Source organism: Ancylobacter sp. FA202, from assembly GCF_000380205.1.
In the GTDB taxonomy this organism is placed as follows: domain Bacteria; phylum Pseudomonadota; class Alphaproteobacteria; order Rhizobiales; family Xanthobacteraceae; genus Ancylobacter.
Genome location: NZ_KB904818.1, coordinates 4,480,571 through 4,534,698, shown reverse-complemented (window position 1 = coordinate 4,534,698; position 54,128 = coordinate 4,480,571). Strand labels below are relative to the sequence as shown.

Sequence of the window (54,128 nt, the reverse complement as noted above, 5' to 3'; positions counted from 1 at the left end):
GCCGGCTTCTGGTCCTTGTCCACCAGCACCGCTCGCACGCCTTCAAAGAAGTCGGGCCGTTCGAGCAGGCGCGTCACCAGGCGGAATTCCAGCGTCAGGCAGCCCGCCAGATCGAGAGCCGGGCCACGCTGCATCTGCTGGAAGGCGATGTGCACGCTTGTGGGCGAGGCGCGGCGGATCGTCTCCAGCTGCAGCCGGGCGAAGGTGGCGACCTCGCCCTCGCCTTCCGCCACCTTCTCCAGCGCGATGACAATCGCCGCCACCGAGCCACCCGCGAAGATGCGGTCGATGTGCGGGTAGAGGCTTGCAAGCTCGGGCGCCGGTGGACGGATAGCCGTGCGTGCGAGGAGCGTCTCCACCGCCTCGCCCGACGCCAGCGCGTCCTGGAGCTCCGGCCAGCGGGTGGTCGGGATGTGGTGGGTGTAGAGGCCGAGTGCGAGCGCATCCGCCATGCCGATGCGCGCCCCGGTCATCGCCAGCCAGGTGCCGCTCCAGCCGGGAAGGCGCGGCAGCACAAAGGTGCCCCCAACATCGGGGAACAGGCCGATCGCGACCTCCGGCATGGCGAAGCCGAGATTTTCCCCGGCCACGCGGTAGCGGCCATGGCCGGTGAGGCCGAATCCGCCGCCGAAGCACAGGCCGTCGACCAGTGAGACAAACGGCTTGGGGTAGCGCGCGATGAGATAGTCCAGCGCGTATTCGTCGCGCCAGTACTGCCGGGCCTCCTGCGTGCGGCCAGTGCGGCCGAGTTCGGCCATGGCGCGCACATCGCCGCCGACGCAAAAGGCGCGCGGATGGGCCGAGCGCAGCACCACATGCGCGATGCGGGGATCGGCGATCCAGGTCCGCAATCGGGCGTCCATGGCCAGGACCATCGGGTGGTCCAGGGCATTAAGGGCGCGCGGCCGGTCGAGTGTCACGATGCCAACGGCGCCGCGCTCTTCGAAGCTGATGCCGTTGTCTGCCATCACGTCGATCCTGCCTGTCGCTGTCCTATCCAGCCACTTAAGCCGTTCTTCCCCTCGCGAAAAGCCGGAGCGCCCGACAGCGAGGTAGGAACGGACGGGCTCGCACCAGGCGCCCGCGTCAACATGCCCTGCCGCACGGGGTCGGGCTCATACGCAATCAACCGGGTGAAGAGGTCGCGCGCGGCGTCGTATGGAGCTATAACCATTCGAAAGTGCCGCGCCGGAGGCGACGCGGCGGGATCCCGCCCTCCTGGCGAGTGTCTTTGCGAGCGTGTCCATGACCATTCCCTTCGCCCGACCGCGCCCTGTCCATCCCGAGCCTTCCGGCCGGCCTGATGCGTCGTCGAAGCTCGATCTGGTGCAGCGCCCCCGACGGAACCGCAAGTCCGAATGGGCGCGCCAGCTGCTGCGCGAGAACACGCTCACCGTCGCTGACCTGATCTGGCCGATCTTCGTCAAGGATGGCCATGGCGAACGCACCGCGATCGGCTCCATGCCGGGGGTCGACCGGCTCTCCGTCGACGAAGCGGTGCGCGAGGCGGAGCGGGCGGCGCGACTCGGCATTCCGGCCCTGGCACTTTTCCCCTACACCGATCCGGCCCTGCGCTCGGCAGATGGGCGCGAGGCGCTGAATGCCGGCAATCTCGTCTGCCGCACGCTGCGGGCGATCAAGGATGCGGTGCCGGAGATCGGCCTCATCACCGACGTCGCACTCGATCCCTATACCAGCCACGGCCATGACGGGCTGCTCGACGGCGTGGGCCGTATCCTAAACGACGAGACGGTGGCCGTGCTGGTCGAGCAGGCACTCGTCCAAGCGGATGCGGGCGCCGACGTCATTGCTCCCTCTGACATGATGGATGGGCGCGTGGGCGCCATCCGGCGAGCGCTTGATGGCGAGGGCTTCCACGACGCCCAGATTCTCGCCTACAGCGCCAAATATGCCTCGGCCTTCTACGGGCCGTTCCGCGATGCGGTGGGCTCCACCGGCTGCCTCAAGGGCGACAAGCGCACCTATCAGATGGACCCGGCCAACGGCATGGAGGCGCTGCGCGAGGCGGCGCTGGACATCGAGGAAGGCGCGGACATGCTGATGGTCAAGCCCGGCCTGCCCTATCTCGATATTGTGTATCGCCTCAAGGAAACCTTCGGCCTGCCGACCTTCGCCTATCAAGTGTCGGGCGAGTACGCGATGATCGAGGCCGCGGCCCGCAATGGCTGGCTCGACGGCGACAAGGCGATGATGGAAAGCCTGATGGCGTTCAAGCGCGCGGGTGCTGACGGCATCCTCACCTATTTCGCGCCGCGCGTGGCGGAAAAGTTGGCGCGCGAGGCCTGACGCCGCTGCAGGCGCCAGCTGCCATGCCCTGCTGCGCGCGCTGCTGTCATCGCCTGCTGCAAATTGTCCTGATCGGGCTGGCGCTGCTGCTTGCCGGCTGCGGCTCGGTGATCGACGCCGACCAGGCCCGCCTCTGCCGGGCTGTGGCTCCTGCTCTCCATGACGAGACGGCGGAAATCGTCGAGAGCCAGCTGGCACCCGTGCCGAATAACGCCACGGCATTGCGCTATCGCTACCGCGTGCGCTCATCCCGCGGCAGCGGGCCACATGAATTGATCTGCCGGTTCGCGGCCCAGACGGGTGCCGGCCGTTTCAATCTTGTCGCGCTGATCCAGGATGGCGCGCCGATGGGCGAAGTGAAGCTCTACATCCTCAAGCGCTGGTGGCTGGAGGATGCGCGCGGCGAAGCGCGCGGCGCGCCGATCCTTCGCCTGAGCCCGCGCAGCGCCTATTGGCTGCAACAGGCACTCGGCGGCCTTGTCCTGATGGGTGTCTACGGTCTCATCGCCACCGGCTTTGCCTTGGTGCATGGCCTTTATGGCCGGGTCAACCTCGCCTTCGGGGAGGTCGCCGTGGCCGGGGGCATCTACATGCTCGTGGCGGTCAGCCTCGCCAGCGCGGCGGGGCGGCTTGGGCCGGCCGGGCTGGCGATGGCCCTTCTGGCGGGCATGGGCGGGGCGGCGCTGCTGAGCTGGGTGATCGGGCGTGCGGTTATCGTGCCCATTGTTGCGCGTGCCCGCTCGCCGCAGCCGGTTCTTATCGCCACGCTGGCCGTCGCCATCGTGCTGGCAGAGATATTCCGACTCACGTCGCCTTTTCGGGAAAACTGGCTGCCCGCCCTCGTCAACCGGCCGGTTTACATCGCCGGGCAGGACGGCTTCATTGCCACCGCGACGCCGGCCCAATTCCTCGCCGCCGGCCTCACCTTGACCGGCATTTCGCTGCTGCTCGGTCTCGTCCGCTTTACCGGATATGGCCGCTCCTGGCGCGCCTATGCCGACGATCCGCTGATGGCGGCGCTCTCAGGTGTGCGGGTTCCCCGCCTCGTTGGCGCCACTTTCGCGCTTGCGGGCGGCTGCGCGGGGCTTGCGGGAGTGGCCATGGTGGTAGCCTATGGGTCGATAACGCCCGGTGACGGCATGTCGATGACGCTCAAAGCCTTGATTTCGGCTATTATTGGCGGCATTGGCTCAGTACCAGGCGCCTTGCTAGGTGCTGCGCTCGTTGCATGCGTCGAAATCGTGTGGTCGTCGGCCTTCGATATCGGCTATCGCGACGTGGTGATCTATTCGCTCCTGGCGGCCGTTCTAGTCCTGAGGCCGGGAGGCCTTTTTCAGCGTGCGGCACTTTCGCCGCGAGAATTCTGAGTGGTTCGATGACCTTGCCCGTAACCCCCGCCGATGTCGCCGCCGCACGCAAGGTGCTGGATGGCGCGGTGCTGCGCACGCCCACCCTGCCGGCGCCGCGCCTCTCGGCGATTACGGGCGCTCATGTCTATGTGAAATACGAGAACCTCCAGGTCACCGCCAGCTTCAAGGAGCGCGGCGCGCTGAACAAGCTCGCCAGCCTCTCCGCCCAGGAACGCGCCGCCGGTGTTGTCGCCATGTCGGCCGGCAATCACGCGCAGGCGGTCGCCTATCACGCGGCTCGGCTCGGTATTCGCGCCACCATCGTGATGCCGAAATTCACGCCGATCGTGAAGGTCGCCGCCACCGAGGCGCATGGCGCTCGGGTTGTGCTGCATGGCGATTCGGTCGGCGACGCTTCGGAAGAGGCCGACCGCATCGCCCATTCCGAACATCTCGTCTGGGTTCATCCCTATGACGACCGCCATGTCATCGCCGGCCAGGGTTCCATCGCCTCCGAGATGCTCGAGGACGCGCCGGATCTCGACGCCCTTCTGGTGCCTGTCGGCGGTGGCGGCATGATATCCGGCATGGCGGTGGCGGCGCGTGACCTGCGGCCGAACATCGAGATCGTCGGCGTCGAGACCCGGCTTTACCCTTCGATGTGGAACGCCCTGCACCAGCAGTCCCTGCCCTGCGAGGGCGCGACGCTGGCGGAAGGCATCGCGGTGAAGCAGGCAGGCACGCTGACGCGCGAACTGGTCTCGGCACTGGTGTCCGACGTGGTGCTGGTGGGCGAGCCGACCATCGAGCGGGCAGTGAACCTGTTCCTCACCCAGCAGAAGACGCTGGCGGAAGGCGCCGGCGCCGCTGGCCTCGCCGCGCTGCTCGCCGACCCGGACCGCTACCGCGGCCGCAAGGTAGGGCTGGTGGTGTCGGGCGGGAATATCGACCCGCGCATCGTCGCCTCGATCATGATGCGCGAACTCGAGCGCGAGGAGCGGATCGTCTCGTTCCGCTTCTCCATGCTCGACCGTCCGGGCGAACTCGGCATCATCGCCAGCCTGCTCGGCGGTCTCGGCGCGAACATCCTTGAAGTGGAGCACAAGCGCCATTTCCTTGACGTGCACGCCAAGGGCGCCCGGCTCGACGTGACCGTGGAGACCCGCGACCGCGCTCATGCCGACACGGTCTACCATGCGCTAATCGAGAACGGCATGGACGTGGTGCGGGTCGACTGGCAGTCGGCTGGCTAGCATCATTGAACGAGGGCGTTCGTTTCGGCGGTTGGCCGGGGCGGGCGGGCCCTTGCCCGCGCCGGAGGGTGCCCCCACCTGACGGGGCAGGAGGAGACCGGCATGTTCGATACACGCAATGGCGAGGAAGAGAGGCCCTACGCCTTTGATCCGCTCGTCGAACCGGAGTATTTTCGCGGCGTGCTCTCCCGCCGGTTCATGGCGTTTCTCATCGACACGGTGATCATTTGCGTGCCCGTCGGTATGGCGGCGCTGCTGATTTTCATCTTCGGCTTCCTCACCTTCGGGCTCGGCTGGTTCCTGTTCAGCCTGCTGGGGCCGGGCTATGTTGTGTGGGCGCTGGTCTATGTCGGGCTCACCCTCGGCGGACCGCGCTCGGCGACGCTCGGCATGCGCGCTATGGGAATCGAGATGCGGGTGTGGCACGGAGCGCCGATGACGCCCATGCTGGCGGTTGTCAGCCTCGTGCTGTTCTGGGTGTCGGTGAGCGTCTTCACCCCGTTCATCACCATCATCGGCCTGCTCAACCGACGCAAACGCCTGGCGCATGACTTCATCATCGGCACGGTTGTGACCAACAATGACGAGCGGGCGGGCGAACTGCGCGGCTACCGCTGATCCCGCTGCGTTTGCGGATCGTAATGATCCGCGTCAACGAAGGCTTTGACGTCGGGCCCGGGGCGCGCGATCCTCAGCCATTCGCAACGTGAACATGCCGTGACCGAACATTCGCGCGACACACCGCAATTCTACCTGACCGCCCCCTCGCCCTGCCCCTATCTGGCGGGGCGTTCGGAGCGGAAGGTGTTCACGCATCTGGTGGGCGAGCGCGCCACCCAGCTCAATGATGTGCTGACTCATGGCGGGTTCCGGCGCAGCCAGTCCATCGCCTATCGGCCCGCCTGCGAACAGTGCCGCGCCTGCGTCTCGGTGCGGGTGTGCGTCGATGATTTTCGCGAGACCCGCGGCTTCCGCCGTGTCCGCCAGGCCAACGCCGATCTCATCGGCGACATCCGCGCCGCGATCCCCACCGCCGAGCAGTATTCCCTATTCCGCCTCTATCTCGACAGCCGGCATTCCGATGGTGGCATGGCCGACATGACCGTGCTCGACTACGCCATGATGGTGGAGGACAGCCACGTCCGCACCCGGCTGATCGAATATCGCCGTCACGGGCCGGCATCGGCGGTCAGCGGGAGGGGCCAGGGGCCGCTGTACGGCGTGGCGCTGACCGACGTTCTCGCCGACGGCCTGTCCATGGTCTATTCCTTCTACGATCCTGATCAGGCCGGCCGCTCGCTCGGCACCTACATGATCCTGGACCATATCGTTAAGGCGAAAGCCATGGGCCTGCCCTATGTCTATCTCGGCTATTGGGTCGAAGGCTCCGACAAGATGAACTACAAGAGCCGCTTCCTGCCGCAGGAACGCCTTGCGCCCGCGGGCTGGATGCGGGTGGAGGAATAGGTCGTCGCGCCGTCACATGACATTTTGTCGACTGCCGGCTGACCGTGCGTCATAGGGCTGTGACGTCGCAGGGGTAGCACACTGGAACGCTTCCAACTCTCGGAGCGCGACAGATTGCCGGAGCCCCCCATGACCGTCGACCTTCATCGCCCGCCGCAGGAATCTGCCCACCAGGAATCTGCCCACCAGGAATCCGCCGATCAGGTATCGCCCTTCCGCACCAGCCTGCTGGAAGAGGCTGACGGCGCCGGGAGCAATCCGACGCTCAACCCGACCATGGGTGAACTGATCTCGGTCCGCTTCTCCCGCCGTGGCCTCCTCAAGGGCGCCCTCGCCGTTTCCGCCATCGCCGCCACCGTCGGACCGGCCGCACTGATGTCGGCGGAAAAGGCGCACGCCGCCAGCGACGGCACCGCTGCCGCCAATGGTTCGGCCTTCAACTTCATCGAAGTCGAGGCGGGGGTCGACGAGACCCACCATGTCGCCGAAGGTTACGACGCCGAAGTGCTGCTGCGCTGGGGCGACCCGCTCTTTCCCGACTCGCCCACCTTCGACCCGAAGAACCAGAGCGCGGAAGCCCAGCGCCGGCAGTTCGGCTACAATAACGACTATGTCGGCTTCATCCCGCTCGATGGCTCGCCCGAGCACGGCCTGCTGGTGGTGAACCACGAATACACCAACGAGCACCTGATGTTCCCCGGCATCGTCAGCGTCGCCGAAGGCAAGCTGAAGGTGGCGCCGGCGGACAAGGCCCGGGTGGATATCGAGATGGCGGCCCATGGCGGCACCATCGTCGAAATCCGCAAGGTCGACGGCAAATGGCAGGTGGTGCGCGACGGCAAGCTGAACCGCCGCATCACCTCGACCACACCGATGCAGATCACCGGCCCGGCCGCCGGCAGCGACCGGCTGAAGACGGCGGCGGACGCCACCGGCACCCAGGTGATCGGCACGCTCAACAATTGCGCCGGCGGTGTCACGCCCTGGGGCACCTATGTGATGGCCGAGGAGAACTTCCACGGCTATTTCCTCGGCAAGCTGCCCGAGGGCTACCGGGAGGCCGCCAACTACAAGCGCTATGGCGTGCCGGAAGCTTCCTATGAGTGGGGCAACATCTACGACCGCTTCGACCTCGCCAAGGTGCCGAACGAGCCGAACCGCTTCGGTTGGATCGTCGAGGTGGATGTGAACGACCCCACTTCGGTGCCGAAGAAGCGCACCGCCATGGGCCGGTTCAAGCATGAGGGCGCCGAATCGATCGTCGCCAAGGACGGGCGCGTCGTGTTCTATCTCGGCGATGACGAGCGCTTCGACTATGTCTACAAATTCGTCACCTCGGGCACGTTCAACCCGAATGACCGCGCCGCCAACATGGACCTGCTGGATTCCGGCACGCTCTATGTCGCCAAGTTCGACTCCAGTGGCGCGCTGGAATGGCTGCCGCTGGTGTTTGGCCAGGGTCAGCTGACCGCCGCCAACGGCTTCGACAGCCAGGCCGATGTGTTGATCGAGACCCGCCGCGCCGCCGACCTGCTCGGCGCCACCAAGATGGACCGCCCCGAGGACATTCAGCCGAACGGCGTCAACGGCAAGGTCTATGTGATGCTGACCAACAATACCCGGCGCAAGGACGAACAGGTCGACGCCGCCAATCCCCGCGCCAAGAACGCCTTCGGCCATATCATCGAGATCGCCGAGGCGGATGGCGACTTCGCGGCGACCAAGGGCACCTGGGAAGTGCTGCTGAAATGCGGCGATCCCTCCGTCGCGGCGGTGGGCGCCTCCTTCTCCACCGACACCACCCGCAATGGCTGGTTCGGCATGCCCGACAATTGCGCTGTCGATACCGCCGGCCGGCTCTGGGTATCGACCGACGGCAACAACCCGAAGGATACGGGGCGCACGGACGGGCTTTGGGCCGTGGATACCGAAGGCAGCGCGCGGGCGACCTCGAAGCTGTTCTTCCGTGTGCCGGTGGGCGCCGAGATGTGCGGTCCGCTGTTCACGCAGGATGACCGCACCGCGTTTGTCGCCGTGCAGCACCCCGGTGATGGCGGCACCGACTGGGCGCCCTTCGGCCGTCCGTCCTATTATGAGGACCTGTCCACCCGCTGGCCGGACTTCAAGGACGACATGCCGGTGCGACCGGCCGTGGTCGTCATCACCAAGAAGGATGGCGGCGTGATCGGAAGCTGAGGCATCCGGCCCGGCCGTGCGAAGCCCCTCACCCTACCCCTCTCCCCGACGGGGAGAGGGGGCTTGGCCTGATCCTCGCGACGCCCGTCGCTTTCTTTCCCTCATCCCCGGGCGTGACCCAGGGATCCTGCCCTTCCGCATTCATCCGGTTAAAGACGTGGGTGGCCGGGTCAAGCCCGGCCATGAGGGAGATGCAGCGCTGCCCGGAACGCGGCGCGCAGCGTCGCGCCTATCCGGCGTCCGGGGTCTGGGAAACGGGAGAGGGGCAGGGATAAATCTGCCCTCATCCCCTGGGCACTGCTCAGCCGAACTTGTTGTTGCGTGGAAAGCCCTTCGGCGGCAGGCGGCCGGCACCGGCGCGCTCGCCGCGCCATTCGGTTAGGTCGGTCACGGTCCAGGTGCGGCCGGACGTGTCGGTCCAGGTCAGGCCGTCGGCGGCGCTGAACACCTTCACGTCACTCATCGCGCCGTCCTTGTATCGTTGCAGCCGCACACCGCGCCCGCGCGCCATCTCGGGGATCTGCGTCAGCGGGAAGACCAGCAGCTTGCGGTTCTCGCCGATCACCGCGACGCTGTCGCCGGTCGCCGGCGTCACCTTCACCGCGTCCTGCGCGTCGACGCCCAGTATCTGCTTGCCCTTGCGGGTATTGGCGAGGCAATCGTCCTCGGCGACCAAGAAGCCCCGTCCCTCCTTCGCCGCCACCAGCAGCCGGCGCCCGCCGAGATAGGGCAGCACGTCGAGAATGTCGGCTTCCTGCTCCAGCTCGATCGACAGCCGCAGCGGCTCGCCATGGCCGCGCCCGCCCGGCAGCTTCGAGGCGTCGAGCGTGTAGAAACGGCCATTGGTGGCGAACACCAGCAATTTGGCGGTCGTCTCGGTGAAGAAGGTGATCTTGAGCCGGTCGTCGCCCTTGAAGGCAAGCGCCGTGAGATCGGCGACATGGCCCTTCAGCGCCCGGATCCAGCCCTTCTCGGACACGACAATGGTAATCGGCTCGCGCTCAACCAGCGCTTCGATGACCGCATCCGCCTTGTGCACCGAGGCTTCGCCGAAGGTGGTGCGGCGACGGCCGAGCGCGGTCTCGGGCGCGAACATCTTGCGGGTTTCGGCCAGCTGTCCGGCCACCCTTTTCCACTGCAGCGCCACGGAGCCGAGCAGCTTTTCGATGCCCGCCTTCTCCTTGGAAAGCGCGTCGTGCTCCTTGCGGATCTCGAATTCCTCAAGCTTGCGCAGGCTGCGCAGGCGCATGTTGAGGATGGCCTCGGCCTGCACATCCGTCAGCTCGAACCGCGCGATCAAGGCGGGCTTCGGCTCATCCTCCTCGCGGATGATGCGGATCACCTCGTCGAGATTGAGATAGGCGATGAGGTAGCCGTCCAGTACCTCCAGCCGGTGCTCGATTTCCCCGAGCCGGTGGCGGGAGCGGCGCAGCAGCACCTCGCGGCGATGGTCGACCCATTCGCGCAGCGCTTCCAGCAGGCTGACGACCTTGGGCACCTGTCCGCCGACCAGCACGTTCATGTTGAGCGGAAAGCGCGTCTCCAGCTCGGTGAGCCGGAACAGGCTCTCCATCAGCAATTCGGCATCAACGTTTCGCGCGCGCGGTTCGAGCACCAGCCGCACATCCTCGGCGCTCTCGTCGCGAACATCGGCAAGAAGCGGCAGCTTCTTCTCGTTGAGCAGATCGGCGATCTTCTCGACCAGACGGGACTTTGGCACCCCATAGGGAATTTCGGTGACGACGATCACATAGGTGCCGCGCCCGGTCTCTTCCTTTTCCCAGCGCGCGCGCAGCCGGAAGCCGCCCCGCCCGGTGGCATAGGCATCGGCGATCGAGGACGGGGATTCGATGATGACGCCGCCGGTCGGGAAGTCCGGCCCCTTCACAAAGGCCAGCAGGTCGTCGGTGGTGGCTTGCGGGTTGTCGATCAGGTGCAGGCTGGCGTCGATCAACTCGGCGGCGTTGTGCGGCGGGATCGAGGTCGCCATGCCCACGGCGATGCCCGTCGAGCCATTCGCCAGCAGATTAGGGAAGGCGCCGGGCATGACGACGGGTTCTTCCGTCGTGCCGTCATAGTTGGGGCGGAAATCGACCGCGTCCTCGTCGATGCCGTCGAGGATCAGCCGTGCAACTTCGGTGAGCCGGGCCTCCGTGTAGCGTTCGGCCGCAGCGTTATCGCCGTCGATATTGCCGAAATTGCCCTGCCCGTCTACCAGCGGGTAGCGCTGGGAAAAGTCCTGGGCGAGCCGGACCATGGCGTCGTAGATCGCCGCGTTGCCATGCGGATGGAACGAGCCCATCACGTCGCCGACGATCTTCGCGCTTTTGCGGAAACCGCCGCCGGGGTCGAGCCGCAGAAGCCGCATGCCATAGAGAATGCGGCGATGCACGGGCTTCAGCCCGTCGCGCGCATCCGGCAGTGCCCGGTGCATGATGGTGGACAGCGCATAGGCGAGGTAGCGCTCTTCAAGCGCCGCCTTCAGGCCGATCGGTTCGATCGTGCCATCATCGGTCGGAATCGGTGGCTCACCCATGCCCTGTGCTACCGCGAAGCGCGAGCGGGAACAAGACGCGAACGCGCCCGCGCAAAGCTATCCACCGGGCCGTTTCAGCGCGGCCAGCAGCGAAGCGCGGGCATCGGGGAGCGGCAGGCCGCGCGGGTCGAAAACACGCCGCGCCAGAAAATGGCCGGTGAGCGCGAAGGCGGCCTCGACATCCTCAGGCATCGGCGGCTCGGCAACCTCGCTGATGAGGAAATAGGGCAGCGTGAAAAGCTGCGCCTGCCAGGGCGCGCCGGCGTCGCGGCTCACCGCGCGGCCGGATTTGGGCGAGACATAGAGCAGATCGTTGCGCCCGCCGGTGGCCGCGCAACTCTCCAGATCCAGGCCAAATCCCAGTTCGGTCAGGAGTGCCAGCTCAAAGCGAGCCATCATCATGCCGGTCAGGCGCTCATGGTGGAGATGCTCGATCATGGTGGCCAGATGGCCGTGCAGCACGGGATGGGGATCGCGCTCGGGCAGCAGCCGGATGAGGCTGCCGAGATGGCTCAGCGCGAAGGCGGAATGGGCCTGTGCCATCAGCCGGCCGGCATGCGCGGCCGTCACTTCCAGCGCGTAGGCGCCGAGCTGCTCGTCGAGACGCGCGCGCCAGGTCACGCGCACGCCATTGCCCGCCTGCAGCGCCGCCGCCTGCCGGCGCGAGCCGCCGCCCCGCACCAGGCCGAGATGGCGACCATGGCCGGCTGTCATCACTTCGACGATGGCATTGGCCTCACCGTGGCGGCGCACGCCGAGAATGATGCCCTCGTCCGACCACTCCATCGGGCGGCCTCACTCCTGCGGGAAATCCAGCCCCATTTCGCGGTAGCGCGCCGGGTCGTCGGCCCAGTTCTCGCGCACCTTGACGAACAGGAACAGGTGGACCGGCGCCTCGACGATCTCGGTCAGTTCCTTGCGGGCGGCCATAGAGATCGCCTTGATCGTGTCGCCGCCCTTGCCGAGCACAATCTTCCGCTGGCTTTCGCGCTCGACAAAGATGGTCTGCTCGATGCGGACCGAGCCGTCCTTGCGCTCCTGCCAGGAATCGGTTTCAACCGTCGAGCGGTAGGGCAGTTCCTCGTGCAGGCGGTGGAACAGCTTTTCGCGGGTGATCTCGGCGGCCAGCGAGCGCATCGGCGCGTCGGAGATCTGGTCCTCGGGATAGAGCCACGGCCCGAAGGGGAGGATCTGTGCGAGCCACGCGCGCAGCTCCTTCAGCCCATGTCCGGCGAGAGCCGACACCATGAACAGCCGGTCGAAGCTGGTGAGTTCGGCCACCTTGGCGGCGAGCTCCAGCAGGCTCTCGCGCTTCACCAGGTCGATCTTGTTGAGCAGGATCGCGCGCGGGCGGCGCACATCGGCGAGGCCGCGGATGATGGATTCGACTTCCTCATTGAGCCCAGCGCGGGCGTCAATGAGCAGCACGACGGCGTCGGCATCGCCCGCGCCGTTCCAGGCGGAGCGCACCATGGCTTTCTCCAGCCGGCGCTTGGGCGCGAAGATGCCGGGGGTGTCGACAAGCACGATCTGCGTCGCGCCCTCGATGGCGATGCCGCGCACCAGCGAGCGGGTGGTCTGCACCTTGTGCGAGACGATCGAGACCTTGGTGCCGACCAGCGTGTTGGTCAGCGTCGACTTGCCCGCATTGGGCGTGCCGATGAGGGCGACGAAGCCGCAGCGGGTGTTTTCGCGTGCCGCCTCGGGGGCCGCGTCAGGACCCTCTTCGGGTGTCTCGTCGATAATGTCGTTCATTGCGTAACCCGTTGGAGAAACGCCGCAGCGGCGATCTTCTGAGCGTTCTGCTTGGAGGAGCCGGTCGCCTCGACCGGCTCGAAACCCGGCACGTCGACGGCGATCCGGAACTCCGGATTATGATCGGGACCGGAGCGCTCGACCAGCCGGTAATGTGGCGGCGGCAATCCGCGCCCCTGCGCCCATTCCTGCAGCGCCGTCTTGGGGTCGCGGGCGGAACTGCCGGGGACGGCGAGCCGGGCGCGCCAGAAGCGATCGACCATGGCCTCGGCGGCGGGATAGCCGGCATCGAGATAGACCGCCGCCAGCACGGCCTCAACCACGTCGGCGAGAATGGCCGGGCGCTCGCGCCCGCCGGAACGCTCCTCGCCGGCGCCGAGCCGCAGATGCGGGCCCAGGCCCATGGCGAGCGCCACCTCGGCGCAGGCATCCTCGCAGACGAGATCGGCGAGGCGGCGCGAGAGTTCCCCCTCCTCGGCGTGGGGGAAGGCGCGGTAGAGCATGTCGGAGACCACGAGACCCAGCACATGGTCGCCGAGGAATTCCAGCCGCTGATAGGAGCGCACGCGCGCCCGCGAGCCCTGCACGCCCGTCACCGACGAGATATGCGTAAGCGCAAGGCGCAGATGGGCCCTGTCGGCAAAGACATGGCCGAGCGCGCTTTCCAGTGCGTCGAGGCCGGCGTCGTCGGGGACGCGGTTCTTGCCGCGCGTCATCGCACGAAGGAGAAGAGGCGGTTCCAGCGCACCGTCCACGGCCACTTCCAGAACTGCCAGGCCGCGTCGCCTTCCTTCACCGAGAAGAAGATGATCTGGGCGCGGCCGATCAGGTTCTCATAGGGGACATAGCCGACCTGGCTGAGCACGCGGCTGTCGGTGGAATTGTCGCGGTTGTCGCCCATCATGAAATAATGGCCGGGCGGCACCTTGTAGACGTCGGTATTGTCGTAGAAGCCGTTCTCGACGAGGTCGAGCGTGTAGTAGCTCACCCCATTGGGAAGGGTTTCGGTCCAGCGCTTCACGCGCTCCACCCGGCCATTGCCCTCGTCGTCCATCCAGTAGCCGGCATCCTCGCGCTTCACCGGCACGCCATTGATGTGCAGCAGGCCGCCGATCATCTGGATCTCGTCGCCGGGAAGGCCGATAACGCGCTTGATATAGTCCGTGCTTTCGTCGCGCGGCAGCTTGAACACCACGACGTCGCCGCGATCGGGCGTCGAGCCCAGGATGCGGCCGTCGAACAGCGGCGGCGACAGCGGCAGCGAGAAGCGGCTGTAGCCATAGCTGAACTTCGACACGAAGAGGTAGTCGCCAACAAGCAGCGTCTCCTTCATCGAGCCGGAAGGGATGTTGAACGGCTGGAACAGGAAGGTGCGGATCAGCAGCGCGATCAGGAACGCCTGGAGAATGACCTTGACGGTTTCGCCGAGGCCACCTTCCTGCTTCTTCGGTTCGGTGGTGGACGTCATGTTGCCTTCCGGTGCGCTCAGCGGCACGGCATGCGCCGCGCAAGGCGGCCGTGCGGCTCCTATAGCCGCTCAGTGCGGCGGCGGCAACGCGCGCCGCTCACGATCGCACGAGGTGCCGCATCGGCAGCCCCTAGCCGCCAGCCCCGGCGGGAACGGCGCTGATAATGACGAAGGCCTGAGCCAGCGGGCCGTCATCGGTGATGGTGAGGTCGATCTGTGCCTCGAAGCCGGCGGGGGTGATGGCGTCGAGCCGCGCCTTCGCACCGCCGGTGAGCTTCAGCGTCGGCCGTCCCGAGGCCAGGTTGACCACGCCCATGTCGCGCCAGAACACGCCCTGCGCCAGCCCGGTGCCAAGGGCCTTGGCGCAGGCCTCCTTGGCGGCGAAGCGCTTGGCATAGCTTTCCGCCCGGCGGGCGCGGCGATCGGACTTGGCGCGCTCCACCGGGGTGAACACGCGGTCGAGAAAGCGCTCGCCATGGCGCTCCAGAACCTCGGCAACGCGCCGCACGTCGGTGATGTCGGAGCCGATGCCGAGGATCATGCCCTGCCCTCCCTCACGCCGCCTGCGGCGCGCCGAGGCGGGCACGGCCGCGCGCCATCGCGGTACGCATGTGGCGGATGGCGCCTTCCAGCCCGACGAAGATGGACTCGCCGATGAGGAAATGGCCGATATTGAGCTCGCGCACCGCCGCCACGCCGGCCATGACTTCCGCCGTGGCGAAGTCGAGTCCGTGCCCGGCATGGATCTCCAGCCCGAGTTCGCTGCCCTGCCCGGCCGCCGCCAGCAGCCGCGCCAGCTCGGCCTCGGCCTTGTCGCTCTCGCCGGCGGCAATAAGCTCGCACCAGGCGCCGGTGTGAAGCTCGATCACCGCCGCGCCGATATCGGCGGCACGGGCGATCTGGTCGGCATCCGGCGCGACGAACAGCGACACGCGGATGCCGGCCGCGCCGAGCTTTTCCACCTTGTGGGCGAGATCGATGCCGCCGCCGATGACGTCGAGCCCGCCTTCGGTGGTGCGTTCCTCCCGGCGCTCGGGTACCAGGCAGGCGGCATGCGGGCGATGTTCGAGCGCGATGGCGACCATCTCGTCGGTCGCCGCCATCTCGAAATTCAGCGGCACCGTCAGTTGCTCGCGCAGGCGCCGCATGTCGCTGTCGCGGATATGGCGGCGGTCCTCGCGCAGATGCGCGGTGATGCCGTCGGCGCCGGCGGCGCAGGCGAGCTGGGCGGCGCGCACCGGATCGGGCAGATCGCCGCCGCGCGCATTGCGGATGGTGGCGACGTGGTCGACATTCACGCCGAGCCGGATGGGGGGAATGAGCGTGGTCACGCCTTCACCCCCTGGATGCTGCGCGAGCCGGGCTTCACCGGCGGCAGGGCGGCGAGTTCCGGCGGCAGCGCGTCGGCGGGATAGGTGGGAATATCGAGCTTTGCCAACGCCACCAGGGGCACGCCGAGATCGGCCTTGCCATTCGAGCGATCGATCAGGCAGGCGGCGCCGACGACGTTCGAGGTGTGCTCGGCAATCGAGGCGAGGCACTCGCGCGACGAAAGCCCGGTGGTGACGATGTCCTCCACCATCAGCACCTTCGCCTCGGGGGGGATGGTGAAGCCGCGCCGCAGCTGGAAGGTGCCGCCCTCGCGCTCGACGAAGACCGCCATGGCGCCGAGCTGGCGGGCCGTTTCATAGCCGGGAACGATGCCGCCGACGGCGGGCGAGACGACATAGTCGATCTTGCCGAACGCCGCCTCGGCCTTCTCCGCCAGCGCCTTGCACAGGCGCGCGGTGCGGACCGGGTCCTGGAAGATGAACATCTTCTGCAGGAAAATCGGGCTGCGCAGGCCGGAGGAAAGGATGAAATGCCCCTCCAGCAGCGCGCCCGCCGCACGGAACTCGGCCACGACCTCGTCTTGTGTCATCTCGAACGCCCGGAGCAGGTTGCTGAATGGGGGGCGTGATAGCCCATCCGTCGGGCCACGTCACCCATTCGCCGCGCTCGTTCAGGCGCCAGCGACAGAGCCTTCGCGCACGGCGCGGCTGCGAGCACGGGCGCAGGCCAGCGCCGCTTCCCCGGAAAGCTGCTCGACGCGGCCACTGGCGACACGGTGACCATCGCCGATGAACCGGCCCCACAGGACCTTGGCGACACCCGAAACGATGCGGACATTGGCCTGGAACTGCTCGGTCATCGGTGTCTCCTGCGGTCGCCTACTGGGACTGCCGAGGAAACGCCGGATAGGGTTAACGGTTCCTTATCAGCCGTTCACCCGTTCCACGCTCGACACCACCGGCCGGGCGCGCAGATCGGTGAGAATGCCGTTGAGGTGGCGCAGGTCATAGACGCCGATATCGATCACCATCCGGGTGAAATCGGCCGAGCGCGACGACATGCGCAGATTCTCGATATTGCCGTCGCGCTCGCCGATCACCTGGGCAATTTGCGCCAGCGAGCCCGGCTCGTTGGTGGCGACGACGACGATCTGCACCGGGAAACGCTGCGGGTCGTCTTCCTCGACATCCCAGCGCACGTCGAGCCAGCGCTCCGGCTCCTCTTCGAAATCCTGCAGTGCCGGCGACTGGATCGGGTAGATGGTGATCCCCTCGCCCGGCGACAGGATGCCGACGATGCGGTCGCCCGGCACGGCGCCGCCATTGGGGGCGAAGCGCACCGGCAGCTCGCGGTTGATGCCGCGAATCGGGATGGCGGTGAGCGGATCGGGGTCGCTCTCGATGCCGGGGATCTTGAACTTCAGGCTCTGGCCCTGCTCCAGCTCGAACCAGCCTTCGCCCTTGAGCGCGGCGCGCTCTTCCGGGCGCGGGCCGGTCCATTCGGGATGCACTGCCTTCACCACATCGTCCGAGCGCATCTCGCCGCGCCCGACCGCCGCATAGACATCCTCCAGCGAGGTGCGCGCCAGGCGGCCGACGGAGGTTGCCAACTTCTCCTCGGAGAAGACCTTTCCGGCGCGGACGATGGCCCGCTCGACGATCTTCTTGCCGAGCCCGGCATATTGCGCCCGCACGGCGGCGCGGGTGGCGCGGCGGATGGCAGCGCGGGCCTTGCCGGTGACGACGATGGATTCCCACGCCGCCGGCGGCGTCTGGCCGGAGGCGGTGATGATCTCCACCTCGTCGCCATTCTGCAGTTCCGACACCAGCGGCGAAATCTTGCCGTTGATCTTCGCCCCAACCGCCCGGTCGCCGACCCCGGTATGGACGGCATAGGCGAAGTCGATCGGGGTGGCGCGGCGCGGCAGGGTGATCAGCCGGCCCTTGGGGGTGAAGCAGAATACCTGATCATGGAACAGTTCGAGCTTGGTATGCTCCAGGAACTCCTCGGGACTGGAGCCTTCGGCCAGCAATTCGATGGTGCGGCGCAGCCAGGCATAGGCGTTGGAATCGCGGGTCAGTGGATCGGAGCCGCCGGTGTCCTTGTAGAGCGCATGGGCGGCGATGCCGTATTCGGCGATCTCATGCATCTGCCGGGTGCGAATCTGCAGCTCAACGCGCTGTCGGCCGGGCCCCACCACGGTGGTATGGATCGAGCGGTAATCGTTCTGCTTGGGGGTGGACACGTAGTCCTTGAACCGCCCCGGCACCAGCGGCCATTTGGTGTGCACCACGCCGAGCACGGCGTAGCAGGCCTCGACGGTGTCGACGAGAATGCGGAAGCCGTAAATATCGGAGAGCTGCTCGAACGCCACCGATTTGCGCTCCATCTTCCGCCAGATGGAGTGCGGGCGCTTCTGTCGTCCGGTGACGACGGCCTCGATTCCCTTTTGCGCGATGGCGTCGGACAGTTCGCGCTCAATCGCCGCGACGAGCTCGCCATTATTCTCCTTCAGCGCCTGCAGCCGGCCGAGGATCGAATCATAGGCTTCCGGCGACAGCTGGCGGAAGGACAGGTCCTCCAGCTCCTCGCGCATGTCGTGCATGCCCATGCGGCCGGCGAGCGGCGCATAGATGTCCAGCGTCTCCTGGGCGACGCGGGAGCGTTTTTCCTCCGGCACCCATTTGAGCGTCCGCATGTTGTGCAGGCGGTCGGCGAGCTTGACCAGCAGCACGCGGACATCGTCGGCGATGGCGAGCAGCAGCTTGCGCAGGTTTTCGGCCTGCTTCGCCTGCTTGGAAACCAGATCGAGCTTCTTGATCTTGGTCAGGCCCTCGACCAGCGCGCCGATCTGCGGGCTGAAGATGCGGTCGATCTCCTCGCGGGTGGCGTCGGTGTCCTCGATCGTGTCGTGCAGCAGCGCCGCCACGATGGTGGCGTCGTCGAGCTTGAGGTCGGTCAGGATGGCGGCGACTTCGAGCGGGTGCGAAAAATAGGGATCGCCCGAGGCGCGTTTCTGCGTGCCGTGGGCACGCATTGCATAGACGTAAGCGCGATCGAGCAGCGCTTCGTCGGTATTGGGATTGTACCGGCGCACGCGCTCGACGAGCTCGTACTGCCGCATCATGACAGAAACTCGCGAGAAGGATCGACCGAGGCGGCCGCTGGGCTAGATATCGTCCGCAAGCCCGGCCAGCGCAAGCCGCATGTCGCGGAAAAGGCAGGCTAAACGGAAACGGCCCGGCGCGGGGCCGGGCCGTTTGCTCGAATTGGAGTGGGAGGATCGGCCCGAAAACCGGTTCACCCAAAGGGCGTCAACCTTCGTCGTCGTCGCTCGGCTCGGGGGGCACCAGCCCCTGCAGGCCGGCCAGCAGCTCTTCCTCGGTCATGCGGTCGAGCATGACATCGGAATCGTCGCCGCCCGACGAATGGGACGAGGCGATCATGGGTACAGTCTCGGGCTCCGGCTCGTCCACTTCGGTGAACTTCTGGAGCGAGTGGATCAGTTCCTCACGCAGATCTTCCGGCGAGACAGTCTCGTCGGCGATCTCGCGCAGGGCCACAACCGGGTTCTTGTCGTTGTCACGGTCAACCGTGATCGGCGCGCCGGACGCGATGGCGCGCGCACGGTGGCCGGCAAGAAGGACCAGCTCGAAGCGATTGTCGACCTTGTCGATGCAGTCCTCGACGGTGACGCGAGCCATGCTTCGGCACTCCTGACGGGATAAGGGAAGCGGGGTCCTTAAACCAATCCGGCCTCAGGGGCAAGCTTTCCCATCTGAGGGTGGGGCCGGGCTGCTCACGATCAAGCGATTAAAAGCGGCTGATAACATGGCCCTTCGTCTCGCCGTCGCCATAAATCGGTTATGTCTATAGGCGGCGGATGGGGGCCGGCGTCGTCGGGGCGTCCGCGACCGATCCAGATTTATCAGTCCGGGTATTTCATCACTATGGTCAACGGCATGGAAAAGATCGCCCTCTTTATTGATGGGGCAAATCTGTACTCCGCCACCAAGTCCCTCGGCTTCGATATCGACTACAAGCGCCTGTTGAAGGACTTCCAGGGACGCGGCTACGTTTTGCGGGCCTTCTATTACACGACGCTGGTCGAAGACACCGAATATTCGTCGATCCGCCCCCTGCTCGACTGGCTAGACTACAATGGCTATTCGGTGGTGACCAAGCCGGCGCGGGAGTTCACCGATAGCCAGGGCCGCCGCCGGGTGCGCGGCAACATGGATATCGAGTTGGCGGTCAACGCCATGGAACTGGCCGACCATGTCGATCACATCGTCATCTTTTCCGGCGACGGCGATTTCCGCTCGCTGGTGGAGGCGGTGCAGCGCAAGGGCGTGCGGGTGACGGTGGTCTCCAGCATCCATACCCAGCCGCCGATGATCGCCGACGAGCTGCGCCGGCAGGCGGACGTATTCCTCGACCTGGTGGACCTGCAGGCGCGTGTCGGCCGCGACCCGGCGGACCGTTCCGGCCGCATGCAGGAGACGCCCCGCTTCCTCGAACGTCGCACGCCGGCGCCCTCCTCCGACGACGACCCGGCGGACGCCTGACCCCGATGGCGGCGCTCGACGCCTCGCTGGCGGTGGCGGAGCCCGAGCCGCCGCGCGACTGCCCGCTATGCCCGCGCCTCGTCGCCTTCCGCGACCACTGGCGGGCGCAGGAGCCCGGCTGGCACAACGCGCCGGTGCCCTCCTTCGGGCCAGTCGACGGGCGGCTGCTGATCGTCGGCCTCGCGCCGGGTGTGCGTGGGGCCAACCGTACCGGGCGCCCGTTCACCGGCGACTATGCCGGCGAGCTGCTCTATTCGACGCTGATCAAATTCGGCTTCGCCACCGGTACGTTCGAGGCGAGGCCCGACGATTCGCTGCGGCTGCGCGACGCGCGGCTCACCAATGCCGTGCGCTGCGTCCCGCCGGAGAACAAGCCGACCACCGACGAGATACGGACCTGCCGGCCGTTCTTCTCCGCCACCATCGGCTTGCTGCCGAGCCTCAGCGCCATTGTCGCGCTGGGCAAAATCGCCCATGACCAGGTGCTGGCCGCGCATGGCAAACGGCTCTCGCACCACAAATTCGCCCATGGCGCCGTGCACCGGCTGGGCGATTTGGTGCTTTTCGACAGCTATCACTGCTCGCGCTACAACACGAATACCGGCGTGCTCACGACGGAGATGTTCCACGCCGTCTTCGCCAAGGTGCGGGCTCATATCGACGCGCTGGGCTGATCCCGGTCAGGGCGCCACCGGCGCCCACAGCACATCCTCGATCCGCGGCGCGCCGGCTGCCAGCATCACCAGCCGGTCGAAGCCCAGCGCGATTCCGGAGGCGTCCGGCATGTGCGCCAGAGCGGCGAGAAAATCCTCGTCGATGGGGTAGCGCTCGCCATAGAGGCGCTCCTTCTCGTCCATCCACTCATCGAAGCGCCGGCGCTGCTCGGCCGCGTCGGTGAGTTCGCCAAAGCCGTTGGCGAGTTCGACGGCGCAGACATAGAGCTCGAACCGTTCGGCAAGGCGCGGGTCGGAAGGCTTGGGGCGCGCCAGGGCCGCCTCGGACAGCGGGTAGTCGCACAGGATCGTCGGCCGGCCGATGCCGAGATACGGCTCGATCTTCTCCACCATCACCCGGGTGAAGACATCCGCCCATGTGTCATCCGGTGCCACGCGGATGCCCGCGTGCTGCGCCGCCTGCCAGAGCTGGTCGCGAGCGTTGCCGCCCGCGCCGACGCTTTCCATCAGGTCGATGTTGGCGAAGCGGGAGAAGGCCTGCGCGATGGTGAGCCGTTCGGGCGCCTGCGTCACGTCGCAGGACAGGTCGCCGAACTGGAAAAGCGAGGCGCCCACCGTTTGCGCGGTCACGGCCAGCAGCGCCGCGCAATCGTCCATCAGCGCCTCATAGCCCTCATGGGCCCGGTACCATTCGAGCATGGTGAATTCGGGGTGATGCAGCGCCGTGCGCTCGCCATTGCGAAAGACGCGGGCGAAGGTGAAGAGCCGCGTCTCGCCGGCCGCCAGCAGTTTCTTGGCGGTGAATTCCGGCGAGGTGTGGAGATAACGCGGCGTGCGCGAGCTGTCCGGCCGCTCAAGCTCAGTGGCGAAGGCCTTGAGGTGGATCTCATTGCCGGGCGACACCTGCAGGATCGGCGTCTCCACCTCGATGAAATCCTGTGCGGCCAAGGCGGCACGCAGGGCGGCCTGGATTTTCTGCCGCGCCAGCAGGAACGGCCGGCGATCGGCATGGCGCGCGGGCGACCACCAGGGCGAGGCGGATACGGACATGGCGAGGCTCCGGCGCGCGCAGTGCGGGATGCGGGCGGGGTTGGCGGAAAGCGGGCGCGCTTGTATAGGAGGCCGCAACGGAATCCCAGCGGTGCCCCGCGCGATGCGGCGCACCCAACAGCCAGAGGACCGCAATGGTCAAGGTCATCGCCAGCACGCTGCGCAAGGGCAACGTGGTCGACATGGACGGCAAGCTCTATGTCGTGCTCACCGCCGAGAACATCCACCCCGGCAAGGGCACGCCGGTGACGCAGCTCGACATGCGCCGCATCTCCGACGGCACCAAGGTCTCCGAGCGCTACCGCACCACCGAGCAGGTGGAGCGCGCCCTCGTCGAGGACCGTCCCTACACCTTCCTCTATTCGGACGGTGAAGGCTTCCACTTCATGAACCCGGAAAACTACGACCAGATCGCGGTGTCGCCGGATGTGATCGGCGAGCAGGCCGCCTATCTCAGCGACGGCATGCACGTGCATCTGTCGGTGCACGAGGGCGTCGCCATCGCCATCGAGCTGCCGCAGCGCATGGTGCTCGAAGTGGTGGAGACCGAGCCGGCGATGAAGGGGCAGACCGCCTCCTCCTCGTACAAGCCCGCCATTCTCTCCAACGGCGTGCGCTCGGCGGTGCCCCCGCACATCGCGGTCGGCACCCGCATCGTCGTGATGACCGCCGACGGCTCCTATGTCGAGCGTGCCAAGGACTGAGTCTTTCTGACAAATCGAATCAAAAAGCCCGGCCAAGTGCCGGGCTTTTCTTTGATATTGGCCGGGAAATGGCGGGATGCGCCGAGCGCGTCCTACCGACGGCTATCCACCATGAACGCCGTCATCCCCGGGCTTGACCCGGGATCTACGCCTTGGCCCGGGATCTACGCCGTGGCCCGGGGCGCACGGTAAAGACGTGGATGGCCCGGCCCGGCCATGACGGCCTGAAGGGGCTGGGGCTGCCCCGGCTTTGCCGCATAGCGCTTGCCTGGGATGACGACCTAGGCGGGGGGCGCCCTCACCCCCGGTCGCGCATCAGCCGCTGCTTGTCGCGCGCCCAATCCTTGGCTTTCAGCGCTTCGCGCTTGTCATGCGCCTTGCGGCCACGGGCGATGGCGATCTCCACCTTGGCGCGGCCCTGCTCGTTGAAATAGATGCGCAGCGGCACCACCGTCATGCCCTCGCGCTCCACCGCCTGCCAGATCTTGGCGATCTGCCGCTTGTGCAGCAGCAGCTTGCGCGGGCGGCGCGGCTCGTGGTTGAAGCGGTTGGCCTGGAGATATTCCGGGATGAAGGTGTTGTAGATGATGGCTTCGCCGGTCTTGGCCGAGACATAGCTCTCGGCCACGGTGGCGCGCCCGCTGCGCAGGCTCTTCACCTCGGTGCCGGACAGCGCGATGCCGGCCTCGAAGACCTCGCCGATCTCGAAATCGAACCGCGCCCGCCGGTTGTCGGCAACGACCTTGCGTTCTTGTGTCTTTTTCTCGGCCATCACTTTGCTCCGAACCGGAGCGGATGCCCCGGCCTGCGTCAGTTGAGGATCCCGGCGTGGCGCATCGCCGCGCGGACGGTTTCCTTGGTCTTTTCGGTGACGGGCACCATGGGAAGGCGGGCCTCATCGACAATCTTGCCGAGCAGGCTCAGTGCATATTTGGTGGGGCTCGGGTTGGTTTCAACGAACAGCGCCTGGAACAGCGGGAACAGACGGTCCTGCAGCTCCAACGCCTTGACGTAATTGCCGGCGATGCAGGCCTCGATCAGCTGCGCGCAGAGCTTGGGCGCGACGTTCGAGGCGACCGAGATGCAGCCGTCGCCGCCATGGGCCATAAAGGCCAGGGCGGTGGCGTCCTCGCCGGAGAGCTGGTTGAAGCCGGCCCCCATCGCCTGGCGCTGCTGGCTGACGCGCACGAGATTGGCGGTCGCGTCCTTCACGCCGGCAATGTTGGGCAGCTCATAGAGCCGCGCCATCGTCTCCACCGACATGTCGATCACAGACCGGCCGGGGATGTTGTAGATGTAGATCGGAATGCCGATCGCGTCGTTGATGGCCTTGTAGTGCTGGTACAGCCCCTCGGGGCCGGGCTTGTTGTAGTAGGGCGTGACCACAAGCACCGCGTCCGCCCCCGCCTTCTCGGCGTGGCGGGCGAGGTCGATCGCCTCGATCGTGTTGTTGGAGCCGGCACCGGCGATCACAGGCACGCGCCCGGCGGCCTGCGCCACCGTCCATTCGACCACGGCCTTGTGTTCGTCATGGGAAACGGTCGGGCTCTCGCCCGTGGTGCCGACCGGCACGAGGCCGTGGATGCCTTCCGCGATCTGCCAGTCGACAAGGTCCCGGAACGCTTTCTCGTCCAACGCGCCATCGCGGAACGGCGTCACGAGTGCCGTAAAGGATCCACGTAAGGGCAGCGGGTGGGACATGGCGCGCTCCTGAAGCTTTGTGTCCTTGTCGCGCAACATGGCCAGGCATGGTGCGGCGAGGGGGCATCAGATATCGCGTCGGCGCGGCCGAAGGAAGGGCATTGTTGGCGCTTCTCGCGGCAAAGACTGGCAAAGCGCAGCCGGGTGCGGCACGCTGCCGCCGTTTCGCCGGGTTATGCGGCTACATCGTGCCGAAGGCGCCGCTGAACCGAAGCGATGCGGCTGTGCTGGGGTTTTGGTTAGCATTTCGTCAATAAGATCGAGCGACAACTGAAGCTGCCCGAGCCGGCTGCGAGGCTGACCTTCTCGGGCGCGATGTGTTTGTCAGGAGAGCGAACCGCCATGAGCGAGCGCGTGAACGATCATCCGCTGCGGCGGCGTTCCGAAAACGGCTCACGTCGCCGCGCCGGTGCGGTGCTGCCGGTCGCGGCCGCGCTGCTGCTCGGCTCGGCCGGGTTCATTCCTGTGCTGCCTCTCTCACTCGCGCAGGCCGCGACGCCGACTCCCGCACCCAAGCCGGCGGCAAAGCCGGCCGCCAAAGCCGCGAGCTCCAAGGAAAAGCCGAAGACGGCGGCGAAGAAGTCGGCCCCCACCCCTGCCGCCAAGCCGACGCTCGCGCCCTCGTCCAAGGTGACGGCCGCCTCTGCGGTCGCCGGCATGGCGCTGGCGGCGTCGCCGGCGCTTGCTGGGGCCAGCGGCGACCTCAAGACCGCGACCGACCTGATCGACAAGGGCCAGAGCGCCCAGGCACTGGCCATCGCCGACCAGATGCGCGACCCTGGCGCGCAGGCGCTGGTGCGCTGGCTGGCGCTGCGCGTGACCGCGCGCGATGTCGGCTATGACCGCGCCGTCGCCATTCTGGAAGCTCACCCCACCCTGCCCACGCCGATCGTGCTGCGGCGCCGTCTCGAATATCTGCTCTATGTCGAGAACAAGGATCCGCAGACGATCCTCAATTTCTTCGCCGAGCAGGCACCCTATTCCGGCGAAGGCAAGATCGCGCTGGCGCGGGCGCTGTTCGCCGCTGGCGACCAGAAGGCGGGCGCGGCCTGGCTGCGCAATGCCTGGCAGGAAGACGCGCTCGGCTCGGATACCGAATCGACCGTCATGGTCGAGTTTGGCGGCCTGCTGACGCGCACCGACCACAAATACCGCGCCGACAAGCTGCTTTATGCCGAGGACAGCGAGCGCGGCCTGCGGGCTGCCGAGCGCGCTGGCAATGACGTCGTGGCGCTGGCGCGGGCCCGCATCGCGCTGTCCACCGGCAAGGGCGATGTCAGCAAGCTGCTGGCGGCGGTGCCGGGCTCGCTGCGTTCGGACCCGGCCTATATTTATACGCTGGCCAAGATGCAGCGCCGGCAGGGCGACCACGCCGCCGCCGCGCGCACCCTTTCCAGCGCACCGAAGGACGGGGCCCTGCTGGTCGATCCGGATGAGTGGTGGGTGGAGCGCCGGCTGGTGGCGCGCGGCCTGCTCGACAAGGGCGATGCCCGCACCGCCTACAAGGTGGCGCGCGAGGCGGCCGAGCCGGAAGACGAGCACATGCGGGCCGACCACCATTTCATGGCCGGCTGGCTGGCGCTGCGCTACCTCAACGAGCCCAAGGCGGCGCTGGCTCATTTCGCCAAGGTGCCGGAGCGGCAGACCCATCCCGCCACCGTGTCGCGCGGTTATTACTGGCAGGGCCGCGCCTATGAGGCACTTGGCTCCACCGCCAATGCCCGTTCCCAATATGCGACGGCCGCCCAGTACGGCACCGCCTATTACGGCCAGCTCTCGGCCGCCAAGCTGGGCAATTCGCGGGTGAAGATCCAGACCGCGCCGGCCGCCAATGCCGCCCAGCGCAACGCCTTCAACCGCGACGAAGGGGTGATGATCTTCAAGCTGCTGGAAAAGCTCGACAAGTCGAACCTTTCCATCGCGCTCGGCTATGACCTCGCCGAGCGGCTGCCGGATGCGGCGCAACTCGGACTGCTGGCCGAACTCGCCAAGCAGCAGGGCGACGCGCGGGCGATGACGATGATCGGCAAGGTGGCGCTCAATCGCGGCATTCCGCTGGAGGCCGAGGCCTATCCCACCATCGGCATTCCCGCCTATCGGCCGATCACCGAGGATGTCGACCGCTCGCTGGTCTATGCCATTGCGCGGCAGGAGAGCATGTTCAACCCCTCGGCGCGCTCGTCCGCCGGAGCGACCGGCCTGATGCAGGTGATGCCCGCCACCGGCGCCACCATCGCCCGGCGCACTGGCACCACACTGGACCCGAAGCGTCTCGCCGTTCCGGCTGTCAACGTGCAGTTCGGCGCGGCGGAGTTGCGCAGCCTGCTCGACAACTACCAGAACAATTATGTGCTGACCTTCGCCGCCTACAATGCCGGGCGCGGCAATGTGGCGAAGTGGATCGCCGCCTATGGCGACCCGCGCGACCCCTCGGTTGATCCCATCGACTGGGTGGAGCGCATTCCCTTCTCCGAGACCCGCAACTATGTGCAGCGGGTGATGGAGAACGCGCAGGTCTATAAATCGCGCTTCGGCTCGCGCGATTCGCTGCAGATCGAGGCGGATCTGCGCGGCTCGCGGATCTGATCGCGGCGGGGCGGCCTCGCGCCGCCCCCTTGCCCACCTCAGCCAGGCGGGCGGCCGTGTATCATGCGGCGGAGCCAGCAGCCGCCGACGCAGCCAATGAGATAGGTCCCGACCAAAAGCAGCGTCACGTCGATGGCGAAGGGGGTCATCACGCGCCCTTCCCCGTGCCAGGGGCGAGCGTCCGGGCCCGCTTCGGCGCGCAGCCGCTCCACCAGCCGGTGGCGAGGCCGATGGCGAGGGCGGTGGCCAGATAGGGCCAGAGTTCAAGCGCCAGGAACAACATGCCTCACCTCACGATCAGCTGGACGCCGGCGGCTGGCGCGGTGGCTGCGGCGGGGGTCTGCGCCGCGAGAGAAGGTTGCTCGCCGGTGATCAGCCGGTCGGGAGCGATGCCGGCGGCGGCGAGATACTGCACCAGCGCCTGCGCACGTGCTGCCGCCAAGGCCGAATCCGTATCCGGCTGGCGGATGGAAATCTCGATCAGCGCATCCGGGCAGCTCGCCGCCGCCGCCGCAATTCGGTCGAGCAGGCCGAAGCTGGAGGTCTCGATGGTCGCGTCCGTGGCGGCGAAGGCGATGGTGCCTTTTTCCAGCAGGTGATTGATGACGCTCTGGCAGGCTGTGGCATCGACAGGCGCCGGGGCCGGAGCGACATCGAGCGCCACGTCGAGCGTGAAGCCGGAGGGCAGGCCGGCTGCCAGATTGGCCCGCACCGAGGTGACGGCTTCGGGATAGAGCACCGTCCCCGTCACCTTCAGCTGGTCGTCGTCGAAGCGTACCTCGCCGCTTTCCAGCCGCGACAGCTGGCGCATCGCCGTCATGACGGCGGCGGTGAAGCCCTGCGGCGCGCCTTGCGCGATGGCCGAGACGTCGTTCAGCCGGGCGCCAAAGAACTGGGTCCTGGCGGCCTCGACCAGGCGTTCATGCTCGGAAGGCGAGGGAAAGAAGCCTGACAACGTCAGGCCATCGCCATCCTTGCGCAGGCTGAAGACATAGGGCGAGACGACCGGCGGCCGCACATCGCTGCGCAGGGTGAAGCCACGCGGCGGCGATTGTTCCAGCGCAGCGCGAACGGTCATGAAGGCCGCTGCATCAAGCGCCTCGCCGGAGATGGAGAGCGTCGTACCCGTGCCGCGCACCGCGCCCTGCCGCAGCCGGGACAGCTGGTCGACGCCAAAGCTCGTGGCCGAAACCCACGCCTCCCCGGCCGGCCCGCCCATCGCGATCCGCATCTCGTCGCTCACCGGCACGCCGGGAAAATCGCCGCGCACCGCGTCGAGAACCAGTCGCTTGGCCTCCTCCGACGGGGCATAGCCGGTCAGTCGCAGCCCGTTCGCGGTGCGCTGCACGCCCCACACAAAGGGATCGACGCGCGGCGGCTCGACGGCGAACCGGGTCAGCGTATAGCCCTCCGGCACGTTCCGCCGCGCCCCGGCCAAGGCGTCATAGGCGGCGAAGTCGGGCGCCGTGCCGTCGATGGCGATGGTGGTGCCCGAGAGCGTCACCGTGCCGTTCGGCAGCCGGCCCAGCTGGCCGAGAGCGAAGGCAACCGCCTTGAGCCAGCCCTCGGTCGGCGGGGCGCCATCGGCCAGCCGCAGCCGGTCGGAGATCGCCGCTCCGGGAACGGCGCCGCGCACCATGTCGAGCAAGGCGCGGCGGGCGTCGCCGAGCGGGATATAGCCGGAGAGCGTGACGTCGCCATCCTTCTCGCGTGCCGCAGACCAGATGAAGGGCGACACGATCGGCGGCAGCACCGCAAAGCGCGCCAGGTCGAAATCGCCGGGCAATTCGCTGCGGACGGTCACTTCCAGCGCGTCATAGCTGGCGAAATCAGGCGCCCGCCCCTCGATCGAGAAGGCATCGTCGGAAATGGTGATGCGGCCTGCCGGCATCTTGGCCAGCTGCTGGATGCCGAAGGTGACGACGCCGATGAAATCGCCGGCCGGCACGCCGCGCGCCCGCACCAGTTCTTTCTCACCCGTCACCACTATGCCGGGCGCCATGGCCGCCGCCGCCTCGGCGATGCGCCGCCGCGCATAGGAGGACGGCACATAGCCTTCCAGGTGCAGCTTGCTGCCGTCGCGGATGGCGGCGAAGGTGAAGGGGCGCCGTTCCGGCAGCAGGGTGGTGCGGTCCTCGACCACCCGCACGCCCGACAGGCGCGCCAGTTCGTAGCGCACCTTGATTCGCGCTTCCTCGGACAGCGCCTCGCCTTCGAGCAGCGCATTGCGGCCCTCGAACCGCGCATGCGCCCAGGATTCGCCGATGACGGAGAGCAGTGCCTCCGCCCGTTCGGTCAGGTCCTGCTCCACCGGCGCCCGCGCGAAGGTGACGGCAAGCGCCACCAGCACGGCAAGGGCGGGAAGCCCTTTCCACCAGGCGCGCCAACGACACATCACAACGTCCCCCGTCCAGCGACCGGATTCGGCCGATCGCAAGGCCGAGGAACTTCACCATAGATCGGCGACATCAGAAAGCCGCCCCGGACCAAAACGCCATCCTCACGTCCATTCGCCCTTGCGCATGACCGGCTCGGCGACGCCGGTGGCGCTGATGCCGTCGACATCGACCTCGCCCGAACCGATCATCCAGTCGATATGGATGAGGCTCGCATTGGCGCCGCGCGTCGCCAGCTCCTCCGGCGTCAGCGTCGCGCCGTTGATGAAGCACTTCGAGTAGGACTGGCCGAGCGCGATGTGGCTGGCGGCGTTCTCGTCGTACAGCGTGTTGTAGAACAGCAGGCCGCTCTTCGAGATCGGCGAGGAATGCGGCACCAGCGCCACTTCGCCGAGGCGGCGGGCGCCCTCGTCGGTGTCGAGCACCTTGTTCAGCACGTCCGCCCCGGTGCGCGCCCGTGCTTCAATGATGCGGCCCTCCTCGAAGCGCACCGCGATGTCCTGGATCAGCGTGCCCTGATAGGCGAGCGGCTTGGTGCTGGCGACATAGCCGTCGACGCGGGCGCGGTGCGGCGTGGTGAACACTTCCTCGGTGGGGATGTTGGCATTGCAGATGATGCCGTTCTTGGCCTGCGAAGCGCCGCCCGCCCATTCATGCTCGTCGGCAAGGCCGACGGTCAGGTCGGTCCCCGGCCCACGGAAGCGCAGCGCCGCGTAGCGGCTCGCGTTAAGGCGGGCGGTGCGCGCCTGCAGTTCGGCGTTATGCGCTGCCCATGCCGCCACCGGATCGACCGCATCAACCCGCGAGGCGGCAAAGATGGCGTGCCAGAGCTTGGCGACCGCAATGTCCTCGGGATCGTCGGGAAACATCGCCTTCGCCCAGGCCGGCGAGGCATAGGAGACGATGGTCCAGTTGATGTCGAAATTGGCGATGTGCGACAGCGCCGGCATATAGGCCTTGGAACGCGCGCGGTTGGCGCGGGACACCTTGTCGGGGTCCTCATTGGCCAGCAGGGACGGGTTCTCGCCGGAGATCGCCAGCCGCGCCGCGCCGGAGGCGAAGGCCTTGGCCATGCCCTCATAGAGCCAGCCGCTGGCGGAATCGAAGCTGTTGTCGGGCGCGTTGCGGAAGCGCATCAGCGCCGCTTCCTCGTCGCTGAACAGGGTGGTGACCAGGCTGGCACCGGCCTTGTAGGCGTGCTCGGTGATTCGGCGCACCAGCGGCAGCGCGTCGAGCGAGGCGGTCATCACCAGTTCCTGCCCCGGCTGTAGGCCGAGCCCGACATGCACGGCGACGGCGCCAAGCCGGTCCAGTCTTTCGTCGTGCGAGAGCAGATCGGGAGGTGTGCCGGCGTGCTTGGTCATGGTGGTCTCCGAACGATGGCGGCGTGTCACTGCACCGCCATTCAAGAAAGGCGCGGTGTCGCCCGTCAAGCCGGAGCCTATACAAACGAAAACGGGCGAGCCCAAGGCTCGCCCGCTCCGATCAGGAATTCCGTTGCGAAATCAGCGCTCGCTGCGCTTGTTCGCACGCTCCTGGTTGATGATCGCCTGATCGCCGCGCATGACCCACGGATCGGCATAGGACGGCTCATAGCCATAGGCCGGGCCGAGCGGCGCAGTGCGATAGCGCGGGGCATAGTCCGGGCCGCCATAATAGCGCTCGCCCATATAGGCGTTGCGGCCCTCATAGACCTGGCCGCGATAAGCGGGCTGATCGGCGAAAGCGGCGCCGACGCCGCCAGCGGTGAGGATGCCCAGAGTAGCAGAGGCAAGAATGAACTTGCGCATGATGTCATCTCCGTCGTCTGAAAGCTTTTGCTTCTGGATCAGAACATGAAGTCCGATCCGTTCGGACAGACAACGGCGCACTGCAGGAAATGGTTCCGTTCACATCTTGGCAGGAATGAGTGGATCCAAGATGTCGGCCGGCGAATGCGTAACGTCCGGCCTGCGCTACCAGCCGACCAGCCAGTCCGCGAGGCTGCCCGCCAGCAGCGCGGCGGCCAGGCTCACCGCGACGGCGATCACCACCGAACGCCTCGTGCGGCGCTGCAGCTCGCGGTTCTTTAACGTGAAATCCAGCACCGACACGGCCTCGGCCACCGCCTCATCGGGCGACGACCAGACCGTGCGCCCGTCTGGCACGATCATGAGGTTCTCCGGCTTGCCCCAGTCCTCCACCAGGTGCCCCTCCCCGTCCCTGCCTTCTGCCACCGGCGGGTGACGCTCGGTGAGCGGCCGGCGGTCGGCCGACCACAGGAACACCGGCTTTCCGCGCGCCTCGGCATAGCCGATCTCGAAGGCGGTGCCGGGGTCCATATGGACGCCGCGGAACGGGGTGATGTTGGCCACCAGCGCGTCGGCCGTGTCGATCATGTCGATGCAGGCCGTGCGGATATCGACGCCGTCTTCATGCAGGGGAAACAGGCCCTGCGCGCCTGCATCGGCGCAGATGGCGGCAAGCCGCGCGCCTTGGGCCGCGGCATCCGGCCAGAACACCTCGGGTCCGGCGAGATAGAGGCGAAGAAGGGGGGACATGGGGCACTCGCGGAACAGGCGAAGCAGGCTTAGCCTCGCCCGCCCTTCCCGCGCAAGCATGCCAACCGGCTGCTGCGTGCGGCAAGGGGTGGCGACCGCGGCTGGGCTCGAACCAGCGACCTGCCGCTTAGAAGGCGGCTGCTCTATCCAGCTGAGCTACGCGGCCCGCCTGTGCCCGCCGGCAGGGCGGTCAGTGGGTCCACTGGCCGATGCGGCGGAAGCTGAAATTGTCGGAATAGGCCATGCGGCGACGGGCCGCTTCCTGCGGCTCCTGCAGCTGGTAGGCGATGCCATGCCGCTCGGCATAGGCCACGGCCTCTTCCTTGGTGTCGAAGCGCAGGCGCAGCTGGCTCTTCATATCGCCGGAGCTGGTATAGCCCATCAGCGGTTCGACAAGGCGCGGCTGCTCGGGCTCATAGTCGAGCACCCACAGCTTGGTTCGTGCGTTGCCGGACTGCATGGCGGTCCGGGTCGGCTTGTAGATGCGTGCGACCATTTCCCCTCGCTCCCTTGCCTCGCCGCCCCCGCCGCGCCGTGCGCCAGCGTCGAAGCGGGCCAGGCGCCTCGCCCGCCCTGATTAAGGCGGTCACTACGTTCTGGCAATGGCCCTGCGCCCGCTTCCCCCATCCGCCGGCCTCATCGGCCACGCCACCTGAAACCGTCTTCGCCTGCGGTGCGTGCGTGCCGTGGAATATGCGGCAGCATTCGCGGTTGAGCGTAGGCAATTCGAGTCCGCGGCGAGAGCATCCGAGGTCGCTGCCCGGCCCGGTCCGGTGCTCATTCGGCCAGCGCGCGCGCATATCAGCGCGTAGAGGCCCCTGACTTTTTCTGTCTCTCGTCCTATATAAGAAAAACCTCGTCGTTCGCGACGGCGGCTTTTACCATTCGAATAGACCACAGGATTGGACAGGATTTGCAGGTTCTCGTACGCGATAACAATGTTGACCAGGCGTTGAAGGTTCTGAAGCGGAAGATGCAGCGCGAAGGCATTTTCCGGGAGATGCGGGCGCGCCGCGCCTATGAGAAGCCCTCCGAGCGTCGCAACCGCGAAGCCGGCGAAGCCGTTCGTCGCGCCCGCAAGGTGGCGCGCAAGCAGGCGGTTCGTGAGGGGCTGATCGCCGCCCCGAAGAAGAAGCCCTCCACCCGCCCGGCCTTCGCCCGCCCGGCGACCGCGCCGGCGCCTTCGGCCGACTGATCTCGCGCTGCGACCTCACGCGCCTTGAGACCGTGCCTGACGACAACAAAAGGAATTTTCCCATGAGCGACACCCTGCCCGCCCCCGCCCTTCCCGTCTCCAAGCCGCCGCTGAGCCGGCTGGAAACCAAGGCCGAGGCGATCTCGCGCGCCGCCATGGAGACGATTCACCAGGAAGTCGCCCGGCGGGAGGCCAAGACCGCGCAGCTTCGGGCAGCGCGGCTGGCGAAGGAGGCCGCCGAGCGCGCGGCGGTGGCAGCCAAGCCTGCTGCGCCCAAGCCGAGCGCGGCCGCCAAGCGCAAGGTCGCCTCCGCACGATAGGCGCTTCAGCCTGGCGCGGTGGGCCGGCGTCCCCTGTGGCGCGGGCCTTCCGCCCGCCGCATCTTGCCGAGCGGGATGCTTCTGTGCCATCTGACAGCGGCCCGGCCCAAGCGGGCGCGAAGACGTTGCCCGTTCATGCGGGCGTTCAAGGTGTCGGGGCATAGCGCAGCCCGGTAGCGCGGAAGTTTTGGGTACTTCAGGTCGCAGGTTCGAATCCTGCTGCCCCGACCAGCCATCCTATTGATCTATCATCACTATCTGGTCGCCGTTCTGACGGCGTTCTGACAATCCGTTCTGACGCGTGTTCGTCACCCGTTCCGGGACAGGCGCGCATGCTTGAGCGCGCCCTCACCTTTGCCTGGCGCATCTGGCGCTGGCTCACACGCCCCGGCTGCGGCCCGGGATGCCCGCACCGAGGACTGGGCAGCGAAATGTGCCGGGAGTGCTTCGACTGGTGGAGCGCGAAATGAGCCGCTACGGCTCTTCACGCTCGAAGCGCTCGCTGATCACCCTGTCAATACATATCCACAGCTGACTGGCGGCCGGATCGGCGAAAGGATACGGCCCATTAGGCGCGCGCTCGCCGCAGACTCTGCAGCGCATCCTCAGCCGGACATCGTGGATTGTCTCGCCGGGTCGAGCGAGCAGATCCATCGCAGTGATGCGCACATACACCGTCCGATGGCCACACCGGCACTGAAATCCGACGAGAGGGCTCTGTCCGTTCATGAGAACAGAGTGAGAACGAAACGCCGCCGGTGTCAAACAATGAAAAACGCCCCGCCACCCGTGAGGGCAGCGGGGCGAGGTGACAGACAGGCTTTGCCGGGAGGCGTCCCGGCGGCGATCCGCGCGAGGCCGCGCGAATGTCAGTCGGCGGGCGTGAAGTCGAGGAAGTAGGATTTCCCGACCTCAAAGGCATCGATGGCCGAGGGGTTGGTGATCGTCATCCGGCACTCGCCGTTGGGCGTGTACTGCGACCATGTCTTGTTTTCCGGGCTGTCGCCGTAGACGGGCATGAGCCGGACTTCAGCGCAGGCGCTGTTCGGGTCGCTGGAATGGAATGGCGTGATCGCCATCACCTTCATCTTGGCGCGCACATGCATGGTCTTCTCCTTTGATTCCTGCCTTGTCCCCGGCAGGTGTGGGGATTGGTCTAAAGGTCGGCGATCTGCTTCAGGAATCCGTCCGGCCATTTGCCCTCGTAGGCGTCCAGCCGCGCGCGGTGCCGGGCCTGCCGAATGAACCGCTCGTTCGCCTCCCACTGCTCCGGGGTGGCGATGCCAGAGAAGCCGGGCCCGTCGATGATGAGCAGGCCCGTGGGCTTGTCGAAGGAGGCGCGGAAGGTGCTATCGCTGCTCAAGGCGGTCGATCCGGCTATCATGTTTCTCGACAGTGATCGCGATACCCGCCACCTTTTCATCGGTGCGGACCCATCGCTCCATGAGGTCCACTTGCCGCGCCTGCGTCTGAGCTTGCGCGGCCATCTGCACCTCCAGCACGCCAATGCGAGCGTGCAGGATTCCATAGGCGTAGCCGGCCGACAGCAGAGCGCCCATGAACGCAGCGATGTTGACGATGTTGATGGTGTAATCGAGCTTGAACCGCTGATGACCATCCGCCGGGCGGGGCATCCCACTCATTGCGACTTGCTCCCCGCCACACCGGCGCGCACGCCCGCATACCAATCCCGGCCCTCGCCAAGGCGCCCATTGGCCAGCGCCAGCGCGGTATAGGTCCGCGCCAGCGCGACGCGGGCATCCATGCCGGTCTTGAGATTCGGCACCGCCACCGGCGACAGCCACCCCGGCGCTTCCGGCAGCACGATCGGCTGCGGCTTAGCGCGCTCCCCCACGCACCCCGCGCAGGTCATCGTCAGTAAGATCGCAGCGGCGATCCGGCGGGCGCTTGGCGAGCTCGGCTTCATAGTCGTCAATCCGATCCTGATTGGCCTGCATGGTTTCGTCGAGGATGAGCGCCCGACGGTTGGCGTCGGCCGTGGCCTTGAGGGCGAGATCACGCTGCATCCGCATCGCCTCGGTCTCTGCCTGCGCGTCCGCCAGTTGCCGGCGGAGCGCGCCCTCCTCGCACACCGACTGCGCCGAGCCGATGCCGGCGAGGTAGCAGGCAGCGCCGAGGCAGATGATGCCGCCGGCCGCCGCGAGGATCGGCATGCGGGCGAGCGGCAGCAGCGAATAGCCGAGCAGCACCAGGCCAAGCAGCGCCGCGCCGCCCGCGCCGAAGGTCACGCTCCATGACGGGAGCCAGGAGAGGATGAGCGCGATCATCCCGGGGCACTCCCCGGTTCGCCCGGCCGGAAGCCTTGCGCCGTATAGGGGTTGAAGTCATCGCGGTCGGCGAGGTGGCGGCGCTTGTCCCGATCATCCCAGTTCGCGCCGAAGACATAGGCGCCGACGATGGAGGCGATCAGCGCCAGCAGCGCGATCAGCGCTTGGATGAGAAGGGCGTTCTCATCCCACTTGACGATGGCCGCGACGATGATCGCTTGTGCATTTCCCATCGCCCAGGCGAGGACGATGGACATCCAGCGACGGCGCCTCGGCCAGTTGTCACGAAAGAGCTCTTCCGCGAGCGGCTTCACAGGTGCGCGCATCTCACGCCTCGTTCTGCGAAAGGCTGCCGGCGAGCGAGCGGCGCGGCAGCGCGACCACGGGGTCGAGGAAGGTCGACGGCCAGCGCAGCCCGCCCGGGCGCAGGCGGCTCTTGGCGAGCCGGGTGATCGTCACCGCATCGGACTGGTTGCCGCCGAGCACATGGAAGGCCTCAGCGTCTTGGCCGACCAGGAACCCGACGTGCCCCTGCCATCCGGAGGGCGAACCCCGCCAGAACACGGCGACGCAGCCCATCATCGGCTCGGCGAGGGGCTTGCCGAACTTCAGCCAGTTGATCGAGCCCCACGGGTTCGCCGGAACAGGCTCTTGCGGCAGCGTCGCGGCGATGCACCAGCCGGCGAAAGTCCCACACCAGGCATCCTCATCGTTACGGAACGGTGCCGAGAGGCGGTCGAGCCACTTGATGATGGTCGGGTTGTGCTGCGCACCCTTGACCTCGCGCAGGCCGAGATTGCGCTTCGCCTCTTCGATCCACGGCAGGATCTGCTCGATGCCGGACATCGTCGGCGCGGCGGCTGTGGCAACAGCAATTGCGCCGAGGGCGGCAAGCGTTTTCGGCCCGACCTGGCCATCAGCCACAAGTCCGCGCGCCGTCTGAAATACCCGCACGGCATGGTCAGTTCGACGGCCCCATGATCCATCTGCCCCCGAAGGTCCGAGGTCATAGCCAAGCGCGATCAATCGCCGCTGAAGCTCAACGGTGTTCATGGTCTCTCTCCGATGTCGGGACATGAAAAAGCCGCCCGGAGGCGGCTGGGGAATGCGGCGGCGCAGGCGGGACAGATGTTTTCCCCAGCGTCACTTATTTGCGCTATAGCAGCCCGTCCGACCGTCTCCGCCCGGGTCCGGGTCGGACTGCCGGGCGCGGTTGCGGGCGCGCCCGGCTAACTCGCCAGCGGCGGCGCTGTCTTGTTCGGATGGCCGGGCGACAGTAGATCCACAAAGCCCTGCGTCCAGGCGCACCACCCCTCGAATTTGGTCTCGTCGTCGAGCGTCATGTACGCGTCGACATAGGCATGCGAGCCTAGCCGGATATACCCGCCCATGGTGTACGTGCCGCCATTGTCGACATAGGCCGCGACGGCAGATGTGCCGCTGCCTGCAGGCGTTCCGTCAACGCGGAAAGCATGGTCACCAGACGGGCGTTTTGTCTTGGCGGATACGATACAGGCCGCGTCGTCGGTGATGGCCGGATCGCCGCCATGGGCATCGTTGAGGCCGATTGTGCGGGTGATCCAGAGCACGCGCTTGCCGCTATTGATCCAGCTTTTCACCACGCCCCACGCCCCGGCTTGGCTGTTGTAGATCTGGGACAATGAGTTGCCGGGATCGGTCGCAACGAAGGCGAAAAGGCCGATTAATGTCCGCTCCGCCGGCGCTGGCGGCAGTCCGTTGATGATCCATACCCGATCCCCAGCGTTGAAGAAGCAAGGCCGACCCGCCAGTCCGGTCGGCTCGTAGACAGGGCGGATGGCTGCATTCGGCTGGGTGTAGCTCATGCCACCGGCGGCGGCAGGCCATGAGGTTGCACCGGAGCTGACACGCCGGATATCGAACACGCCGGCGAGCCCCGGCATCGCATAGGGCACCCACAAGCGCGGTGAGGCATTCGAGCGCACGCCATCGTCGCGCAGCCAGGAGATTGCTGCCCCGTCCTGCACCAGCCCCGTCGTGAGCACGCCCGAGGTCTGTGCCGGCGCGAAGTCGGCCCAGCCGCCGCCGGTGTCGTACTGCCAGCGGCCGGCCCCGCCGTGCGTCACCTGATAGATCGAGCCGGCATATCCGACGCCGGCGAGGCGGGTAAGGAGCGGGTCCGGGCGGGGCCAAACACGGCGCCCGGCAACCCTCAACTCGGCGACGTCACGCCCCGCCACCCGCAACGCGGTAGCGGAAGAGAGGTCAACTCTCATCAGCCAGCCTCACATACCAGTTGAGCGGGTTTGCATCGTCCGCCGGCGGCCAGTCGGTGTGGTCGACCAATATGACATTGATGCCTTGACCCGGCACGCCCTGCGGCGCCCCGGTCGCCACCACGGCCATGGCCGGGCCGAAGAACTGCCCGGGTCCACCAAGCACCACCTTGCCGCCCCCGATCGGCTCGCGCACATCGCCAACGGTGCGGAAGCCCGACCAGCGCCCGAAATCGCCGATCTCCAATCCGCTGATCAGTTCCTCGCCATAGGTGATCACCAGGTCGGTCACCACCTCGGGCACCAGCGCCAGCGCACCGCCCGGCGCGCTGGAGAGCAGGATTGCATCCGCCCCCGGACGCGGGGTGATCTCGATCTCGGCGAGAGAGCCGGTCCAGTTCAGCCCGGCAATGCGGAGCGTCACCGTGGCGTTCTCAGCCCCGGTGTAGAGGACAAGCGTCGAGGGGTTCATTGCGGGGAATCCCAATCAGAACGAATAAGGACCAGACCAGCCGGAAGCTTCCTTGCGGGTGAGGGTCAGAGGAAATCCCGTCTCCACCCGAAGCCAGAAAGAGCCGGTCGGCGGCTGGGGGGCCAGCGCGTCGCGCTCCGTCAGCGTGCCGCTGCCATAGGGGGCGATGGCGCACAGCGACAGGTCGCGGATCACCTTGACCAGCGCATTGCTGGCAAAGAGCGCATCGGCAGCGAGCGCGCTCTCGCGGGTGATTACGTAAGCCGAACCGGCAACGCCTGGTCCCTGCCAGGCCACGGCCAGCTTGCCGGCGCCGTCCGCGCTGATCTCGCGGATCGGCGCGCTGTAGCCGGCGCCACCGGACACCACCCAGAGGGTGCCGCCGGCAACCCCGTTGATAAGCCAGCCAGTGCCAGCGCCGGTGATATCGACCGAGCCGTTGACGAGCGTGATCGTGCCTTCCTCGTAGAGGGAGGGTGAAACAGGCATTGCAATGTCCTTCTAGAAGTCGGCGACGTTCGCAACGCCGGCATAGGAGGCGATGCCGGAAAACGACACGGATCCGTCTTTCTGCACCCGATACTGGGTCTCAGTGGCGGACAGCAGGGTGAGCCACTCTCGGGGCGTCGGGCTGGTTCCCGGTTCTCTTACCGCAATGGTGCTAACCCACCCCAGGCCTACCCAGCTACTGCTGTTCAGGTTCATCTGAAATATGGTGAAGGGGGTTCCCGCTGATGCCTGAGCATCCACCGGATAATCGTACAGACCAGGAGAGAAGGTGTTTGGGTAGATGGTGGAATAATCCCGGAACTGCAGGGGCATGCGGTCCGACCGGAAAATCCAGTCGCTCTGCCCGGCCTCGTCGAAGCCGACGTTCTTCTTGGTGACCCCGATGCCGAAGTCGTCAGACATGTGCAGTCGGCGTTTCCTGATCGTACCAACGCCCCCCGAGTAGGTGGGATCGCAAGCGATAAGCCCCCACCTATAAGTTACTGCTGTGGTTGTGGTAAACGCGAGGCGGATGGAGATGGTGTTGTCGTTTACCCATGCTGCATATACCGGGCTAACCGTTCCGGTATTTGATCGCCACGCCACAATGGGGGGCCTATCCGGGTATGAGCCGGCCAGGGTGATGTTGATCAACTGGTTGTTAGCGGAAAACTGGACGCCCCGAGTGGCTGTGCCCGTTTCGTAGAATTGAAAGTAGTTCTTCTGGGTCGAGAGAACCAGGTCGTCATCAGTGGCCGTCAAGACATCCGTTCCTCGACGACTGATAAAGAGGCCAGCCCCGCGCGTGGGGTGGTTCCCGAACAGCATCGAGTTGGACAGGTTGTCTTCCGTGGGGTCAAACTCGGTCGATCCCACGCTAAAGACCCAGTAGTAGTAGGTGAACTGATTTAGTACTCCGGCAGTACCAATATTTGCCATGTAGGGACAGACCCTAAGTCGATCCGTCTCGATCATAGCGGCGCACTGATACCACAAACCGCTAGTGTGCAAAGCTAAAACAATCGCGGTGTGTGAGGATCGAGCGATGCCTGGGATATCTATGATCTTGTGCAGATAGGTGCCACTGCCGAAGCTGCCTATCCAGTTTTGAGTGATAACGCTCCCGCTCAGGGTGTTGCCTGGGGCAATCCCCCCGGCATACCAGCGCAGCGCACTGCGCCACGAACTATCGAAGGAGACAAAGCGAGGGTCTAGCGTGAGGTCTTCCGCATCATAACCGGGACGGGATGACCTAACTCGAGCAGTCCCGTCCACGTTTCCCATCAGATATCGGCGCATCACTCCGCCTCGATCCAGATGTAATCGTTGGTGAAGTCCCACCCGGACACGCCTGTCGCGCCGCGCAGCGTGCCACTGATGGTGATGTTGTCCGCCTCCAGCCTCTTGATCCACGCCGCCGCCATGTAAACCGTGCTGGTGTCGGTATCGGCGACGAACAGCGGCTCCCGCGCCTCGGTGAAGGGGTTCACGATGGTGAACTGGCCGGCATAGTTGGAGATGCGCGAGAACGGCTCACCGCTGGCAAAGCCCGCCTCCCACTGTGTCCCCACCTCGGTCCATGCGTCGCCCGTGCTGGCCCGCATGAAGATGACGAGCCGGGTGGAGACATCGCCGCCCTCTACCGCCTGCGCTTCCACCTTCCACAAGCCGCCGGCCGAAAGGTTGCCGACGGTCGCCACCACCTCGGTGTAGGATTCCGCGATCGCCGTGACCTGGTCGCCCAGCGTGGTGACCGACGCCGACAAGGCGGTGACCGCCGAGGCCGCCGCGTTCGCCGCCCGTACCGCCACCGAGGTCGCCTTGGTCTGGGCGCCGAGGCCGACGGCGATGTCCCGCACCAGCGCGTCGTGGCGGGACCACATGGCGTCGAGATCGCCGCGCATCCGCAGCAGCGAGGCGTAGGCGTCCCCGCTGATATTGCCGAGGTCGATCTGAACATTGTCCGCCGACAGAGGCGGCGCGATCACCGGGATCTGCGTATAGGTGCCCGGCCGCCCGGCCGCATTGGTGCCGGCCACCCGCAGCAGCAGGTCCTGCGGGAAGATGGTGACGTCGAACCCCGCCTCGCGCACCTCCGGCAACGGCGTCCAGCTCGCGCCCTCATCATAGGAGACGGCCGAGATGTAGGACGCCGCCCCCGATGTCGGGTTCCACGTCGCCTCAAGCCGTCGCGGGATCTCGTTGGCGATGATCCGCGCCGACAGGCCGGTGACAGGTCCCGGTACGTTCGGGGTCGAGAGCACCGGCCCGGTCGGCAGCGGCGGCACCTCGGTCGCGTCCTCATCATAGATGGTCGGGTCGTCGAGCCAGGTCTCCAGCGCCACCTGCTCGCCGCGCGGCACCCCGCCAATAACGAGGCAGCGCGCCTGCCAGTCGGTGCCGAGGCCAAGGGCGTAACTCGCGCCGGCCCCGCCCGTGGCCCGCGCCAGCGCCGCGTCCAGCGGCCCCTGCGCCGTCTCCACCACGGCGAGGTCCGGCGCATCGAGCACGGCGATGCCGTCACTCTCGCCCCGGGCGCATTTGACCGGCCCCCACTGGCGGCCATGGCGGGTGCGGACCTTGATGTAGTGTTGCCCCGTGCCCCAGGCCGGCGGCGGCGAGAGGACAAGGCTGCTGCCGCTGCGCCGGGCTATCTCACCGGCGCGGCCCCAGCCCTGCGGCAGGGAGGATTGCAGCGCGATCGAGGAGCCGATCGCCAGCAGCCGGCCGTCATGCTCGGTCGAAAACCGCACCTTCACCCGGCGCTTGTTGAGCGTGCGCCAGAAATGGTCGCAGATCAGCTGCGCCTGCGTCCGCTGGACGATGCCGGCCACCCGGCGCCGATCCGGGCGCACAGGCGTCGCACCGCGCGGCGCGGTGACGGTGGCGATCTTCCACGTCGTCTCGTCGATATATTCCAGCACCACGCCGTCGGGGCCGGTCGCGGGCATCAGGTCGTATTTGAGCGAGAGGCTGTCGCGGACGATCTCATTGTCAGTCAGCAGCATGTCCGGCATGGGCGACCAGTCCTCGCGCGTCAGCGAGAGGAGGTCGCCGAGCCAGCGCGTGCGGGCCCGGGCCGGCGCGAGAATGGTGTCGAGCACGTCGAGGCAGGCCTGCCCGTCGCGGAATTCATGGTCGAAGGTCTCGCCGCGCGCCTCGTTCAGCGCGGCGAGGTCGACAAACCCCTGCAGGTCGACCTTGGACAGCGGCCGCTCGCCGCCATAGGTGGCGTTCGTCGCCATGTCGAGCGCCGCCCAGGCCGGCCGGCGGGTCGGCTGGTCCTCCCACTCCGTCCCGGTCCAAACGGGGAGGATGCGGGTCGAGATCACGGAGAGCTGCGACAGCGCCTCATTGCTTAGCTGGTTGGTCGCCTTTGCCCGCAGCGTGATGGTGGCGGAGGGAAAACTCTGCGGCCCGGTGATGATGGCGCGCAGCCCATACCAGTTCACCTGGTCAACGATCTTCGGGTCGTTGAGCTTCACCGTGGTGCGGCGCGCACGCACCGCGTGCCGGCCCGGCGGCACGTCGATCGTGCGGGAAAAGCGCAAAGGCGAGGGAATGGCCAGCAACAGCGGCACGGTCACCAGCGGTGCCCACGGCCCTGTCGCCGCGCCGGCATCGTCGACAGGCTGATATTCCGCCTGCACGGCGAGGGCGCGGATCGTCATCTTGCCTTCGTCATTGAGGGCGTAGAGGCCGCTCGGCAGCAAGAAATCGAGCGCGAGTTGCGTCGCCGTGGTGCCCGCCGAATTGACGACAAAGCCGCCCGTCCACGTCCCGAATTGCAATTCCTGCCCAGACACCTCCGACGAGGTCTGCACATTGAGCGGGAAGTTGGTGATGGTGGCGCTCGGCTCATGGAAGGCGATATCCACCCCGGTAAAGCTCGGGCTCACCCCATCCGCCGCCGTCCACAGCACCGTGTCGTCGAGCAGCATCTGCTCCACCTGGTGCCGGCCCTCGCCGAGCGAGAGCACCACATGGCGATATTCCGCCTGGCCCTCGAAGCTGTTCCACGGCGCCGTCGCATAGTCGAGCGTGCGCTTGATCCGCCCATAGGCGGACGGCACGGTCTGCAGCGGGCGGGCGCTGTTGATGCCGCGACCCCAGCCATAAATCGGGTCCTGCGCACCATCCGCCTGGCCACCGGGCGCGCTGCGCATCAGCGTCTGCAACGCCGCGCCGGCGCCGACGGCGATGCCCACGCCGATCACCGCACCCGCGACGGCGGCTGCGGTTCCTGCGCCCAGCACGCCAGCGGTGACGAGGCTGCCCGCGATTGCCGTGCCGATCCCCGGCGCCAGCGCCGAAATCGCAACCATGCCCAGCAGGGCGATCAGGTTTTTCGTGCCACCCGCGCCGCCGCGCGGGCGGGAGAGGAACACGATCTGGTCGCCCTTGCGGATACGCTGGCGCCAGTCCGCCCGCATCACCGGGCCGGTCTCGCCGCCGCGCGTCCGCACGCAAATCGTCGCCCATTCGTTGATCCGCCAGCCGGCGCGGGCGATGAAGCGTTTGAGGCTCTCGCGGGGCTTCGGCACCAGGCGCGCGACTTCGCCGCCCGGCAGCATCACATGCAGCACCGGGGTCATCGTTGTTGCGTTCATGGTCAGTCTCGCGGCTCGAAGAACTGCATGCGGCCCCAGCCCCGCGCGCGCAGCGTGGCGACATCTTCGGCGACGACGCCGAGATGCTGGTCGCAATGGATCACCCGGCGCTCGGGGGCGAGCCACACGCCGATATGCGCGGCGCGGTCCATGCGGCCGAGGCCGACCAGCGCGCCGTCCGGGGCCGTTACGAGCCCGGCGTGCAGCGGCGCCACCTCGCACCATTTCTGCCGCTCGGCATGCTCGGCGATGGCCGAGATCATCCACGCCCAGGATGGATCAGGCGGCACCTCCACATGCGGCAGCACGCGGCCGAACAGCCGCAGCTCTACCAGCGCCGCCACATGCCAGCAGGTGCGCTCCGGCGCCCAGCGCTGGCCGAGCAGCGAGGTCAGGAACGCGGTGCGCTCGCCGGTTTGGCTAATCATGGCACCAGCCCCGGATAGTCTTCCAGCGTGTAGACCCGGCTCGGCACCTTCCGGTCGCCGAAATCGACGATGGTCGCCGTGCCCTCCACCCCGGTGGAATCCTTGGTGATATCGGTCAGCACCAGCTCGATCGGCCCATAGCTCGGCGCATCGGGATAGTCGGAGCGGTAGCCGCGAATGACCACCTTCAGGTCGGCGCGGAAGGCCTTGGCCTTGTCGAGATAGACCACGAGATCGCCGGTCACGTCGTCGAGCCGCAGCCGCGCCACCGGCGGGCGGCCCTCGGCCATGGTCGGGTGCTCGCACTCGAAGCCGGCAGCGGCAAACAGCACCGTCTCGCCGGCATCGAACGCCGCGCCGCCCTCGATCGCGAAGGAACGATCCATCACGTCGAGCACATAGCGCAGCGGAATCGGCTGGTCGGCCTCATCGACAAAGCCGGGGTGCTGGAGTTCGACGGTGATGAACTGATCGCCATCGCTCACGCAGTTCGCCTCGCCCTCGGCCCAGGCGTCGGTATAGGTCGCGGTCATGGGCTATTCCGGGCTCGGGAACCAGTCGGGCGAAAGGCTCACCACCGATGCGGCGATCTCGTCATTCGTCAGCAGGGCGTCATAGGCGTCTTGCGAGAGGCCGATTTGCGCCTCTTCCGGCGTGCCGACGATCATCAGCGCGGCCCGCCCGTCCGGATGCTCGATGCACGGCCAGAGCAGATAGGTCTCGGCCGCCTCATAACCGCAATCGAGCCACGCCTGCGCGTTGCGCGCCTGCGCTTCCGGCACGGTGTCGAAGATCAGATATCTCACGGCATCACCTGTGCGAGGGCCGCGTCAAGAGCGGCAATGTCGAGGGAGGATTGCGCGAGCACGACGGTGGACACGCCCCCGCTGAAGAAGTTGGCCGTCAGAGATCCCGGCCTGCCGATAGCCACACCCGCCGCCGACGCGATGTCGGCACTTGGTCCGGGCGTGCCGATCATCGCCGCGCTTGTCGTGGCGCCGTCGACCGAAATATCGGCGGTTCCCGCGGTGTACAGTTGCCGGGCGATGAGCCGGCGCCAGCCCGCAGCGATTGCCCTGCTGGCGACTGTCGTGGTGTCGGCATTGGCGCGCCGCGCCAACGAGCGCGCGACACCGGTAGCGAAACCGAGCGCGGCACGCTGATTTACCGTTTCATTGGAGCTTCCGAGCAGGAAGGGCGATGCTGCCGCATTGGTCACAGACGCGACAGACGCCATGGTAAGGGCGGCGACGGCCCGCGAGAAACCGGTGCTGTTGTCAACCACCAGGAACGTGCTGCTGCCGTTATAGATATTCACGGGCCGCCCGTTCGGCCCGACGTCCAGCACCCCGGCATTGACGATGCGAGGCTGTGCGCTGCCGGTGGCCTGCGTCGCATCGCGCGATGCGCCCCTCTGGCCGTACCAGGTCTGGATATAGGCGCTGCCGGCTCCGGCCCACTGCGCGACGCTCACCCCGAGAGGGTCCACCAGCCAGGGCGCGCTCGATATGGCGTAAAACGCCTTCGTCGCGTTGTCCGATGACCGCCGCGCGAGGATGACCGGCAGGACCCACGTCGTGAGAAGCCGCGAGGTCGAGTAGATATCAAAGGTTGACGCGGCGAGGGCATCGAGCACGCCGACAAAGGCACTGGCGAGGGTGCGAAAGGTGAGCGGCCCGTAATTGCTGCCGGCATAACGCACCCGGACGGCGTGCACGCCGGCAATAAGGCCGGCCCCGTCGATGACGAACATGCCGTCCGTCGCGACGGCGCTGCGCACCACGCCGTCGATCTCGACATCAACGGTCGCGCCCGACGTCGCCTCGCCCATGATGAGCGTGTCGAAGACGTGGATGGTCGGAATCGGCCCCAGCATTTCGACAGGGAAGACGAGCAGCGAGAGATTGACCGTGAGCCATCCGCCGCCCGGTGTCGTTTCCTCCGGCAGCCCGCCGGTGATCTGCACAAGGCGGATCACATAGGTCGAGCCGTCGAGGCAAACCGGCATCAGGAAGCGGTGCGTGCCCTCTCCGATACTGGCGATGAAGGCGAGAAAGGCCGCCGCCTCGGCAGGGTTAAGCTGTCGCCCCCAGCGCATGGTGGCAAGACGATCCCCCGGCCGGCGACGTAGGCGCACATTGCCGCCCTCCATCTGCGTCTCGGCCGCATCGCGTACCGGCTTGACGCCCCACATGTCCCGCTCGGGGCGGAAGGGTACGCCCGAAGGCCACTCGGCATAGCTCATCGGCTGCGCCCCTTCATGGGATTCAGGCCATAGCTCCCCTCGAAGGCCGCGCTGAGAGACCCCCGCCGTTGCGAGACATTGGTGGCCAATTTCCCCTCTATCTGTTCGACGATCATTTCGATGTCGAAGGAGTCATCGCCGCGCTGCGTCGCCGCGCCGGCCGAGACGGCCACGCCGGGCGCCTCGTTGCGGACATGAACATTGACGGTGATCCCGCCCCCCGAGCCGCCGCTGCCCTTGGCGGACTGCCCCGTCGCATGGCGCAGCGCGTCCATCATTCCGACGCCGCCGCCATCGGCGTAGCCGCGCAGCCCCCGGTGCAGGGCATCGAGGCTCCCCACGCCAGCGGCACGAGTGGCTTCCGACGAGAAGACGTACTCGCCCCGGTGCACGGTGCCGGCCGGCTGGTACTTGCCACCCGACCCCGTATAGCCGCCCTTGTCATAGAGCGGGCCAAGACCGCCGCCGCCGGCATGGCTGCCGACCCCGGCGCCGGCGCCGCCCGTGAACGCCGACACGATGCTACCGAGGAAATTGCTGCCGCCCGTGCCCGGGCCGAACAGGCTGGCCGCGAGGTTCTGCATGGCCATGTCGAGGATGACGTCAAGCGCGCGTTTGGCGGCGTTCTCCAGCGCCGTCATGGCATCGGCGCCGTCGAGGATGTCACGGGCGAACCCCGACAGCGCCTGGCCGGCAATATCCCGCGTCGTGCTCAGTGTCGCGTTCAAGCGCAGCGCCGCGGCATCGGCGGAATCGAGGTCGACCGCGAGCCCGGACGAGCGCAGTGTGGCTGCGATCTGCTGATCGACCGGCCCCCGGCCGAGTTGGTCGCGCTCGAACTGGATGTCCGCCATCAGCTGGGCGCGGGCGGTCAGCTCGACCTTGCGCCCAAGCTCGGCATTCTGCGCCTTGAGCAGTTCCAGCTGCCGCTGGTCGACCTCAGTGCCGTTGTCGATCGCCTCGCGCTTGAGATCCCAGTACGCCGCATAATTGGCGCGCAGCGTGGCGACCTCGCCGGCGGTCTTGCCGATGAGCTCAATCTCGAGCCCCTGCGCGGCGATGCCTTCCTGCGCGCTCAGCAGCCGCTGGCGGCCGGCCAGGGTGAGTTGCACCGACGCCTGAAGCATTTCCTGCTGCGCGGCGGCATTCGCCTTGGCGGCGGCCGTGGAACCGTCGGCGCCTTCGGTCTCTGCCCGGTACCTTGCCAGCGCCGCCGATGCCGCCGCGCGCTGCGCCGGGGTGACGGCCGTCAGCAGCGCATTCTGCAGTTCCTGCTCGCGGCGGACGATCTCGGCCTGCGGGATGAGAGCCCCGTAGGCATCGGTCATCTGGCCGATCTGATTGGTGACACCCTCCAACGCGCGCTGTTGAGCGTCGGCATCGCCCACCCCGGCCTGCAAGGCGCGCTGGAGATCGGCCTGCTGTGTCCGGAGCCGGCTCAGCTCATCGTAGCGCCCGTCCCATCCGCGCAGGGCATCGCCGCCCGCCGTGGAAATCTTGTTCCTTTGCGCTTCATTGTTGCCCTGCGCCGACCAGCGGCGCTGCTGCTCCATCGCATCTTCGACGACGGCGATGTCGGCCAGAATCTGCTTCCGCTTCCAGTCCGTCAGAAAACCGGCGTCAGGTAGCTGGTTGAGACTCTCCTGAAGCTGGGCAAGGCCACGCTGGCTTACCGACAGTTCCAGGCTGTCATTGATGGTGCGACCGACATTGGCGAAGGCGTCGGAGATCGACCCGCTCAGGGTTTTCCATGCCCGGCCGAGCGCGGTAAGCCGCTGTTCGGCATTCGGCAGGGTGGCGTTGAGGCGGTCGAGCAGCAGCGCCTGCGCCTCGGTGGTGCGGTTCGCGGCATCGAGCGACTTCACATATTGCAGCGTCGTGTCGTCGAGGAAATTGAGCTTCTTGTTGAGAGCCTCCGCACCCTTTCCCGGCTCGGCGAAGGCCTCGGCCAGTTCCTGCCCCGCCTGCCGGACATCGCCCGTCGTGATGCTGGCATAGGCTTCGGCGGCGGCGATCAGGTCGACATAGAACCCGGTCGCGATCTGGCCCGTGCTGGTGAGCGAGGCCGCGATATCACGGGCCGCCCCTTGCGTGACGCCGCTGGCCTGCGAGGCGGCGGCGGCAATCGCCATGAGTTCTTGCGCCGTCGCGCCGGTGGCGCGCCCCCGCCCTTGCAGCGCCGCCTGGAGTTCCTTTTCAGCGGTGATCCATGTGCCATAGGCCGCCGCAGCCGTAACACCGACGGCGGTGAGCGCGGTCACCGCGATGCCCACCGGCGTCACCAGGCCGGCGAGCGATCCGCCGAGCGCTTTCACGCCGCCGGTGAGCCCGCCCTGCTGATTGGCCAGCACCTGGTACACCTGCCCGGCCTGCGTCGCGAGGATCTGCAACGGCGGCGCGCCAGAGGCGAGCATGGTGAGCATGTCGTTGACCTGGTAGCCCAGGTTGGTGAGGTCATGCGATGCCAGCCGCAGCCGCCCGCCCGCTTCTTGCACCCCTCGGATGGCCACCACCTGCTCGGCGAAGGCGGTCTTGGTCCGGGCGACCGCGTCGGCGCGCTGGGCCTCGCTCAGCACACCGAGCTTGGCCGCCGCGTTGATCTCCTGAAGGGTCTCAAGGTAGCGCCGCTGCACCGCCGCGAGGGGCACGTAGCGCTCGCGCAGCCGCTGGATTTCCTCGCCGACCGCCGCGATGTCGGCAGCCCTGCCGGCCGACCCGAAATCGTCGCGGACGCCAAGGTTCTGGTTGATGGCGGATTGAGCCGTCGCGGCGCGGGCGCGCGCCAGTTCCTGTTCGGCATCCTTCGCCGCGACCAGCTTGGCGATATAGCGGTCATATTCCTGCGCGAACGCGGCGATATCGGCCGCGCGCGCGTCGGTGCCGAAATCGTCGCGGACCCCGAGCAGGGCGTTATAGCGCTGCTGGACGGCCGCCGCTTCGGCCGTGGCCTTGGTCTCCTGCTGCAGGCGGCGTGTCATCTCCGCCTGCGCCTGCGCGACGACGCCATGGCGGGCGTGCATCAGGTCGAGCGTGCGGGTGTAATCCTCGGCGGAGAGGCGGCCCGCCTGCCGGGCACGATCCAGACGCTGGTGCTCACGCGCCAGCGTCTGCAGGGTGCGGAATTCCTCATCATATTTGCGCCGCACCGTGTCGGCCGCCTTGCCGGCATCCAGCTGGCGCTTCGTCACCGTGTCGGTAACGGTCGCCATCGTCGCGCCGGTCTGGGCAACATTCCCCTGTGCGGCCGCGACGGCATTGAGGTCGGCCGCCGACTTGTCGGCGCCACGGCTCTCATACTGCGTGACGACGCGACGGATCTGCTCGACGGTAACGGCCATCGGGTGCCTCGCTTCAGGATGTCAGGGTGAGGGAGCACGCGCCGCAGCAGCCTCATTGAGGGCTGCGGTCAGGGCGGCGAGCAGGTCGTGGAAGCGATCGAACTCATCCGCGCCCCGGACGCCGTAGCGTTCGGCATAGCGGTCGATCGACGAGAACGGGATCGCCGCGTGAGGTCCGGAGGGTCGGTCGGACAAGAGCGACCAGAACGCACGCCACTCGAATTCGAGATGGGGATGCACCGCCGGCCGCTCGGCCAGGGCTCGGGGAACCTCGCCAGATTCTTCGGCGAGGTCCGTCAACCAGGTGATTTGCCCGCCCCACGCGATGAGCCAGCGCAGGGCGTCGGTCAGTTTTTTGCGTCGGCCTCGAAGGAAGCCACACCGCGCTTGGCCACCTCGCTGGCGGCATAGGTCGCCGCACCGCGCAGATAGATCCCGATATCGGGATCGAGCAGCAGGGCCTTGCTACACGGCTCATCGAGGCTCCAGCCGGTGACGACCGTCGTGGCGAGGATTTCCGCGAAGATGTCATCCGACACCTCCACCGGCAGATTCTCCCGCTGCTCGACAGTCAGGGCGCTGACGAGAGCGCTGCGCAGACGCGAAGCATCGGGGTTGCTCAGGGTGCGGGCCCGGATCGAGATGGAGACGCCAAGCTCGTCGAGCCGGATGTCCTTCACCCACACGCCGGCATCGGCCTTGGCCTTGGCGGCACGAATGTCCTGCAGGTTGATCACGTTCGACGGCTCAGGCGTCACGGGTTTTCTCCTTGGTGGCCTTGTCCTCGCGCGCGTGCCCCTTGCCGACGATCAGCTTGGCGAAGTCGAGGGGCACGTCGTCGGGAACGGCGAGGGTCTGGCCGGCGACGAAGTCGCGCCGACGCTCTTCGGGGTAGCCCGCGAAGGGCTCCACGACGGTGATGGATTTCATGGGAAGGGCCCTGATGGAGGGAAGGGTCAGGCGACGGCGCGCGTGATCTTCACCGAGCAGGCCTCGGTGGCATCGAAGACGGCACGGAACGGGATGGAAACCATCACGTCGTCATTGTTGCCGCCGATCTGCTTGGCGCCGTCGAGGAAGATGATCTTCGGGCAGGAGATCGTATACTTCTTGTTCGCATCCTTGCCGATGGTGGCGCTCAAAGCGCCGCCGCCATGGTCGAGCACCGCCTGATAAAGCGCCTGGCTCTCGAAATAGGCCTCCAGCGTGCCCGTGGCGTCGAAGCGACCGGCGCCGAACTCCTCACTGTAGAGCGCGCCGACAACGGGACGCGCCCGCAGATTGTTGTTGAACTCGAAATTGACGCTGCGCAGCTTCGGCACCGGGTTGAGGCCTGCGACCGCCAGCGAGGCGACATGCGCCGACGAGGTGAGGATCGGCTCCGTGGTCGCCGGCGTGTACGTCGCCCCGACCACGATGGCGGAGGCCAGCGTTTCCTTCTGGCCCATCAGGCCAAGCGAGCCCGTCACCTTGGCGCGCGCTGCGATAGCGAGCGAGAACGTGTTGACCGCGCAGCCGGTGAAGCGGCTGAAACTGTCGGTGACGCCCAGCTCGAGCGTCTCCTCGACGGTGAAGTATTTCGGCGTGATGCCGTTCTTCAGCACGTTCGTGGTCCAGGCGCCGCGAAGCGCCGATTCCAGCATCTCGTCGAAGGTGCTGTAGGAGAACTCGAACGGATAGGCGCCACTGACGTCGAGGCCGAGCAGCCCCTCATCCGGCACGTTCCGGTCGGCGCGCAACTCGTCGCTGGTCTGGGTCGTCTTGTTCGTCCGGACGCCGCCGCCGGTCGTGCGGAATACCTTGAAGGTCGGGGTGGCAGGCGTGGTGCCGAACGCCGCCTCGGCGACATAGGCGATCCGCGCCTCGCTGGAATTCGCGAAGGGCATGGCAGGGCTCCGATGTGAGAGAGGATCAGCCGAGGAAGTCGGCGTCGTAAAGGATCGCGCTGCTCATCGACCAGTAATTGCCGTTGTCGTTGCGATCATCGAGGACAGGCGGCGAGGCCTGATAGGTACGCACCGGACCGAAGTCCTTCTGGCGGAAATGATGCCGCAGTTCGTCGAGCCATTCGGCTCCGGTGATGGTCCCGACGCCGCGCTCGATATGCAGCACGAGCCGGATCACCCCATCTTCGCGCTGCACGTTCGCGCCCGGCGCGCCGATGCTGACCGTCGTCTCGTTCGCGACGGGGTACTGCACCTCGAGATAGGGCGAGGCATCGGCCGGCGTCTCGAACGTATCGTTGGGATAGACGATCATTGTCCGGGACCAAAAGGCGTCGAGCCGGGCCTTCACTGACTTCATGACCTCGGCTGATGCCATGGCGCTACCCTAACGTGATGACGATGGCGGGCTGTCTTGTCTCGCGCTCGATCGTCCTCGCGGCCGATCGGCTCGCGGTCGAGGTGAAGCGTCCGCGCTTGTTTCGTCCGACTGGCGCGCCAGCAGGAATGTAAGGGACAAGGCCGCCGCCCTGAAACGAGCGGAATGAGAAGCGGATGCGAGCCAAGTTGCCAAACCGGGCCTTCGCCATGGCCGCGACGGCCTCGTAAACACCTTCCGGAGCCTGACGGGACAGCCCGCGTTCGATCTTCCGCGCATAGGGCACGGTTGAGAGGAACACATATTCCTCTGCCGGCGGCAGCGCCGCACCGGGCGAGACCTCGACGCCATCGGCGAAGAAGGCATGGCTGTCCTGATAGGCGCCCGTGAGCACCGGCGAGTGCCGAACCAGCATGTCGCCGATCCAGGCGAACAGGTCATTGAGCAGATCGAACTCGAAGACGATGACGCCGTCGGGCTTCACACTCTCCAGCGAGGCGCCCCGCCGACCATCTACAAAGGTCTCATGCGGCGGCACGACGCCGATGGCGCGACGGTTGATCTCCTGCGCATCAGCCAGGGCAGACCGAGCGTAACCCGCGAGCCGCCGGCCGCGTTCAGCCGGCGGCTCGCCGTCGCGTATTGCCAGCACGATGCTGCGGTCGAGCGGCTCGATCCGCGTCGACACCCGAGCCATCAGCCCCGCACCTGTATTTCGATGCGCACGACCTCGCCGGCCGCGCGGATAAGATCGACCGCCATGGCCGCGCAGACCCGCCCGCCGATGATGGCCTTGTCGCCAACCCTCGGATGCCAGTCAGGCGGCAGGCTGGTCGGCGAAAGCACCAGGCGCCGGTCACCTTGCACGACGCCGCCGCCAATCTCATCGGCGAGATAGCCCCGGACGACCGCGCGCGCGGCGATGTCGTCGGATGCGCGGCGCAGGACGATGGCCTCGCCATAATAGGCAACGGCACGGTCGAGAACGGCAATGAGCGTGGCCGGGTTCATCAGAGGTAAATCCGATAAGGGCGAAGCAGGCGCTCGATCGTATCCTGCATCAGCTTCTCCGCCTGCATCGACACCGCCCATTCCTTTTCCGCGATACCTTCGGCGCTTTCGCGCTTCAGGAAGATGTCCTCCCGGGCGAGCGAGCGCAGGGACTGCACGGAAAGGGCGACGGCATGCTTGGCCGGCAACAACTCCGGGCTGTCATCGGCATAGCCGGCGATGAAGCGGATCTTCACGGCGTCCGGCGCGCAGGAGGTGGCCGGCCAGGACAAGCCCGCCGCCGGTCGAACGCCGCAATAGATGCCGACCAGCGAGGCGCGGTAGTTCTCCGGAGGAAGGGTTTGCACCACGCCCGCGCGGTCCTCATAGGTGATCGAGACGATGCTGGTGATCGGCGGATAGGGCAACGGGATCACCCCGCGCTCGTCGATCACGCAAAACCCATCGGTCACGCTTTCCAGCGTCTGCCTGCCGAAAGCGCGACCGACCCAGCTGTCGGGCGGCTCGATCATCTGCTGCGCGGTTCGGATGAGAAGGTCGAGATGACCGGCGTCGACCCCGTCAAGCCCAGGCACCAGCCCGCGCAGCGTAGCCGCATCGAGGATAGCCTCCGGCGGGACGACGACAATCACCGACATCGTCACTCGCCTGCCAACGCTAGTTCGATGGCGGCGACGATGTCGGCCTTTTTGGTGATGTCGGCCGCGATCTCGATGCCATTCGCTTCGGCGTGCTTGCGCAGCTCGGCCACGGTCATGGTGTCGAGGCCCGGCCCGGCCGTTTCGGCCGCCACAGCAGCCGCGATCTCTTCCGGCGTGCTGCGCGACACATAGCCTCGCGGCGGATAGTTCGCCGCCTTGTACCCCGCCGCAACGAACTCGCCGACGGTCGGGCCGTCCTGCCGAAGGGCAGACAGATCCAGCTCGACTCCGGCGAGACACCCCGCCTTCATGAGGCGGTCAATCTGGTCCTGGTCGAGCGGCGGGTCGATCTCGGCGCCGGGCAGGTAGCGCCTGCCATTCCGCTTGTCGACAAATTCAGCGATGACTTTGAGCACGTGGACCTCCTGAGAAAAGCGAGAGAAAGGGTGTCGAGCATGGCTCGACACCCCGCGTTGCGGGATCAGACGGGCGGGTTGGGCGTCGGCGCGTAGCGGGCGCCGAACAGCAGGGCGACGGCGTCGACAAAGATATTGCCCGCATCATTGCCCGCCGGGGTGATGGTGAGGCGCACATACGGCTTCGGGCCGACATAGCCGATCTTGCGCACCTTG

General features: G+C 66.9%; 61 protein-coding genes and 2 tRNA genes (2 of these 63 running past the window's edge). 14 read left to right on the top strand and 49 right to left on the bottom strand.

The window, feature by feature from the left end:
- Nucleotides 1-968 carry the 5' portion of an enoyl-CoA hydratase/isomerase family protein gene (locus A3M1_RS0121070; protein ID WP_018390974.1) on the bottom strand. It extends 91 nt beyond the left edge of the window, so 968 of the gene's 1,059 nt are visible here — the first part of the coding sequence; it begins with the start codon at nt 966-968; its stop codon lies beyond the left edge, outside the window.
- A 277-nt stretch (nt 969-1,245) separates the two neighbouring features.
- Here A3M1_RS0121070 and hemB point away from each other — a divergent pair, with 277 nt between their 5' ends.
- The 6 genes from hemB (at nt 1,246) to A3M1_RS0121040 (ending at nt 8,572) form a co-directional block, all read left to right on the top strand.
- Nucleotides 1,246-2,307, top strand: coding sequence for a porphobilinogen synthase (hemB, locus tag A3M1_RS0121065; protein ID WP_018390973.1), 1,062 nt, complete (start codon nt 1,246-1,248; stop codon nt 2,305-2,307).
- 107 nt (nt 2,308-2,414) lie between these two features.
- On the top strand, nt 2,415-3,674 hold the full coding sequence (locus A3M1_RS0121060) for a branched-chain amino acid ABC transporter permease (RefSeq protein WP_245261803.1): 1,260 nt from the start codon (nt 2,415-2,417) through the stop codon (nt 3,672-3,674).
- Nucleotides 3,675-3,682: 8 nt separating this feature from the next.
- Complete coding sequence (locus tag A3M1_RS0121055) at nt 3,683-4,909, top strand: threonine ammonia-lyase (RefSeq protein ID WP_018390971.1); 1,227 nt, start codon at nt 3,683-3,685, stop codon at nt 4,907-4,909.
- A 102-nt stretch (nt 4,910-5,011) separates the two neighbouring features.
- Entirely contained in the window at nt 5,012-5,527 is a 516-nt protein-coding gene (locus A3M1_RS0121050; protein WP_018390970.1) for an RDD family protein, read from the top strand.
- 99 nt (nt 5,528-5,626) lie between these two features.
- A complete protein-coding gene (locus A3M1_RS0121045; protein WP_018390969.1) occupies nt 5,627-6,376 on the top strand; it encodes an arginyltransferase in 750 nt (249 codons plus the stop codon).
- 129 nt (nt 6,377-6,505) lie between these two features.
- Nucleotides 6,506-8,572, top strand: a complete 2,067-nt coding sequence (locus tag A3M1_RS0121040) for a PhoX family phosphatase (RefSeq protein WP_018390968.1) — start codon at nt 6,506-6,508, stop codon at nt 8,570-8,572.
- A 301-nt stretch (nt 8,573-8,873) separates the two neighbouring features.
- Here A3M1_RS0121040 and parC read toward each other — a convergent pair whose 3' ends face one another.
- The 11 genes from parC to rpoZ form a co-directional block, all read right to left on the bottom strand.
- Entirely contained in the window at nt 8,874-11,108 is a 2,235-nt protein-coding gene (gene parC / locus A3M1_RS0121035; protein ID WP_018390967.1) for a DNA topoisomerase IV subunit A, read from the bottom strand.
- 57 nt (nt 11,109-11,165) lie between these two features.
- Nucleotides 11,166-11,894, bottom strand: a complete 729-nt coding sequence (recO, locus tag A3M1_RS0121030) for a DNA repair protein RecO (RefSeq protein WP_018390966.1) — start codon at nt 11,892-11,894, stop codon at nt 11,166-11,168.
- A gap of 9 nt (nt 11,895-11,903) precedes the next feature.
- Nucleotides 11,904-12,863, bottom strand: coding sequence for a GTPase Era (gene era, locus A3M1_RS0121025; protein WP_018390965.1), 960 nt, complete (start codon nt 12,861-12,863; stop codon nt 11,904-11,906).
- A complete protein-coding gene (gene rnc / locus A3M1_RS0121020; RefSeq protein WP_018390964.1) occupies nt 12,860-13,579 on the bottom strand; it encodes a ribonuclease III in 720 nt (239 codons plus the stop codon). The genes era and rnc overlap by 4 nt, the downstream gene beginning before the upstream one ends.
- Nucleotides 13,576-14,331, bottom strand: a complete 756-nt coding sequence (lepB, locus tag A3M1_RS0121015; protein WP_018390963.1) for a signal peptidase I — start codon at nt 14,329-14,331, stop codon at nt 13,576-13,578. The genes rnc and lepB overlap by 4 nt, the downstream gene beginning before the upstream one ends.
- 130 nt (nt 14,332-14,461) lie before the next feature.
- A complete protein-coding gene (gene acpS / locus A3M1_RS0121010; RefSeq protein WP_018390962.1) occupies nt 14,462-14,872 on the bottom strand; it encodes a holo-ACP synthase in 411 nt (136 codons plus the stop codon).
- 13 nt (nt 14,873-14,885) lie between these two features.
- Nucleotides 14,886-15,662, bottom strand: a complete 777-nt coding sequence (locus A3M1_RS0121005; protein ID WP_018390961.1) for a pyridoxine 5'-phosphate synthase — start codon at nt 15,660-15,662, stop codon at nt 14,886-14,888.
- A complete protein-coding gene (gene pyrE, locus A3M1_RS0121000; protein WP_018390960.1) occupies nt 15,659-16,252 on the bottom strand; it encodes an orotate phosphoribosyltransferase in 594 nt (197 codons plus the stop codon). The genes A3M1_RS0121005 and pyrE overlap by 4 nt, the downstream gene beginning before the upstream one ends.
- A gap of 81 nt (nt 16,253-16,333) precedes the next feature.
- Entirely contained in the window at nt 16,334-16,522 is a 189-nt protein-coding gene (locus A3M1_RS0120995; RefSeq protein WP_018390959.1) for a hypothetical protein, read from the bottom strand.
- A gap of 66 nt (nt 16,523-16,588) precedes the next feature.
- A complete protein-coding gene (locus tag A3M1_RS0120990) occupies nt 16,589-18,790 on the bottom strand; it encodes a bifunctional (p)ppGpp synthetase/guanosine-3',5'-bis(diphosphate) 3'-pyrophosphohydrolase (protein WP_018390958.1) in 2,202 nt (733 codons plus the stop codon).
- A gap of 187 nt (nt 18,791-18,977) precedes the next feature.
- Entirely contained in the window at nt 18,978-19,367 is a 390-nt protein-coding gene (rpoZ, locus tag A3M1_RS0120985) for a DNA-directed RNA polymerase subunit omega (protein ID WP_018390957.1), read from the bottom strand.
- Nucleotides 19,368-19,613: 246 nt separating this feature from the next.
- Here rpoZ and A3M1_RS0120980 point away from each other — a divergent pair, with 246 nt between their 5' ends.
- Both A3M1_RS0120980 and A3M1_RS0120975 read left to right on the top strand, forming a co-directional pair.
- Nucleotides 19,614-20,231 carry an NYN domain-containing protein gene (locus tag A3M1_RS0120980; protein ID WP_018390956.1) on the top strand — a complete coding sequence of 206 codons (618 nt, stop codon included), beginning with the start codon at nt 19,614-19,616 and terminating at the stop codon, nt 20,229-20,231.
- A gap of 5 nt (nt 20,232-20,236) precedes the next feature.
- On the top strand, nt 20,237-20,905 hold the full coding sequence (locus A3M1_RS0120975) for a uracil-DNA glycosylase (protein WP_018390955.1): 669 nt from the start codon (nt 20,237-20,239) through the stop codon (nt 20,903-20,905).
- Between the two features lie 6 nt (nt 20,906-20,911).
- Here the strand turns inward: A3M1_RS0120975 and epmA are convergent, their stop codons facing one another.
- Nucleotides 20,912-21,955, bottom strand: a complete 1,044-nt coding sequence (epmA, locus tag A3M1_RS0120970; protein ID WP_018390954.1) for an EF-P lysine aminoacylase EpmA — start codon at nt 21,953-21,955, stop codon at nt 20,912-20,914.
- Nucleotides 21,956-22,089: 134 nt separating this feature from the next.
- On the opposite strand from epmA, the gene efp reads away from it, so the two are divergent.
- The gene (efp, locus tag A3M1_RS0120965) at nt 22,090-22,659 is read left to right on the top strand and encodes an elongation factor P (RefSeq protein ID WP_018390953.1); all 570 of its coding nucleotides are present in this window, start codon (nt 22,090-22,092) and stop codon (nt 22,657-22,659) included.
- A 298-nt stretch (nt 22,660-22,957) separates the two neighbouring features.
- On the opposite strand, the gene smpB is transcribed toward efp, so the two are convergent.
- Entirely contained in the window at nt 22,958-23,431 is a 474-nt protein-coding gene (smpB, locus tag A3M1_RS0120960; RefSeq protein ID WP_018390952.1) for an SsrA-binding protein SmpB, read from the bottom strand.
- 38 nt (nt 23,432-23,469) lie between these two features.
- Nucleotides 23,470-24,360: a 4-hydroxy-tetrahydrodipicolinate synthase gene (dapA, locus tag A3M1_RS0120955; protein WP_026221433.1), complete on the bottom strand. Its 891-nt coding sequence runs from the start codon at nt 24,358-24,360 to the stop codon at nt 23,470-23,472.
- 342 nt (nt 24,361-24,702) lie between these two features.
- Between dapA and A3M1_RS0120950 the strand changes: the two genes are divergently transcribed.
- A complete protein-coding gene (locus A3M1_RS0120950; protein WP_018390950.1) occupies nt 24,703-26,946 on the top strand; it encodes a lytic transglycosylase domain-containing protein in 2,244 nt (747 codons plus the stop codon).
- Nucleotides 26,947-27,094: 148 nt separating this feature from the next.
- Here A3M1_RS0120950 and A3M1_RS27110 read toward each other — a convergent pair whose 3' ends face one another.
- The 7 genes from A3M1_RS27110 to A3M1_RS0120910 form a co-directional block, all read right to left on the bottom strand.
- The gene (locus A3M1_RS27110) at nt 27,095-27,229 is read right to left on the bottom strand and encodes a hypothetical protein (protein ID WP_018390948.1); all 135 of its coding nucleotides are present in this window, start codon (nt 27,227-27,229) and stop codon (nt 27,095-27,097) included.
- A 3-nt stretch (nt 27,230-27,232) separates the two neighbouring features.
- Entirely contained in the window at nt 27,233-29,341 is a 2,109-nt protein-coding gene (locus tag A3M1_RS0120935) for a flagellar motor protein MotB (protein ID WP_245261801.1), read from the bottom strand.
- A 105-nt stretch (nt 29,342-29,446) separates the two neighbouring features.
- Nucleotides 29,447-30,706, bottom strand: coding sequence for an aminopeptidase (locus A3M1_RS0120930; protein WP_018390946.1), 1,260 nt, complete (start codon nt 30,704-30,706; stop codon nt 29,447-29,449).
- A gap of 141 nt (nt 30,707-30,847) precedes the next feature.
- Complete coding sequence (locus A3M1_RS0120925; protein ID WP_018390945.1) at nt 30,848-31,132, bottom strand: hypothetical protein; 285 nt, start codon at nt 31,130-31,132, stop codon at nt 30,848-30,850.
- Nucleotides 31,133-31,297: 165 nt separating this feature from the next.
- Nucleotides 31,298-31,882: a nucleoside 2-deoxyribosyltransferase gene (locus tag A3M1_RS0120920; RefSeq protein WP_018390944.1), complete on the bottom strand. Its 585-nt coding sequence runs from the start codon at nt 31,880-31,882 to the stop codon at nt 31,298-31,300.
- An 89-nt stretch (nt 31,883-31,971) separates the two neighbouring features.
- A tRNA-Arg gene (locus A3M1_RS0120915) sits at nt 31,972-32,048 on the bottom strand.
- A 24-nt stretch (nt 32,049-32,072) separates the two neighbouring features.
- Complete coding sequence (locus tag A3M1_RS0120910) at nt 32,073-32,378, bottom strand: ETC complex I subunit (RefSeq protein WP_018390943.1); 306 nt, start codon at nt 32,376-32,378, stop codon at nt 32,073-32,075.
- 417 nt (nt 32,379-32,795) lie between these two features.
- Here A3M1_RS0120910 and rpsU point away from each other — a divergent pair, with 417 nt between their 5' ends.
- The 3 genes from rpsU to A3M1_RS0120895 all read left to right on the top strand — a co-directional run bounded on the left by rpsU (nt 32,796) and on the right by A3M1_RS0120895 (nt 33,628).
- The gene (gene rpsU / locus A3M1_RS0120905; RefSeq protein ID WP_018963975.1) at nt 32,796-33,077 is read left to right on the top strand and encodes a 30S ribosomal protein S21; all 282 of its coding nucleotides are present in this window, start codon (nt 32,796-32,798) and stop codon (nt 33,075-33,077) included.
- Nucleotides 33,078-33,139: 62 nt separating this feature from the next.
- Nucleotides 33,140-33,397: a hypothetical protein gene (locus tag A3M1_RS0120900; protein WP_018390941.1), complete on the top strand. Its 258-nt coding sequence runs from the start codon at nt 33,140-33,142 to the stop codon at nt 33,395-33,397.
- Between the two features lie 154 nt (nt 33,398-33,551).
- Nucleotides 33,552-33,628: transfer RNA gene (locus tag A3M1_RS0120895), tRNA-Pro, on the top strand.
- Between the two features lie 638 nt (nt 33,629-34,266).
- Here A3M1_RS0120895 and A3M1_RS0120890 read toward each other — a convergent pair.
- The 17 genes from A3M1_RS0120890 to A3M1_RS0120810 all read right to left on the bottom strand — a co-directional run bounded on the left by A3M1_RS0120890 (nt 34,267) and on the right by A3M1_RS0120810 (nt 49,162).
- Entirely contained in the window at nt 34,267-34,503 is a 237-nt protein-coding gene (locus A3M1_RS0120890; protein ID WP_018390940.1) for a hypothetical protein, read from the bottom strand.
- Between the two features lie 50 nt (nt 34,504-34,553).
- Nucleotides 34,554-34,760 carry a hypothetical protein gene (locus tag A3M1_RS0120885; RefSeq protein WP_018390939.1) on the bottom strand — a complete coding sequence of 69 codons (207 nt, stop codon included), beginning with the start codon at nt 34,758-34,760 and terminating at the stop codon, nt 34,554-34,556.
- Entirely contained in the window at nt 34,747-35,040 is a 294-nt protein-coding gene (locus A3M1_RS0120880; RefSeq protein WP_018390938.1) for a hypothetical protein, read from the bottom strand. Before A3M1_RS0120880 ends, A3M1_RS0120885 begins: the two co-directional genes overlap by 14 nt.
- Nucleotides 35,037-35,252: a hypothetical protein gene (locus tag A3M1_RS0120875; RefSeq protein WP_018390937.1), complete on the bottom strand. Its 216-nt coding sequence runs from the start codon at nt 35,250-35,252 to the stop codon at nt 35,037-35,039. The genes A3M1_RS0120880 and A3M1_RS0120875 overlap by 4 nt, the downstream gene beginning before the upstream one ends.
- On the bottom strand, nt 35,236-35,685 hold the full coding sequence (locus A3M1_RS0120870; RefSeq protein WP_018390936.1) for a hypothetical protein: 450 nt from the start codon (nt 35,683-35,685) through the stop codon (nt 35,236-35,238). Before A3M1_RS0120870 ends, A3M1_RS0120875 begins: the two co-directional genes overlap by 17 nt.
- Nucleotides 35,682-35,942: a hypothetical protein gene (locus A3M1_RS0120865; RefSeq protein WP_156029587.1), complete on the bottom strand. Its 261-nt coding sequence runs from the start codon at nt 35,940-35,942 to the stop codon at nt 35,682-35,684. Before A3M1_RS0120865 ends, A3M1_RS0120870 begins: the two co-directional genes overlap by 4 nt.
- 70 nt (nt 35,943-36,012) lie before the next feature.
- Nucleotides 36,013-36,738 carry a TIGR02594 family protein gene (locus A3M1_RS0120860; RefSeq protein ID WP_026221432.1) on the bottom strand — a complete coding sequence of 242 codons (726 nt, stop codon included), beginning with the start codon at nt 36,736-36,738 and terminating at the stop codon, nt 36,013-36,015.
- 176 nt (nt 36,739-36,914) lie between these two features.
- Nucleotides 36,915-37,940 (bottom strand): hypothetical protein, encoded by a 1,026-nt coding sequence (locus tag A3M1_RS0120855; protein ID WP_245261799.1) that lies wholly within the window; start codon nt 37,938-37,940, stop codon nt 36,915-36,917.
- Nucleotides 37,930-38,412: a hypothetical protein gene (locus A3M1_RS0120850; protein WP_018390932.1), complete on the bottom strand. Its 483-nt coding sequence runs from the start codon at nt 38,410-38,412 to the stop codon at nt 37,930-37,932. The genes A3M1_RS0120855 and A3M1_RS0120850 overlap by 11 nt, the downstream gene beginning before the upstream one ends.
- A gap of 15 nt (nt 38,413-38,427) precedes the next feature.
- Nucleotides 38,428-38,901: a hypothetical protein gene (locus A3M1_RS0120845; protein WP_026221431.1), complete on the bottom strand. Its 474-nt coding sequence runs from the start codon at nt 38,899-38,901 to the stop codon at nt 38,428-38,430.
- 12 nt (nt 38,902-38,913) lie between these two features.
- Complete coding sequence (locus A3M1_RS0120840; protein ID WP_156029589.1) at nt 38,914-40,200, bottom strand: hypothetical protein; 1,287 nt, start codon at nt 40,198-40,200, stop codon at nt 38,914-38,916.
- Nucleotides 40,200-43,511, bottom strand: a complete 3,312-nt coding sequence (locus tag A3M1_RS0120835; RefSeq protein ID WP_245261797.1) for a host specificity factor TipJ family phage tail protein — start codon at nt 43,509-43,511, stop codon at nt 40,200-40,202. The genes A3M1_RS0120840 and A3M1_RS0120835 overlap by 1 nt, the downstream gene beginning before the upstream one ends.
- 2 nt (nt 43,512-43,513) lie before the next feature.
- The gene (locus tag A3M1_RS0120830; RefSeq protein WP_018390929.1) at nt 43,514-43,939 is read right to left on the bottom strand and encodes a hypothetical protein; all 426 of its coding nucleotides are present in this window, start codon (nt 43,937-43,939) and stop codon (nt 43,514-43,516) included.
- Nucleotides 43,936-44,472: a DUF1833 family protein gene (locus A3M1_RS0120825; RefSeq protein ID WP_018390928.1), complete on the bottom strand. Its 537-nt coding sequence runs from the start codon at nt 44,470-44,472 to the stop codon at nt 43,936-43,938. The genes A3M1_RS0120830 and A3M1_RS0120825 overlap by 4 nt, the downstream gene beginning before the upstream one ends.
- A 3-nt stretch (nt 44,473-44,475) precedes the next feature.
- Nucleotides 44,476-44,745, bottom strand: coding sequence for a hypothetical protein (locus A3M1_RS0120820; RefSeq protein WP_018390927.1), 270 nt, complete (start codon nt 44,743-44,745; stop codon nt 44,476-44,478).
- Nucleotides 44,742-46,184 carry a hypothetical protein gene (locus A3M1_RS0120815; protein WP_018390926.1) on the bottom strand — a complete coding sequence of 481 codons (1,443 nt, stop codon included), beginning with the start codon at nt 46,182-46,184 and terminating at the stop codon, nt 44,742-44,744. Before A3M1_RS0120815 ends, A3M1_RS0120820 begins: the two co-directional genes overlap by 4 nt.
- Complete coding sequence (locus tag A3M1_RS0120810) at nt 46,181-49,162, bottom strand: phage tail length tape measure family protein (RefSeq protein ID WP_245261795.1); 2,982 nt, start codon at nt 49,160-49,162, stop codon at nt 46,181-46,183. The genes A3M1_RS0120815 and A3M1_RS0120810 overlap by 4 nt, the downstream gene beginning before the upstream one ends.
- Nucleotides 49,163-49,189: 27 nt before the next feature.
- Between A3M1_RS0120810 and A3M1_RS26965 the strand changes: the two genes are divergently transcribed.
- On the top strand, nt 49,190-49,552 hold the full coding sequence (locus tag A3M1_RS26965; protein ID WP_245261794.1) for a hypothetical protein: 363 nt from the start codon (nt 49,190-49,192) through the stop codon (nt 49,550-49,552).
- Here A3M1_RS26965 and A3M1_RS0120805 read toward each other — a convergent pair.
- The 10 genes from A3M1_RS0120805 to A3M1_RS0120760 form a co-directional block, all read right to left on the bottom strand.
- Nucleotides 49,544-49,822: a hypothetical protein gene (locus A3M1_RS0120805; RefSeq protein WP_018390924.1), complete on the bottom strand. Its 279-nt coding sequence runs from the start codon at nt 49,820-49,822 to the stop codon at nt 49,544-49,546. The genes A3M1_RS26965 and A3M1_RS0120805 overlap by 9 nt on opposite strands.
- 47 nt (nt 49,823-49,869) lie before the next feature.
- Nucleotides 49,870-50,280, bottom strand: coding sequence for a hypothetical protein (locus A3M1_RS0120800; RefSeq protein WP_018390923.1), 411 nt, complete (start codon nt 50,278-50,280; stop codon nt 49,870-49,872).
- A complete protein-coding gene (locus A3M1_RS0120795; RefSeq protein ID WP_018390922.1) occupies nt 50,270-50,452 on the bottom strand; it encodes a hypothetical protein in 183 nt (60 codons plus the stop codon). The genes A3M1_RS0120800 and A3M1_RS0120795 overlap by 11 nt, the downstream gene beginning before the upstream one ends.
- Before the next feature lie 26 nt (nt 50,453-50,478).
- Nucleotides 50,479-51,408, bottom strand: coding sequence for a phage tail tube protein (locus A3M1_RS0120790; protein ID WP_018390921.1), 930 nt, complete (start codon nt 51,406-51,408; stop codon nt 50,479-50,481).
- Between the two features lie 25 nt (nt 51,409-51,433).
- Nucleotides 51,434-51,844 carry a phage tail terminator-like protein gene (locus A3M1_RS0120785; RefSeq protein ID WP_245261792.1) on the bottom strand — a complete coding sequence of 137 codons (411 nt, stop codon included), beginning with the start codon at nt 51,842-51,844 and terminating at the stop codon, nt 51,434-51,436.
- 4 nt (nt 51,845-51,848) lie between these two features.
- The gene (locus tag A3M1_RS0120780) at nt 51,849-52,541 is read right to left on the bottom strand and encodes a hypothetical protein (RefSeq protein WP_018390919.1); all 693 of its coding nucleotides are present in this window, start codon (nt 52,539-52,541) and stop codon (nt 51,849-51,851) included.
- Nucleotides 52,541-52,855, bottom strand: coding sequence for a hypothetical protein (locus A3M1_RS0120775; RefSeq protein ID WP_018390918.1), 315 nt, complete (start codon nt 52,853-52,855; stop codon nt 52,541-52,543). The genes A3M1_RS0120780 and A3M1_RS0120775 overlap by 1 nt, the downstream gene beginning before the upstream one ends.
- A complete protein-coding gene (locus tag A3M1_RS0120770; RefSeq protein WP_018390917.1) occupies nt 52,855-53,493 on the bottom strand; it encodes a hypothetical protein in 639 nt (212 codons plus the stop codon). The genes A3M1_RS0120775 and A3M1_RS0120770 overlap by 1 nt, the downstream gene beginning before the upstream one ends.
- A gap of 2 nt (nt 53,494-53,495) precedes the next feature.
- Complete coding sequence (locus A3M1_RS0120765; RefSeq protein WP_018390916.1) at nt 53,496-53,912, bottom strand: Rho termination factor N-terminal domain-containing protein; 417 nt, start codon at nt 53,910-53,912, stop codon at nt 53,496-53,498.
- Nucleotides 53,913-53,977: 65 nt separating this feature from the next.
- A protein-coding gene (locus A3M1_RS0120760) for a hypothetical protein (protein ID WP_018390915.1) crosses the window boundary here: on the bottom strand, nt 53,978-54,128 show its 3' portion. The gene runs 281 nt beyond the window's last position; only the last 151 of its 432 coding nucleotides appear in the window; its start codon lies off the right edge, out of view; the stop codon is at nt 53,978-53,980.

Bases quoted from the DNA above. Each gene is read 5' to 3' on its own strand.
- hemB (WP_018390973.1), top strand. From the start codon at position 1,246: ATGACCATTCCCTTCGCCCGACCGCGCCCTGTCCATCCCGAGCCTTCC.
- A3M1_RS0121055 (WP_018390971.1), top strand. From the start codon at position 3,683: ATGACCTTGCCCGTAACCCCCGCCGATGTCGCCGCCGCACGCAAGGTG.
- A3M1_RS0121050 (WP_018390970.1), top strand. From the start codon at position 5,012: ATGTTCGATACACGCAATGGCGAGGAAGAGAGGCCCTACGCCTTTGAT.
- A3M1_RS0121040 (WP_018390968.1), top strand. From the start codon at position 6,506: ATGACCGTCGACCTTCATCGCCCGCCGCAGGAATCTGCCCACCAGGAA.
- parC (WP_018390967.1), bottom strand. From the start codon at position 11,108: ATGGGTGAGCCACCGATTCCGACCGATGATGGCACGATCGAACCGATC.
- recO (WP_018390966.1), bottom strand. From the start codon at position 11,894: ATGGAGTGGTCGGACGAGGGCATCATTCTCGGCGTGCGCCGCCACGGT.
- era (WP_018390965.1), bottom strand. From the start codon at position 12,863: ATGAACGACATTATCGACGAGACACCCGAAGAGGGTCCTGACGCGGCC.
- rnc (WP_018390964.1), bottom strand. From the start codon at position 13,579: ATGACGCGCGGCAAGAACCGCGTCCCCGACGACGCCGGCCTCGACGCA.
- lepB (WP_018390963.1), bottom strand. From the start codon at position 14,331: ATGACGTCCACCACCGAACCGAAGAAGCAGGAAGGTGGCCTCGGCGAA.
- acpS (WP_018390962.1), bottom strand. From the start codon at position 14,872: ATGATCCTCGGCATCGGCTCCGACATCACCGACGTGCGGCGCGTTGCC.
- pyrE (WP_018390960.1), bottom strand. From the start codon at position 16,252: ATGACACAAGACGAGGTCGTGGCCGAGTTCCGTGCGGCGGGCGCGCTG.
- A3M1_RS0120995 (WP_018390959.1), bottom strand. From the start codon at position 16,522: ATGACCGAGCAGTTCCAGGCCAATGTCCGCATCGTTTCGGGTGTCGCC.
- A3M1_RS0120990 (WP_018390958.1), bottom strand. From the start codon at position 18,790: ATGATGCGGCAGTACGAGCTCGTCGAGCGCGTGCGCCGGTACAATCCC.
- rpoZ (WP_018390957.1), bottom strand. From the start codon at position 19,367: ATGGCTCGCGTCACCGTCGAGGACTGCATCGACAAGGTCGACAATCGC.
- A3M1_RS0120980 (WP_018390956.1), top strand. From the start codon at position 19,614: ATGGTCAACGGCATGGAAAAGATCGCCCTCTTTATTGATGGGGCAAAT.
- A3M1_RS0120975 (WP_018390955.1), top strand. From the start codon at position 20,237: ATGGCGGCGCTCGACGCCTCGCTGGCGGTGGCGGAGCCCGAGCCGCCG.
- epmA (WP_018390954.1), bottom strand. From the start codon at position 21,955: ATGTCCGTATCCGCCTCGCCCTGGTGGTCGCCCGCGCGCCATGCCGAT.
- efp (WP_018390953.1), top strand. From the start codon at position 22,090: ATGGTCAAGGTCATCGCCAGCACGCTGCGCAAGGGCAACGTGGTCGAC.
- smpB (WP_018390952.1), bottom strand. From the start codon at position 23,431: ATGGCCGAGAAAAAGACACAAGAACGCAAGGTCGTTGCCGACAACCGG.
- dapA (WP_026221433.1), bottom strand. From the start codon at position 24,360: ATGTCCCACCCGCTGCCCTTACGTGGATCCTTTACGGCACTCGTGACG.
- A3M1_RS0120950 (WP_018390950.1), top strand. From the start codon at position 24,703: ATGAGCGAGCGCGTGAACGATCATCCGCTGCGGCGGCGTTCCGAAAAC.
- A3M1_RS27110 (WP_018390948.1), bottom strand. From the start codon at position 27,229: ATGTTGTTCCTGGCGCTTGAACTCTGGCCCTATCTGGCCACCGCCCTC.
- A3M1_RS0120935 (WP_245261801.1), bottom strand. From the start codon at position 29,341: ATGTGTCGTTGGCGCGCCTGGTGGAAAGGGCTTCCCGCCCTTGCCGTG.
- A3M1_RS0120930 (WP_018390946.1), bottom strand. From the start codon at position 30,706: ATGACCAAGCACGCCGGCACACCTCCCGATCTGCTCTCGCACGACGAA.
- A3M1_RS0120925 (WP_018390945.1), bottom strand. From the start codon at position 31,132: ATGCGCAAGTTCATTCTTGCCTCTGCTACTCTGGGCATCCTCACCGCT.
- A3M1_RS0120920 (WP_018390944.1), bottom strand. From the start codon at position 31,882: ATGTCCCCCCTTCTTCGCCTCTATCTCGCCGGACCCGAGGTGTTCTGG.
- A3M1_RS0120910 (WP_018390943.1), bottom strand. From the start codon at position 32,378: ATGGTCGCACGCATCTACAAGCCGACCCGGACCGCCATGCAGTCCGGC.
- A3M1_RS0120900 (WP_018390941.1), top strand. From the start codon at position 33,140: ATGAGCGACACCCTGCCCGCCCCCGCCCTTCCCGTCTCCAAGCCGCCG.
- A3M1_RS0120890 (WP_018390940.1), bottom strand. From the start codon at position 34,503: ATGCATGTGCGCGCCAAGATGAAGGTGATGGCGATCACGCCATTCCAT.
- A3M1_RS0120880 (WP_018390938.1), bottom strand. From the start codon at position 35,040: ATGAGTGGGATGCCCCGCCCGGCGGATGGTCATCAGCGGTTCAAGCTC.
- A3M1_RS0120870 (WP_018390936.1), bottom strand. From the start codon at position 35,685: ATGATCGCGCTCATCCTCTCCTGGCTCCCGTCATGGAGCGTGACCTTC.
- A3M1_RS0120865 (WP_156029587.1), bottom strand. From the start codon at position 35,942: ATGTCCATCGTCCTCGCCTGGGCGATGGGAAATGCACAAGCGATCATC.
- A3M1_RS0120860 (WP_026221432.1), bottom strand. From the start codon at position 36,738: ATGAACACCGTTGAGCTTCAGCGGCGATTGATCGCGCTTGGCTATGAC.
- A3M1_RS0120855 (WP_245261799.1), bottom strand. From the start codon at position 37,940: ATGAGAGTTGACCTCTCTTCCGCTACCGCGTTGCGGGTGGCGGGGCGT.
- A3M1_RS0120850 (WP_018390932.1), bottom strand. From the start codon at position 38,412: ATGAACCCCTCGACGCTTGTCCTCTACACCGGGGCTGAGAACGCCACG.
- A3M1_RS0120845 (WP_026221431.1), bottom strand. From the start codon at position 38,901: ATGCCTGTTTCACCCTCCCTCTACGAGGAAGGCACGATCACGCTCGTC.
- A3M1_RS0120840 (WP_156029589.1), bottom strand. From the start codon at position 40,200: ATGCGCCGATATCTGATGGGAAACGTGGACGGGACTGCTCGAGTTAGG.
- A3M1_RS0120835 (WP_245261797.1), bottom strand. From the start codon at position 43,511: ATGAACGCAACAACGATGACCCCGGTGCTGCATGTGATGCTGCCGGGC.
- A3M1_RS0120830 (WP_018390929.1), bottom strand. From the start codon at position 43,939: ATGATTAGCCAAACCGGCGAGCGCACCGCGTTCCTGACCTCGCTGCTC.
- A3M1_RS0120825 (WP_018390928.1), bottom strand. From the start codon at position 44,472: ATGACCGCGACCTATACCGACGCCTGGGCCGAGGGCGAGGCGAACTGC.
- A3M1_RS0120815 (WP_018390926.1), bottom strand. From the start codon at position 46,184: ATGAGCTATGCCGAGTGGCCTTCGGGCGTACCCTTCCGCCCCGAGCGG.
- A3M1_RS0120810 (WP_245261795.1), bottom strand. From the start codon at position 49,162: ATGACACGCCGCCTGCAGCAGGAGACCAAGGCCACGGCCGAAGCGGCG.
- A3M1_RS26965 (WP_245261794.1), top strand. From the start codon at position 49,190: ATGGCGGGCGTGCATCAGGTCGAGCGTGCGGGTGTAATCCTCGGCGGA.
- A3M1_RS0120795 (WP_018390922.1), bottom strand. From the start codon at position 50,452: ATGAAATCCATCACCGTCGTGGAGCCCTTCGCGGGCTACCCCGAAGAG.
- A3M1_RS0120790 (WP_018390921.1), bottom strand. From the start codon at position 51,408: ATGCCCTTCGCGAATTCCAGCGAGGCGCGGATCGCCTATGTCGCCGAG.
- A3M1_RS0120785 (WP_245261792.1), bottom strand. From the start codon at position 51,844: ATGGCATCAGCCGAGGTCATGAAGTCAGTGAAGGCCCGGCTCGACGCC.
- A3M1_RS0120780 (WP_018390919.1), bottom strand. From the start codon at position 52,541: ATGGCTCGGGTGTCGACGCGGATCGAGCCGCTCGACCGCAGCATCGTG.
- A3M1_RS0120775 (WP_018390918.1), bottom strand. From the start codon at position 52,855: ATGAACCCGGCCACGCTCATTGCCGTTCTCGACCGTGCCGTTGCCTAT.
- A3M1_RS0120770 (WP_018390917.1), bottom strand. From the start codon at position 53,493: ATGTCGGTGATTGTCGTCGTCCCGCCGGAGGCTATCCTCGATGCGGCT.